The organism is Pseudomonas nitroreducens, from assembly GCF_014204515.1.
Classification (GTDB): Bacteria; Pseudomonadota; Gammaproteobacteria; order Pseudomonadales; family Pseudomonadaceae; genus Pseudomonas; species Pseudomonas nitritireducens_A.
Genome location: NZ_JACHLI010000002.1, coordinates 113871 through 170389, shown reverse-complemented (window position 1 = coordinate 170389; position 56519 = coordinate 113871). Strand labels below are relative to the sequence as shown.

General features: G+C 67.6%; 51 protein-coding genes (2 of these 51 cut by a window edge). 30 read left to right on the top strand and 21 right to left on the bottom strand.

All coding sequences use genetic code 11. The annotated features are described in order from the left end of the window. Window positions 1-609: the 5' portion of an alpha/beta fold hydrolase gene (locus tag HNP46_RS03515; RefSeq protein WP_184586128.1), read on the bottom strand. Its footprint begins 342 nt before the window's first position; only the first 609 of its 951 coding nucleotides appear in the window; its start codon is at window positions 607-609; its stop codon lies off the left edge, out of view. 201 nt (window positions 610-810) lie between these two features. On the opposite strand from HNP46_RS03515, the gene HNP46_RS03510 reads away from it, so the two are divergent. Beyond that, window positions 811-1725, top strand: coding sequence for a LysR family transcriptional regulator (locus tag HNP46_RS03510; RefSeq protein WP_184586127.1), 915 nt, complete (start codon window positions 811-813; stop codon window positions 1723-1725). 312 nt (window positions 1726-2037) lie between these two features. On the opposite strand, the gene HNP46_RS03505 is transcribed toward HNP46_RS03510, so the two are convergent. Continuing rightward, complete coding sequence (locus HNP46_RS03505) at window positions 2038-2964, bottom strand: LysR family transcriptional regulator (RefSeq protein ID WP_184586126.1); 927 nt, start codon at window positions 2962-2964, stop codon at window positions 2038-2040. 96 nt (window positions 2965-3060) lie between these two features. Here HNP46_RS03505 and HNP46_RS03500 point away from each other — a divergent pair, with 96 nt between their 5' ends. The 6 genes from HNP46_RS03500 (at window position 3061) to HNP46_RS03475 (ending at window position 12095) form a co-directional block, all read left to right on the top strand. Beyond that, the gene (locus tag HNP46_RS03500; protein ID WP_184586125.1) at window positions 3061-3900 is read left to right on the top strand and encodes an AraC family transcriptional regulator ligand-binding domain-containing protein; all 840 of its coding nucleotides are present in this window, start codon (window positions 3061-3063) and stop codon (window positions 3898-3900) included. A gap of 110 nt (window positions 3901-4010) precedes the next feature. Then, window positions 4011-5834, top strand: a complete 1824-nt coding sequence (locus tag HNP46_RS03495; protein WP_260403075.1) for a DUF1302 domain-containing protein — start codon at window positions 4011-4013, stop codon at window positions 5832-5834. A gap of 11 nt (window positions 5835-5845) precedes the next feature. Continuing rightward, the gene (locus tag HNP46_RS03490) at window positions 5846-7195 is read left to right on the top strand and encodes a DUF1329 domain-containing protein (protein WP_184586124.1); all 1350 of its coding nucleotides are present in this window, start codon (window positions 5846-5848) and stop codon (window positions 7193-7195) included. A gap of 465 nt (window positions 7196-7660) precedes the next feature. Then, window positions 7661-9754 (top strand): 3-hydroxyacyl-CoA dehydrogenase NAD-binding domain-containing protein, encoded by a 2094-nt coding sequence (locus tag HNP46_RS03485; RefSeq protein ID WP_184586123.1) that lies wholly within the window; start codon window positions 7661-7663, stop codon window positions 9752-9754. 9 nt (window positions 9755-9763) lie between these two features. Further along, window positions 9764-10954 (top strand): acyl-CoA dehydrogenase family protein, encoded by a 1191-nt coding sequence (locus tag HNP46_RS03480; RefSeq protein ID WP_184586122.1) that lies wholly within the window; start codon window positions 9764-9766, stop codon window positions 10952-10954. 10 nt (window positions 10955-10964) lie between these two features. Beyond that, a complete protein-coding gene (locus HNP46_RS03475) occupies window positions 10965-12095 on the top strand; it encodes an acyl-CoA dehydrogenase family protein (RefSeq protein ID WP_184586121.1) in 1131 nt (376 codons plus the stop codon). A 300-nt stretch (window positions 12096-12395) separates the two neighbouring features. Here HNP46_RS03475 and HNP46_RS03470 read toward each other — a convergent pair whose 3' ends face one another. After that, window positions 12396-13181, bottom strand: coding sequence for an IclR family transcriptional regulator (locus HNP46_RS03470; RefSeq protein WP_184586120.1), 786 nt, complete (start codon window positions 13179-13181; stop codon window positions 12396-12398). 211 nt (window positions 13182-13392) lie between these two features. Between HNP46_RS03470 and HNP46_RS03465 the strand changes: the two genes are divergently transcribed. The 4 genes from HNP46_RS03465 (at window position 13393) to HNP46_RS03450 (ending at window position 19558) form a co-directional block, all read left to right on the top strand. Beyond that, on the top strand, window positions 13393-15024 hold the full coding sequence (locus HNP46_RS03465) for an AMP-binding protein (protein ID WP_184586119.1): 1632 nt from the start codon (window positions 13393-13395) through the stop codon (window positions 15022-15024). 47 nt (window positions 15025-15071) lie between these two features. Continuing rightward, complete coding sequence (locus HNP46_RS03460; RefSeq protein ID WP_184586118.1) at window positions 15072-16595, top strand: 3-hydroxyacyl-CoA dehydrogenase; 1524 nt, start codon at window positions 15072-15074, stop codon at window positions 16593-16595. Between the two features lie 168 nt (window positions 16596-16763). Further along, complete coding sequence (locus HNP46_RS03455) at window positions 16764-18122, top strand: DUF1254 domain-containing protein (RefSeq protein ID WP_184586117.1); 1359 nt, start codon at window positions 16764-16766, stop codon at window positions 18120-18122. Window positions 18123-18124: 2 nt separating this feature from the next. Continuing rightward, window positions 18125-19558, top strand: coding sequence for a DUF1254 domain-containing protein (locus HNP46_RS03450; protein WP_184586116.1), 1434 nt, complete (start codon window positions 18125-18127; stop codon window positions 19556-19558). Window positions 19559-20020: 462 nt separating this feature from the next. Here HNP46_RS03450 and HNP46_RS03445 read toward each other — a convergent pair whose 3' ends face one another. After that, a complete protein-coding gene (locus HNP46_RS03445) occupies window positions 20021-21112 on the bottom strand; it encodes an aminopeptidase (RefSeq protein WP_184586115.1) in 1092 nt (363 codons plus the stop codon). Window positions 21113-21176: 64 nt separating this feature from the next. On the opposite strand from HNP46_RS03445, the gene HNP46_RS03440 reads away from it, so the two are divergent. Beyond that, window positions 21177-21593: a hypothetical protein gene (locus HNP46_RS03440; RefSeq protein WP_184586114.1), complete on the top strand. Its 417-nt coding sequence runs from the start codon at window positions 21177-21179 to the stop codon at window positions 21591-21593. A 43-nt stretch (window positions 21594-21636) separates the two neighbouring features. Beyond that, a complete protein-coding gene (locus tag HNP46_RS03435; RefSeq protein ID WP_184586113.1) occupies window positions 21637-22071 on the top strand; it encodes a hypothetical protein in 435 nt (144 codons plus the stop codon). Between the two features lie 153 nt (window positions 22072-22224). Here HNP46_RS03435 and HNP46_RS03430 read toward each other — a convergent pair whose 3' ends face one another. The 4 genes from HNP46_RS03430 to HNP46_RS03415 all read right to left on the bottom strand — a co-directional run bounded on the left by HNP46_RS03430 (window position 22225) and on the right by HNP46_RS03415 (window position 23792). Continuing rightward, window positions 22225-22470, bottom strand: a complete 246-nt coding sequence (locus HNP46_RS03430) for a DUF1161 domain-containing protein (RefSeq protein ID WP_184586112.1) — start codon at window positions 22468-22470, stop codon at window positions 22225-22227. Between the two features lie 83 nt (window positions 22471-22553). Continuing rightward, complete coding sequence (locus HNP46_RS03425) at window positions 22554-22976, bottom strand: OsmC family protein (RefSeq protein ID WP_184586111.1); 423 nt, start codon at window positions 22974-22976, stop codon at window positions 22554-22556. Between the two features lie 246 nt (window positions 22977-23222). Beyond that, on the bottom strand, window positions 23223-23444 hold the full coding sequence (locus tag HNP46_RS03420) for a DUF1161 domain-containing protein (RefSeq protein ID WP_184586110.1): 222 nt from the start codon (window positions 23442-23444) through the stop codon (window positions 23223-23225). A gap of 132 nt (window positions 23445-23576) precedes the next feature. Next, window positions 23577-23792, bottom strand: coding sequence for a dodecin (locus tag HNP46_RS03415; RefSeq protein WP_184586109.1), 216 nt, complete (start codon window positions 23790-23792; stop codon window positions 23577-23579). Between the two features lie 167 nt (window positions 23793-23959). Between HNP46_RS03415 and HNP46_RS03410 the strand changes: the two genes are divergently transcribed. The 3 genes from HNP46_RS03410 (at window position 23960) to HNP46_RS03400 (ending at window position 27912) form a co-directional block, all read left to right on the top strand. After that, window positions 23960-24466, top strand: coding sequence for a sigma-70 family RNA polymerase sigma factor (locus HNP46_RS03410; protein WP_311771792.1), 507 nt, complete (start codon window positions 23960-23962; stop codon window positions 24464-24466). Then, entirely contained in the window at window positions 24463-25413 is a 951-nt protein-coding gene (locus tag HNP46_RS03405) for a FecR family protein (RefSeq protein WP_184586107.1), read from the top strand. Before HNP46_RS03410 ends, HNP46_RS03405 begins: the two co-directional genes overlap by 4 nt. Window positions 25414-25509: 96 nt before the next feature. Then, window positions 25510-27912, top strand: a complete 2403-nt coding sequence (locus tag HNP46_RS03400) for a TonB-dependent siderophore receptor (RefSeq protein ID WP_184586106.1) — start codon at window positions 25510-25512, stop codon at window positions 27910-27912. Window position 27913: 1 nt separating this feature from the next. Here the strand turns inward: HNP46_RS03400 and HNP46_RS03395 are convergent, their stop codons facing one another. Next, window positions 27914-28801, bottom strand: a complete 888-nt coding sequence (locus HNP46_RS03395; RefSeq protein ID WP_184586105.1) for a LysR family transcriptional regulator — start codon at window positions 28799-28801, stop codon at window positions 27914-27916. Window positions 28802-29054: 253 nt separating this feature from the next. Here HNP46_RS03395 and trpB point away from each other — a divergent pair, with 253 nt between their 5' ends. Together trpB and trpA are read left to right on the top strand one after the other, a co-directional pair. Then, window positions 29055-30263 (top strand): tryptophan synthase subunit beta, encoded by a 1209-nt coding sequence (gene trpB / locus HNP46_RS03390; protein WP_184586104.1) that lies wholly within the window; start codon window positions 29055-29057, stop codon window positions 30261-30263. Continuing rightward, on the top strand, window positions 30260-31066 hold the full coding sequence (gene trpA, locus HNP46_RS03385; RefSeq protein WP_184586103.1) for a tryptophan synthase subunit alpha: 807 nt from the start codon (window positions 30260-30262) through the stop codon (window positions 31064-31066). Before trpB ends, trpA begins: the two co-directional genes overlap by 4 nt. Before the next feature lie 225 nt (window positions 31067-31291). Here the strand turns inward: trpA and HNP46_RS03380 are convergent, their stop codons facing one another. Further along, on the bottom strand, window positions 31292-32800 hold the full coding sequence (locus tag HNP46_RS03380; RefSeq protein WP_184586102.1) for a YdgA family protein: 1509 nt from the start codon (window positions 32798-32800) through the stop codon (window positions 31292-31294). A gap of 191 nt (window positions 32801-32991) precedes the next feature. On the opposite strand from HNP46_RS03380, the gene HNP46_RS03375 reads away from it, so the two are divergent. Beyond that, window positions 32992-33378, top strand: a complete 387-nt coding sequence (locus HNP46_RS03375) for an SMU1112c/YaeR family gloxylase I-like metalloprotein (RefSeq protein WP_184586101.1) — start codon at window positions 32992-32994, stop codon at window positions 33376-33378. 507 nt (window positions 33379-33885) lie between these two features. Here HNP46_RS03375 and HNP46_RS03370 read toward each other — a convergent pair. Next, a complete protein-coding gene (locus tag HNP46_RS03370) occupies window positions 33886-34827 on the bottom strand; it encodes an AraC family transcriptional regulator (protein ID WP_184586100.1) in 942 nt (313 codons plus the stop codon). Window positions 34828-34841: 14 nt separating this feature from the next. On the opposite strand from HNP46_RS03370, the gene HNP46_RS36030 reads away from it, so the two are divergent. Further along, complete coding sequence (locus tag HNP46_RS36030; RefSeq protein ID WP_311771791.1) at window positions 34842-35456, top strand: putative quinol monooxygenase; 615 nt, start codon at window positions 34842-34844, stop codon at window positions 35454-35456. A gap of 28 nt (window positions 35457-35484) precedes the next feature. Here the strand turns inward: HNP46_RS36030 and HNP46_RS03360 are convergent, their stop codons facing one another. From HNP46_RS03360 to HNP46_RS03340, 5 genes are all read right to left on the bottom strand, one after another. After that, window positions 35485-37869 carry a TonB-dependent receptor gene (locus HNP46_RS03360; RefSeq protein ID WP_184586099.1) on the bottom strand — a complete coding sequence of 795 codons (2385 nt, stop codon included), beginning with the start codon at window positions 37867-37869 and terminating at the stop codon, window positions 35485-35487. 312 nt (window positions 37870-38181) lie between these two features. Then, window positions 38182-39123 carry a FecR family protein gene (locus tag HNP46_RS03355; protein WP_184586098.1) on the bottom strand — a complete coding sequence of 314 codons (942 nt, stop codon included), beginning with the start codon at window positions 39121-39123 and terminating at the stop codon, window positions 38182-38184. Continuing rightward, entirely contained in the window at window positions 39120-39641 is a 522-nt protein-coding gene (locus tag HNP46_RS03350) for a sigma-70 family RNA polymerase sigma factor (protein WP_184586097.1), read from the bottom strand. Before HNP46_RS03350 ends, HNP46_RS03355 begins: the two co-directional genes overlap by 4 nt. 103 nt (window positions 39642-39744) lie before the next feature. Beyond that, window positions 39745-40077, bottom strand: a complete 333-nt coding sequence (locus HNP46_RS03345; protein ID WP_184586096.1) for a DOPA 4,5-dioxygenase family protein — start codon at window positions 40075-40077, stop codon at window positions 39745-39747. After that, on the bottom strand, window positions 40074-40985 hold the full coding sequence (locus HNP46_RS03340) for a choline sulfate utilization transcriptional regulator (protein WP_184586095.1): 912 nt from the start codon (window positions 40983-40985) through the stop codon (window positions 40074-40076). The genes HNP46_RS03345 and HNP46_RS03340 overlap by 4 nt, the downstream gene beginning before the upstream one ends. Before the next feature lie 126 nt (window positions 40986-41111). On the opposite strand from HNP46_RS03340, the gene betC reads away from it, so the two are divergent. From betC to HNP46_RS03325, 3 genes are read left to right on the top strand one after another with little or no spacing between them, the layout of a single operon-like run. Next, window positions 41112-42623, top strand: coding sequence for a choline-sulfatase (gene betC / locus HNP46_RS03335; RefSeq protein ID WP_184586094.1), 1512 nt, complete (start codon window positions 41112-41114; stop codon window positions 42621-42623). A 46-nt stretch (window positions 42624-42669) separates the two neighbouring features. Continuing rightward, complete coding sequence (locus HNP46_RS03330) at window positions 42670-43611, top strand: choline ABC transporter substrate-binding protein (RefSeq protein WP_184586093.1); 942 nt, start codon at window positions 42670-42672, stop codon at window positions 43609-43611. A gap of 7 nt (window positions 43612-43618) precedes the next feature. Then, window positions 43619-45178 (top strand): SulP family inorganic anion transporter, encoded by a 1560-nt coding sequence (locus tag HNP46_RS03325; protein ID WP_184586092.1) that lies wholly within the window; start codon window positions 43619-43621, stop codon window positions 45176-45178. A 179-nt stretch (window positions 45179-45357) separates the two neighbouring features. On the opposite strand, the gene aroE is transcribed toward HNP46_RS03325, so the two are convergent. Continuing rightward, window positions 45358-46179, bottom strand: coding sequence for a shikimate dehydrogenase (aroE, locus tag HNP46_RS03320; protein WP_184586091.1), 822 nt, complete (start codon window positions 46177-46179; stop codon window positions 45358-45360). 164 nt (window positions 46180-46343) lie between these two features. Further along, entirely contained in the window at window positions 46344-47258 is a 915-nt protein-coding gene (hemF, locus tag HNP46_RS03315) for an oxygen-dependent coproporphyrinogen oxidase (protein WP_184586090.1), read from the bottom strand. Window positions 47259-47440: 182 nt separating this feature from the next. On the opposite strand from hemF, the gene HNP46_RS03310 reads away from it, so the two are divergent. Next, window positions 47441-48418, top strand: coding sequence for an NADPH:quinone reductase (locus HNP46_RS03310; protein WP_184586089.1), 978 nt, complete (start codon window positions 47441-47443; stop codon window positions 48416-48418). An 80-nt stretch (window positions 48419-48498) separates the two neighbouring features. On the opposite strand, the gene HNP46_RS03305 is transcribed toward HNP46_RS03310, so the two are convergent. From HNP46_RS03305 to HNP46_RS03295, 3 genes are all read right to left on the bottom strand, one after another. Then, window positions 48499-49056 (bottom strand): L-threonylcarbamoyladenylate synthase, encoded by a 558-nt coding sequence (locus HNP46_RS03305; protein WP_184586088.1) that lies wholly within the window; start codon window positions 49054-49056, stop codon window positions 48499-48501. 42 nt (window positions 49057-49098) lie between these two features. Next, window positions 49099-50193: a DNA-processing protein DprA gene (gene dprA / locus HNP46_RS03300; RefSeq protein ID WP_184586087.1), complete on the bottom strand. Its 1095-nt coding sequence runs from the start codon at window positions 50191-50193 to the stop codon at window positions 49099-49101. Between the two features lie 131 nt (window positions 50194-50324). After that, window positions 50325-51350: a LysM peptidoglycan-binding domain-containing protein gene (locus tag HNP46_RS03295; RefSeq protein WP_184586086.1), complete on the bottom strand. Its 1026-nt coding sequence runs from the start codon at window positions 51348-51350 to the stop codon at window positions 50325-50327. A 28-nt stretch (window positions 51351-51378) separates the two neighbouring features. Here HNP46_RS03295 and HNP46_RS35765 point away from each other — a divergent pair, with 28 nt between their 5' ends. From HNP46_RS35765 to HNP46_RS03270, 6 genes are all read left to right on the top strand, one after another. Further along, window positions 51379-51501 carry a hypothetical protein gene (locus HNP46_RS35765; protein WP_260403074.1) on the top strand — a complete coding sequence of 41 codons (123 nt, stop codon included), beginning with the start codon at window positions 51379-51381 and terminating at the stop codon, window positions 51499-51501. After that, window positions 51489-51995 (top strand): peptide deformylase, encoded by a 507-nt coding sequence (gene def, locus HNP46_RS03290; protein WP_184586085.1) that lies wholly within the window; start codon window positions 51489-51491, stop codon window positions 51993-51995. The genes HNP46_RS35765 and def overlap by 13 nt, the downstream gene beginning before the upstream one ends. Before the next feature lie 54 nt (window positions 51996-52049). Continuing rightward, window positions 52050-53006, top strand: a complete 957-nt coding sequence (gene fmt / locus HNP46_RS03285; RefSeq protein ID WP_184586084.1) for a methionyl-tRNA formyltransferase — start codon at window positions 52050-52052, stop codon at window positions 53004-53006. After that, the gene (rsmB, locus tag HNP46_RS03280) at window positions 53003-54313 is read left to right on the top strand and encodes a 16S rRNA (cytosine(967)-C(5))-methyltransferase RsmB (RefSeq protein ID WP_184586083.1); all 1311 of its coding nucleotides are present in this window, start codon (window positions 53003-53005) and stop codon (window positions 54311-54313) included. Before fmt ends, rsmB begins: the two co-directional genes overlap by 4 nt. 46 nt (window positions 54314-54359) lie before the next feature. Then, window positions 54360-55733: a Trk system potassium transporter TrkA gene (trkA, locus tag HNP46_RS03275; protein WP_184586082.1), complete on the top strand. Its 1374-nt coding sequence runs from the start codon at window positions 54360-54362 to the stop codon at window positions 55731-55733. Between the two features lie 128 nt (window positions 55734-55861). After that, window positions 55862-56519: the start of a TrkH family potassium uptake protein gene (locus tag HNP46_RS03270; protein ID WP_184586081.1), read on the top strand. It continues 794 nt past the right edge of the window; only the first 658 of its 1452 coding nucleotides appear in the window; it begins with the start codon at window positions 55862-55864; the stop codon falls past the right edge of the window.

Sequence of the window (56519 nt, the reverse complement as noted above, 5' to 3'; positions counted from 1 at the left end):
TTCCGGGGGCGGCGGCAGCCCGTCGAACAGGCGACCGTCCGGCGACTGGTCCGGTGCCAGGCGTACGTTGTCGCCGAGGAAGTGGCGCAGGGTCAGCGCCACGTCTGCATCCAGCTCCGCCTCGGCGCGGCCGGGCTGCTGGAAGTAGAGGATGTAGAAGAACTTGCCGGCGAACACCTCGCGCATGATCTCCACGGGCGGGCGCTTGGCACGGCCGGCGAAGGGCACCGACAGCGTGGTCAGCACCTCGACGCGCTGCGGCTCCAGCAGCGCCAGGTGCCAGGCCACCGGCGCGCCCCAGTCGTGGCCGACCATGGCCACCCGCTCATGGCCCAGGGCGTCCATGGCGCCCTGGATATCCGCGCAGAGCGTGAGCACATCATAGGCATCCACCGCCTCGGGCGCGCTGGTCTGGCCGTAGCCGCGCATCTCCGGGGCGAACACGCGGTAACCGGCGGCGATAAGGGCGCGCATCTGGTGTTGCCAGGAGTGCCAGCACTCGGGGAAGCCATGCAGCAGCCACACCGGTTTACCGTCGGCCGGGCCGCCACTGTAGAGGCTCAGCTGGATGCCATTGACCGCCAGCAACTGGTGTTCGAACTCGTTCATGGCGCGCCCCTTTGCGAGTGATGAAGGCCACTATGCCAAGCCTCCGCGCTTGGGCCGAACGCATTCACCGGGCGAATGCCCGAACCACGCTCGTCGGCGCAGCGACGGCATGATCGGAAATTGTCCTGTGCGGCTGGCAGCGCGGGGCAGGGCGGTCACTAGCATGCGTCGCTCGTTTCAGCGCACACCGCGGTATCCGCCATGCTCGATCTTCGCCAACTGGACCTCAACCTGCTGCTGGCCTTCGACGCCATCTACCACCAGCGCAGCATCACCCGCGCCGCCGAGGTCATGGGCCTGACCCAGCCGGCGATGAGCAATGCACTGCGCCAGCTGTGCGACGACCCGCTGTTCATCAAGACCCATCTGGGCGTGGCGCCGACCCTGGTGGCGCATCGCTTGTCCGGGTCGATCCGCGAGGCGCTGGACAGCCTGCGCGAAGCCCTCAATCACACGCCCGCCGCCCACGCGCCAGCGTCGGCGCGCGCGCTACGCATCAGCTGTCCCGAAGTGTTCCAGCCAACCCTGCTGGAGGCGCTGCTGGAAAGTCCCGACTTCGACTGGCAGCCGCGCTTCTACCAGAGCCGCCGTCGCGAAGCGCTGCAGGAGCTCAGCAGTGGCAAACTCGACCTGCTGATCGACATCGACCAGCCGCTCTCCCAGCAGTGCGGCCTGCGCAAGCTGCCGCTGCTGGAGGACGAGTACGTCTTCGCCCATGGCGAGGCCCTGGCGCAGCCGCCACGCACGCGGGAGGACTACCTGAAGCTGCCGCAGATCCAGGTGTCCCAGCGCCGTGACGGCCTGGCTCCCATCGACCTGGAACTGGGCCTGCGCGGCCAGCGCCGGCACATCGCGCTGACCATGCAGAGCGCCCTGGCCGCGCGGCTGGTCGCTGACCAGCGACCCTACGGCCTGACCCTGCCCAGCCGCGTCGCCGAGCTGCTCGGCCTGCGCCAGAGTCCGCTGCCGCTGGAGCAGCCGGTGCGCATCGCACTGTGCCTGTACGTGGAGAATCGCTACCGCTTCGAGCAGGCCATGGAACGCGCCATCCGCGACGTGCAGCGGGCCTTCGCCGGCCTGCGGCAGTTGCCGCGGCAGGTGGGCGCGCAGCGTTGATGGCCGCTTCTGGGCATCAGTGGGCGTAGGAGCGGACTCCGTCCGCAATCGACATTCGGCGCGCGGCGAGCCTTTCGCGGACGGAGTTCGCTCCTGCGAGGAGTTCGGCGCAAGGGCCTGTCCTCACCCTAACCTTCTCCCAGAGGGAGAGGGGACTGGTCCGGTGCAGGATTAATCCACGTCATCAGCCGGCACGGATTGCCCCCTCTCCCTGAGGGAGAGGGCTGGGGTGAGGGGGAAGAGCGGGCGCGGACTCACAGTCTGAGGCAGTTGCCTCTCAGCAAAGTACGGCGCAATTCCGAGGGCGCCCCGTCACGAGGCAAGAACGCCACGCGGCAAACGCTCATCCGCCGCCAGGATCGCCTCGATCATCGCCTGCGCCGCCGGCGAAAGGCCGAAACCGGCGCGGCTGACGATGCCGTAGTGCAGGCGCAGTTCGGGGCGATCCTGGGGTACGTCGGTGATCGTCAGCAACGCCACTTCACCGCGCTGCACCGGCGCATGCAGCGCTTCCACCGCCGCCAGGCCGACCGCGTCGGAGCGCGCAACGATATGCAGGATGGCGGCGAACTGCGCGCACTCGATGTTCATGTGGAAATCCCGCTCGCCGATCACCTCGGCCAGCACCTTGCGCAGCGGCGGCGGGATACGCGTGCCCACCCGCGGATAGTCGAGCAGCTCGCCGAGCTTCAGCGAATGCCGCCCGGCCAGAGGGTGGTCGACACGGCAGAAGAAGCGCCCCGGTCGCAGGTCCATCCAGCGCACGTCGTAGTCCGGATCGCCAGCGAAGCCACGGGCGTCGCCGACGAAGAATTCCACCTGTTGTTCCTTGAGCAGCTGGGCCATCTGCTCCCAGTCGCCCATCAGAAAGCCGACGTCGATGGCCGGGTGCGCGCGGATGAAGTCCGCCATCGCCTCGGGCACCAGCAACTGGGCAGGGTAGGGGCCGCAACCGAAGCGCAGCTCGCCGGCATTCAGGCCGTTGTACTGCTCCAGCTCGTTGCGCAGCGAGCGGCTGCCGGCCAGCAGGCGGCGCGCGTGCTGCAGCACCAGCTGGCCCTGGCCGGTGAGGCGGAAGTCGCGACTCTGGCGGTCCACCAGCTCGCAATCCAGGTCGCGCTCCAGGGTCTGGATGCTGCGGCTCAGCGCCGACTGGCTCAGACCGATGGCATCGGCGGCGCGCTGGAAGTTCTGGAAGTCGGCAAGGGCGACCAGGTGGCGAAGTTGTCTCAGCTCCATCATGCGCTCCATGCATCAAAGTGTTGAGTCGAATGAATTTGATGGATAGCAGAGCGAGCTGATCTAGTAAACCGGTCTCTGCTGCGGTGCACCGCCATGTCGCCTCTGCTGTTCGCTTCCAGTGCCTTTGCCAGCACCATCCTGCTGCACGCCGCGCGGCTCGGCCTGAGCGCCGTCGAGCTGCGCGCCCATGCCGGCATCGCCGAAGCGCTGCTGGCCAACCACCGCGCGCGCATTCCGGCAGCCCAGGTGGAGTTGCTCTGGAGGGAGTGCGAGCGCGCCAGCGGCAATCCGCAGTTCGGCTGCGAGCTGGTCAACGGCATGGCCACCCATTGTCTGCAGGGGCTGAACATCCTGCTGGACTCGGCGCCGACCCTGGGCGCCAGCCTGGCCGCTTTCTGCGAGCACGTGCCAACGGTGACCAACTGCGTCGAGGTGCGGCTCGCCCAGGAGGGCGACGCCACCCGGCTGCACCTCAGCCCGGTGGACCGCGAGCTGCACCACTTCGGCCTGGACGCGGCCGTGCTGACCCTGGTGCGCAATATCGCCCGGCGGGTCGGCAGCACGCCACGGGAGCTGTTCCTCGAAGTGGGCATCGGCCCGCGCCAGCGCTGCGGCGAAGTCCTGGCGCAATGGGGCGTGCCCTGGCGGCGGACGGACTCGCCCTTCCTCTCGTTGCCCAGCGCGCAACTGGACACACCGTTGCCCGGCGCCAACGAATTCCTCTACCAGAGCCTGCGCCGCCAGTGGGGCGGCGTACGGGAGGCCGGGGAGGGCGACGGGCTGAGCCTGGCGCGCATCTGGCTGCGCTCCTCGGACCAGCCCATCGAGCGCATCGCCGAGCGCATCGGCTACCGGCAGAGCGGCAATTTCATCCGTGCCTTCCGCAAGCGCTTCGGCATCACCCCCAAGCAGTTCCGCCTGGGGCATTCCTGAGGCAACGCGCGGCGCGGCGCCGCATGATCGGTTTTTGTCTTGCCCGGCTTGCGGCCCCAAAGCCTGCGCCAGGCATGGTGGGCCCGCGGTAAAACCAACCGGAGCCCATAATGACAAGAATCCATCCGGCCCCTGCCCCCATTCCGTCTCTGGGGCGGCGCCAACACTGCACACCTCTCCTGCTTGCCCTCGCTGTCGGCGGCGCGATTCCTGCGCAGGCCACCACCTTCGAGCTGAACGACGACTGGAGCCTGTCGACCAAGACCACCCTGAGCCTGGGCGCCAGCTGGTCCGCACAGGACCCGAACCGGCACCTGATGACCCACGCCAACGCGGTCCAGGCGCAGCACATCGATAACGCCGACGGCAGCAGCGTGAGCGCCGACGACAACCGCCTGAACTTCAGGAAGGGCGACCCCATCTCGCAGATGTTCAAGGGCCTCACCGACTTCAGTCTGGAAGGCCAGGGGCAGGGCGCCTTCGTCCGCTTCAAGTACTGGTACGACCACGCCTACGAAACCGGCGATGGCCGCTTCAAGGACTTCAACGACAGCGGCTGGCCGACCCTGGCGCGCTTCCACGGCTTCGACACGCTGGACGCCTACCTGTGGAAGGACTTCGACCTCGACGAACACCCGCTCAACCTCAAGCTGGGCAAGCAGGTGCTGTCCTGGGGCGAGGCGATCCTGATCCAGAACGGCATCAACGTGATCAACCCGCTGGACTACAGCGCCTTCAACAAGCCCGGCGTGGACATCAAGGAAGGCCAGCTGCCGGTGGAGATGCTCTCCTTCAACCTCGGCCTGACCGACCGGGTCAACCTGGAAGGCTTCTACCAGTACAACTGGCGACCCAGCGTGATGGATGGCTGCGGCACCTTCTTCGCCACCAGCGACGCCATCCAGCCCGGCTGCGGCCCGCTGTACCTGAGCCAGGTGCAGACCGACGCGCAGATGCAGGCCAGCGGCCTGTACGCCTCCCACGGCGATGATCAGGACCCGTCCGACCAGGGCCAGTGGGGCGTCGCCCTGCGCACGCTGATCAGCTCGCTGAACGACGCCGAGGCGGCGTTCTACTACGTCAACTACCACGCGCGCCTGCCCTACCTGGAGCTGACCGCGCGGGACACCAGCAAGCCAGGCAACTTCCCCATCGGCCGCGTGCAGGGGCCGGTGTACGCCGCCGCGTTCCCGGAGAACATCCACCTCTACGGCATGAGCATCAACGGCGCGCTGCCCGGCTGGGGCACCTCGCTGGCGGCGGAGCTGAGCTACCGGCCGAACATGCCGGTGGCCTACAACGGCCCGGACATGAACGTGGCGATGATCACCGGCCCGTCCGGCAGCTCGGCTATCGATGACGTACCGGCCAACGCCTCCACCACCGGCCGGACCCTCGACGGCTGGGCACGCAAGCCGGTCTGGCAGATGACCGCGTCGGCCACCCAGATCATCGACAACGTGCTCGGCGCCACGCGCCTGACCCTGCTCGGCGAAGCCGGCGTGGTGCACGTGGGCGACCTGGGCGACGAGCGCCTGGGGCGCAACTCCGCCTTCGGCCGCAGCGCCCCGCTCAACGGGACGAAGTGCAACACCGCCGCCAGCGGCGTGACCAACCGCTACTGCACCGACGACGGCTTCACCACGCCCTGGTCCTGGGGCTATCGCCTGCGCGCCGGCCTGGAATACAGCGACGTGCTGCCGGGGGTGAACATGCTGCCCTCGCTGAACTTCCGCCACGACGTCGAGGGCTACTCCTACGATCCGGGCGGCCCGTTCCAGCAAGGGCAGATGGCCGCCGGCCTCTCGCTGGCGTTCAACTACCTCAACGATTACAGCCTGGAGTTCGGCTACAACAGCTTCTTCGGCTCCAACAAGTACAGCACGCTCGACGACCGCGACTTCTACAGCGTCAGCGCCAAGGTCGACTTCTGAGGAACCGCCCCATGCACCTTACGAAAATCTCCGCCCTGGCGCTGGCCATGGGCCTGGCGTTCTGCGCCCAAGCCGCCAACACAGTCAACAGCGCTGCCGACCTGGGCAACAGCCTGACGCCGGTCGGCGCCGAGAAGGCCGCCAACACCGACGGCAGCATCCCCGCCTGGGACGGCGGCCTGAAACCCGATGCCGGGAAGGTCGACGCCAAGGGCGGCTATGCCGATCCCTACGCGGGCGAGAAACCGCTGTTCACCATCACCCCGGCCAACGCCGGACAGTACAGCCAGTGGCTCAGCCCCGGCGAGCAGGCGATGCTCAAGCGCTACCCCAACACCTACAGGATCAACGTCTACCCCAGCCACCGCAGCGCGCGGCTGCCCGACGCGATCTACGCCGCCACCCGCGACAACGCCGGCAAGGCCCGACTCGCCGACGGCGGCAACGGCGTGCTGGACTACCAGCGCGGCGTGCCCTTCCCGCTGCCCACCCAGGGCGTCGAGGCGATCTGGAACCACGTCACCCGTTACCGCGGCGGCAGCCTGGAACGCACCTTCAGCTCGGCCAACGTGAAGGAGAACGGCGTCTACGCCCTGGTGCGCTCGCAGACCGAGATGAACTACGCCGAGACGGTGGACGACCTGCCGGCCGACGCCAACCTGCTCTACCTGTTCAAGACCCGCGTGCTGGAACCGGCGCGCCTCTCCGGCGAGGCGGTACTCAGCCACGAGCCGATGGACCAGGTGGCCGAGCCCCGCGCGGCCTGGCAGTACATCCCCGGCCAGCGCCGGGTGCGCCGCGCCCCGCTGATCGCCTACGACAACAGCGCGCGCTACAGCGACGGCATGATCACCGCCGACAGCCTCGACGGCTTCAACGGCGCGCCGGACCGCTACGACTGGAAGCTGGTGGGCAAGCAGGAACTGTTCGTGCCCTACAACAGCTTCCGCCTCTACGACCGCTCGGTGAAATACGCCGACATCCTCAAGACCGGCCATATCAACCCGGACCTCGCGCGCTTCGAGAAGCACCGCGTGTGGGTCGTCGAGGCCACCCTCAAGCCCGGCGCGCGACACATCTACAGCAAGCGCCGTTACTACCTCGACGAGGACAGCTGGAACATCCTGCTGGGCGAGTACTACGACAGCCGCGGCGAGCTGTGGCGCAACTACCAGTCCCACGCCATGCCGTACTACGACAAGCAGTTCACCTTCGAGGCGCTGGCCGCGGCCTACGACCTGATCAGCGGGCGCTACTTCGTCAACGGCCTGATGAACGAGGAAACCAGCGGCCTGAAGACCGGCCAGCACGCGAAGATGAGCGACTACACGCCGTCGGACCTGCGGCGCTGGGCCAAGTAAGGGTTCTGCTCCTTGGCCCCGGCTGGGCGTAGCCGGGGCTCTTGCGCCCTCTCCGGGTACCGGAGAGGGCGTTTTTGTTTTTGGCTGGGTTGCTGCTGGGGAGAGCGACCCCTCACCCTAACCCTCTCCCGGAGGGAGAGGGGACTGTCCAGCGCGAGCCGTTCGTTCAGCACTCGCCGGTAACGCCGAACTAACCACAGAGCGCCGAACGGCTCCCTCTCCCCCTGGGAGAGGGCTGGGGTGAGGGCCAGCCCCCGTGCCGGCGCCCATCCTGTAGGAGCGGGCTTGCTCGCCAACCAATACCCTCGGGAGCACCGGAGCTGCGCGGTTCGCGAGCAAGCTCGCTCCTACAAGAGCCCGGTCGGCATCGCTACTCGACAAGAAAAATTCAACATCGTATTCTGCACAGCGGAACAACATTCCATTGCAACGCTTCCGTGATAACAAGACCAGACGGAGTCCAGCATGTCAGATGTGGTACAGCTCGAACGCCGGGGCGAGATTGCCCTGGTGACGGTCGACAACCCACCGGTGAACGCCCTCGGACAGCCCGTTCGCGCCGGGCTGCTCGCCGCCTTCCAGCAGGCCGAGGCCGATCCGCAGGTGCGCGCCGTGGTGCTGGTGTGCGCCGGGCGCACCTTCATGGCCGGCGCCGATATCCGCGAGTTCGGCAAGCCGCCGCAGGCGCCGTCCCTGCCCGAAGTGGTCGACATCCTCGAAGGCGCGAGCAAGCCCAGCGTCGCCGTCATCCACGGCACCGCGCTGGGCGGCGGGCTGGAAGTCGCCCTGGCCTGCCACTACCGCATCGCCCGTCGCGACGCCCAGGTCGGCCTGCCGGAAGTGAAGCTCGGCCTGCTCCCCGGCGCCGGCGGCACCCAGCGCCTGCCGCGCCTGGCCGGGGTGGAAAAGGCCCTGGACATGATCGTCTCCGGCACGCCGATCCGCGCCCCCGAAGCGCTCGAATGCCATGTCGTCGACGAACTGTTCGACGGCGATCTCAGCGACGCCGGCCTCGCCTTCGCCCAGCGCCTGCTGGCCGACGGCAAAGGCCCGCGCCGCACCGGCGAGCGCAACGAGCGCGTGCAGGAAGACGGCCTCGCCGAGCTGATCGCCCACAAGCGCGGCGAAGTGCAGAAGCGTCTGCCCGGCCAGTTCTCCCCGCTGCGCTGCATCGATGCAGTGGAAGCGGCGACACAGTTGCCGTTGCGCGAAGGCCTGGTGCGCGAGCGCGAGCTGTTCATGCAGTGCATGGAATCGCCGCAGCGCGCGGCGCTGATTCACGCCTTCTTCGCCGAACGCGAAGCCGCCAAGGTCGATGGCCTGGATGCCGATGTGCAGCCACGGGACATCCGCCGCGCCGCCGTCATCGGTGGCGGCACCATGGGCGTCGGCATCCTGCTGTGCTTCGCCAATGCCGGCATCCCGGTGCAACTGCTGGAAGTGAATGAAGAAGCCCTGCAACGCGGCCTCGACCGCTCTCGCAGCCTCTACGCCGCCAGCGTGGCGCGTGGCAGCCTCGACGCTGGGGAGATGGAGCGGCGCATGGCCCTGATCAGCGGCGTGCTCGACTACGCCGCGCTGGGCGATGCCGACGTGGTGGTCGAGGCGGTGTTCGAAAGCCTGGAGGTGAAGCGCCAGGTCTTCGAACAGCTGGATGCCGTGTGCAAGCCCGGTGCGATCCTCGCCAGCAATACTTCCTCGCTGGACCTCAACCAGATCGCCGCCTTCACGAAGCGTCCGCAGGACGTGGTCGGCCTGCACTTCTTCAGCCCGGCCAACGTCATGCGCCTGCTCGAAGTGGTGCGTGGCAAGGCCACCAGCGCTGCCGTGCTCGCCACGTCCATGCAGCTGGGCAAGAAGCTGAAGAAGGTCTCGGTGGTGGTCGGCGTGTGCGACGGCTTCGTCGGCAACCGCATGATCTTCCAGTACGGCCGCCAGGCCGAATTCCTCCTGGAGGAGGGCGCCACACCGGCGCAGGTGGACCGCGCGCTGCGCGCCTTCGGCATGGCCATGGGGCCGCTGGCGGTGCGCGACATGTCCGGTCTGGACATCAGCCACGCGATCCGCTCGCGCCAGCGGCCGCACCTCAAGCCCGGCCAGACCCTGCCCACGGTGCTCGATCACCTGATCGCCGCCGGCATGCTCGGGCAGAAGACCGGCACCGGCTTCTACCAGTACGGCGAAGGCGGCCGCGCCGCCCAGGACAACCCGGCGCTGCCGGCCATGCTGGAGCAGGCCGCTGCCGCACGCGGCATCACCCGCGCGCCGGTCAGCGATGAGGAAATCGTCCAGCGCTGCGTCTACGCGCTGATCAACGAGGCCGCCAACATCCTCGACGAAGGCATCGCCCAGCGCGCCAGCGACGTCGACGTGATCTTCGTCAACGGCTACGGCTTCCCCACCTGGCGCGGCGGCCCGCTGTTCTATGCCGACAGCGTGGGCCTCGCCCGCGTGCTCGAACGAATCCGCGAGTTCCACCAGCGCCTGGGCGCCTGGTGGCAGCCCGCACCGCTACTCGAACGCCTGGTGGCCGAAGGCCGCCGCTTCGCCGATCTCTGAGGAGTCGCCATGGACATCCATTTCACCCCCGACGAACTGGCCTTCCGCGATGAAGTCCGCCACTTCCTCGGCAGCAAACTGCCCCAGGACATCGCCAGCAAGGTGCGCCTGGGCAAACACCTGAACAAGGCCGACCACCAGCGCTGGCAGCGCGTACTCGCCGAGCAGGGCTGGTACGCCACGCACTGGCCGGAGGAGTACGGCGGCACCGGCTGGAACGCCGTGCAGAAGCACATCTTCGAAGAGGAATGCGCCGCCTTCGGCGCGCCGCGCACCATCCCCTTCGGCGTCAACATGGTCGCCCCGGTACTCATCAAATTCGGTACGCCCGAGCAGCAGGCACACTACCTGCCGCGCATCCTCGACGGCACCGACTGGTGGTGCCAGGGCTACTCCGAGCCGGGCGCCGGCTCCGACCTCGCGTCGCTGAAGACCCGCGCCGTGCGCGACGGTGACCATTACGTGGTGAACGGCCAGAAGACCTGGACCACCCTCGGCCAGCACGCCGACTGGATCTTCTGCCTGGTGCGCACCGACCCCGAGGCGCAGCAGCAGCGCGGCATCAGCTTCCTGCTGATCGACATGAACACGCCCGGCATTACCGTGCGCCCGATCATCACCCTGGACGGCGAGCACGAGGTCAACGAGGTGTTCTTCGACAACGTGCGCGTGCCGGTGGAAAACCTGGTGGGCCGCGAGAACGAAGGCTGGACCTGCGCCAAGTACCTGCTGACCTACGAGCGCACCGGCCTGGCCGGCATCGGCGCGTCCAAGGCGGTGCTCGCGCACCTGAAGCAGGTCGCCAGCCGCGAGCTGTGCGACGGCAAGCCGATGCTCGACGACCCGCTGTTCCGCGCCCAGGTGGCGGAAGTGGAGATGCAGCTGATGGCCATCGAGATGAGCACCCTGCGCATCCTCGCCGCCGCCCGCGAAGGCGGCGTGCCCGGCGCGGAAAGCTCGATCCTCAAGGTGAAGGGCACGGAGATCCGCCAGGCCATCAGCCACCTGCTGCGCAAGGTACTCGGCCCCTACGCGCTGCCCTTCATCGAGGACGAGTTCGAGCTGGGCAGCGAGGCGCTGCACGCGGACTACTCGGCCGCGCCGGCCAGCCAGTACTTCAACCTGCGCAAGCTGTCGATCTTCGGCGGCTCCAACGAAATCCAGAAGAACATCGTCTCCAAGATGATTCTCGAGCTGTGAGGGCCTGACCGTGGACTTCAAACTGAGCGAAGAGCAGCAGATGCTGCAGGACACCACGGCGCGCCTGGTGCGCGACGCCTACCCGTTCGACAAGCGCGAGGGCTTCAGCAGGAGCGAACTGGGTTACAGCGCCGAGTTCTGGCGCCAGCTCGGCGAGCTGGGGCTGACCTCGGTGTCGCTGCCGGAGAGTCACGGCGGCTTCGGTGGCGGCGTGGAGAGCATGCTGGTGCTGACAGAACTGGGCCGTGGCCTGTGCCTGGAGCCCTACCTGCAATCGGTGGTACACGGCGGCGGGCTGCTCGCCCAGCTGGGCAGTGACGCGCAGAAGGACCATTGGCTGCCGCGCATCGCCAGCGGCGAAGCGCAGCTGGCGGTTGCCCTCGAAGAGCCGCAAAGCCACTACCAGCTGCACGACGTACAGACCCGCGCGGAGCCGGCCGGCGACCGCTGGAAACTCAGCGGGCGCAAGGCGGTGGTGATCGGCGGGCAGAGCGCCACGGCGATCCTGGTATCGGCGCGGGTATCCGGCCAGGCGCGGGACGAGGCGGGCATCGGCCTGTTCCTCGTCGATCCGCAACAGGCCGGCGTAAGTCGCCGCGACTACCCGACGGTGGACGGCCAGCGCGCTTGCGAGCTGTTCCTCGACGGTGCAATCGGCGAAGCCATCGGCGCCCCCGGCGAGGCGCTGCCAGCGCTGCGTTATCAACAGGGCCGCGCCATCGCCGCGCAGTGCGCCGAAGCCCTCGGCAGCCTGCAGGAAGCCTGCGCGCTGACCCTGGACTACCTGAAGACGCGCAAGCAGTTCGGCATCCCCATCGGCAAGTTCCAGGTGCTGCAGCACCGCATGGTGGACATGCGCAGCGAGCTGGAACAAGCCACCAGCATGGCCATCCTCGCCGCCTGCGTCGCCGACCAGCCCGACAGCGCCGAGCGCAGCCGCACCCTGGCAGCGGCCAAGTTCATCGTCACCCGCGCCGCGCGCTTCGTGGCCGAGCAGGCGATCCAGCTGCACGGCGGCATCGGCATGACCTGGGAATACGTTCTGGCCCACCACGCCAAGCGCCTGGTGATGCTCAGCCACCAGCTGGGCGACGACGATCATCACCTGAAGGTGTATGCGGGGTTGATGGAAGTCGCCTGAGGCAGAGCCTGTAGGAGCGAGCTTGCTCGCGAACGGGGTTCACCGGCAGCTCCAGCGCTGGGCGGTTCGCGAGCAAGCTCGCTCCTACAAGGGAAAGTCCTGAGCGGAGGCATGCCCTCTCCCTAACCCTCTCCCTGAAGGGAGAGGGGACCGTCCCGAGCGAGTTGAAAGTTCGGAGCTCGCCGGCAAACACGGTGGTAGCAACGAACGCCGAACAACTCCCTCTCCCTTCAGGGAGAGGGCTGGGGAGAGGGTTCATGAACGGCAGAGGAGTAAATCGAGAAATCTAACTGCGGTATATCAGGCCCCAAGACTCTCGATATCCCGCGCCAGCATCTCCAGCTCATGGGCCAGCGAGCCGCGTAGCGTCTCCTCGCTGAGCTGGAACGACGGCGCGCCGCAGGTCAGCGCCATCAGCCCGCCGTCGGCCAGGCGCAGCGGCACGCCAGCAGCCCGCACGTTGCGGTCCCAGTCGCCCAGGGACAGGCAGAAGCCATGCTCCCAGTACTCCTCGAACGACGCTTCCAGCGACGCACGCATGGCGCTCCAGTCGCCTTCGTGGCGCGCCTGCAGCGCCGACAGCAGGTGCTCGCGCTCCTGCTCTGGCGTCGCCGCCAGATAGGCGCGGCCGGCAGCGGTGGTCGCCAGCGGCAGACGGACGCCGGCGTCCATGCGCAGGGAAGTGGCTTCCGGCGGGCGGCAGTTTTCCACGTAGATCATCGACAGCCAGTCACGGCAGGTCAGGCCGACCGTGGTGTTGGTGCGGCGGGCAAAGGCGTCCATGTACGGCTTGGCCAACTGGCGTACGCGCAGGTTGGAAACGTAGGCGTAGCCCAGCGCCAGCACGCCGGAGTCCAGCTGGTACTTCTCGTGCTGCTGCGAGTAGCAGAGGTAGCCGAGTTGGGTGAGGGTGTAGGTCATGCGCGACACGGTGGCCTTGGGCAGGCCGGTGATCCGCGAGATTTCCTGGTTGCCGAGCACCACCGAGCCGTGGGTGAAGGCGCGCAACACGTCCAGGCCGCGGGCCAGCGCCTCGACGTACTTGCGGTCCTTGGGGGTGCTGCTGTCTTCGACGTCGTCGCTCATGGGGCCTCGGGCGGGGGAATGCTGTTGCGGCGCCACGCGCGGCGCGGGCGAACGATAGCAGATAGCCCTGTCGCCCCGCAGCGGTCCGCGTGTGCTCGTTGCGCCGGACTAGCCTATCGCATACCATCGATTTCGACACGATGTTTCGCTGTGCAGAACAACAATTCGAATCCAGAGCCAGTAAAGGCTCGAGAAAGAAACGGAGAAGTCGATGTCTGCTCAACCCTCCGGCCACGTGGCCCGCGAGATCGCCCGCCACAGCTACGAGAATCTCCACGACCTGCTGCGCCACGCCTGCCACGAATTTCCCCAGCGCCAGGCCTTCTCCTGCGGCGACAGCCACCTCACCTTCGCCGAGCTGGAACGCCAGGCCGACGCCTTCGCCCGCTACCTGCGCCACCATGCCGGCCTGCAACCCGGTGATCGCCTGGCGCTGATGCTGCCCAACTCCCTGCAGTACCCCATCGCCACCTTCGGCGCGCTGAAGGCCGGCGTGGTGCTGGTGAACACCAATCCGCAATACACCGCCAGCGAACTGCGCCACCAGCTGGCCGACTCCGGCGCCAGCGCCGTGCTGCTGCTCGACCGCCTGCTGCCGCTGCTGCGCGGCGTGCAGGCGCACAGCGAGGTACACCAGGTATTGCTGACCTCCATCGACGACATGGAGCGCCCGCAACTCGACTGCGACGACGCCGACTGCACCCGCTTCCAGCATGCCCTGCGCCTGGGCGCCGAGGCGCCGCCGGTGGACAGCGAGCCGGGCCTGGATCGCCTCGCGCTGCTGCAATACACCGGCGGCACCACCGGTGTCTCCAAGGGCGCGATGCTCAGCCACCGCAGCCTGATCGCCAACGTGGTGCAGACCCTGGAGCTGTTCCTGCGCCCCGGCCTGCTGGAGCCGGCCACCGACGTGCGCATCGCGCCGCTGCCGCTGTACCACATCATGGCCTTCTCGACGAACCTGCTGTCCTCGGTGGGCATGGGCCTGCACACGGTGTTCATCCGCGACGGCCGCAACCTCGACGAAATCCTCGGCGCCATGCGCCGCTATCCCTTCACCCTGATGAGCGGGATCAACACGCTGTTCGTCGGCCTGATGAACCACCCCGAGTTCCCCAGCATCGACTTCAGCCACCTCAAATGGGTGACCTCCGGCGGCGCGCCGCTGAACCGCGAAGTGGGCCGGCGCTGGGAAGCGCTGACCGGCGCGCCGGTGCGTGAAGGCTTCGGGCTGACCGAGGCGTCGCCCGTCGTCTCCACAGGCACCTTGCTCAGCCCGTACCGCGAGGGCTACGTCGGCCAGGCGCTGGTGGACACCGAGCTGCGCACAGTGGACGAGGAGGGCAACGACACCGGCCCCGACCAGCCCGGCGAGCTCTGGCTGCGCGGCCCGCAGGTGATGCAGGGCTACTGGCAGCGCCCTGAGGAAAGTGCCCAGGTGCTGACCGCCGACGGCTGGCTGAAGACCGGCGACATTGCCGAACTGGACGCCAACGGCATGCTGAAGATCGTCGACCGCAAGAAAGACATGATCCTGGTCTCAGGCTTCAACGTGTTCCCCAACGAGGTGGAAGATGCGGTGATGCGCCATCCCGGCGTGCGCGAGTGCATAGCGATCGGCGTGCCGGACGAGCGCAAGGGCGAATCGGTGAAGCTGTTCGTCAGCCTCAAGGACGCGTCGCTGGCGCCGGCGCAGATCATCGCCCACTGCCGCGAGCACCTCACCGGCTACAAGGTGCCGAGCTTCGTCGAGGTGCTCGACGAGTTGCCCAAGACCAGTGTCGGCAAGCTGCTGCGCCGCCAGCTGCGCGACCTGGAGCTGGCGAAGAGGTCCACCGTGTGAGCACAGCGTCTATGGTTGATGCAGGTACGCACGACGAGACCCGCAGCATGACCGAGTCCTTCCACCGTATCGGCGTGATCGGCGCCGGGGCCATGGGCCGCGGCATTGCCCAGCTGTTCGCCAGCGCCGGTCTGCCGGTGCGGCTGTACGACAGCACCCCGCAGACCGTGGAGCAGGCGCTGGCCTTCAACCGCGAGCTGCTGGAGCGCGCGGTCGCCAAGGGCAGGCTCGCCCCCGACGCGCTCGCGGCGACGATGCAGCGCCTGCTGCCGACCCACAGCCTGGACGAGCTGGCCGACTGCGACCTGCTGATCGAAGCCATCGTCGAGGACCTCGGCGCCAAGCAGGCGCTGCTCGCCGAGCTGGAAAAACGCGCGGCGCCGGACGCCGTGCTGGCGAGCAATACCTCGTCGCTGTCGGTCACCCGCATCGCCGCGCGCTGCCAGCATCCGCAGCGGGTCGCCGGCTTCCACTTCTTCAACCCGGTGACGCTGATGCGCATCGTCGAGGTGGTCCGCGGCCAGCTCACCGACGAATCGGTGGTGCGCCGTCTGAGCCGCCTGGCGGAGCAGGCCGGGCACTTCCCGGCAGTGTCGCCGGACAGCCCCGGCTTCATCGTCAACCATGCTGGCCGGGCCTTCAGCACCGAGGCGCTGCGCATCCTCGGCGAAGGCATCGCCAGCCCGGCGCAGATCGACCGCATCCTGCGCGACGGCGTGGGCTTCCGCATGGGGCCCTTCGAGCTGCTCGACCTGACCGGCCTGGACGTCTCCCACGCGGTGATGGAATCGCTCTACCAGCAGTTCTACCAGGACCCGCGCTACACCCCTTCGGCCCTGGCCGCGCAGCGGGTCGCCGGCGGCCTGCTGGGTCGCAAGACGGGCGAGGGCTTCTACCGCTACCGCGACGGCCAGCAGGTTCACGAGCCCGAGCAGCAGCACGACAGCGTGCTGCTCAATCGCCCCTACTGGCTCGACAGCCAGGACCCGGAGCTGCGCCACCGCGTGGCGGCGATCCTCACCCTCGGCGGCGTGGTGCTGGAGACCGGCGAAGCGCCGTCGTCCCGCGCCATCTGTCTGGTTACCCCGCTGGGCGTGGACGCCAGCACGCGCATCGACGCCCTCGGCCTGCCACCCGAACGCAGCCTGGCGCTGGAAACCTTCACCGAACTGGACCGCCGCCGCGTGCTGATGCGCCAGCCGGCGCTCGACCCGGCACTGGAAGCCCAGGCGCGCCAGGCGCTGGGCAGCGACGGCGTGCCGGTGGAAGTGATCAACGACTCGCCCGGCTTCATCAGCCAGCGCATCGTCGCCGGCATCGTCAATCTCGGCGGCGAGATCGCCCAGCGCGGCATCGCCACACCAGTGACGCTGGACCGTGCGGTGCAACTGGCGCTGGGCTATCCGCTGGGCCCGCTGGCGTTCGGCGAGCACTATGGCGCGGCGCGCATCCTCACCATCCTCCAGGGCCTGCAGGCCTGCTACGGCGAGGCGCGCTACCGGCCCAGCCCCTGGCTGCGCCGCCGGGTGCAACTAGACTTGCCCCTGCACAGCCCCGACGCGGCGGAGTGATCCGCCGCCCCGCCTGATCGTTTTCTGTCCGCTGGCGCTAACCGCGCGCATCGCCGGTTGGCGCACTCTGGGCGCAGGTCCGGTGTCGGTGGTCGCGCGACTGCCCGTGCGACGGCGCCGGCCCGCGCCCTCAACCCGAGATACAACAAGAACAACGAGGAACACCTCATGCGCCACTGGCTGCCCGCTCTCGCGCTGCTTCCCCTGTTCGCCGGCCACGCCTGGGCCGCCACGCCAACGCCGCAGGAGGCTCGCGACCTCGCCGAGCAGGCCTACCTGTTCAGCTTCGCCACCGCCGAGCACGGCAAGACCCTGCAGGCGCTCGCCGCCAAGCTGCCGGTGAACTACCTGTACAACAAGACCACGCTGCTCGGCCCGGACGACCGCACCGTGGTCTCACCGAACAACGACACGCTGTACTCCTACGCCCTGCTCGACCTGCGCGAACACCCGGTGGTACTCAGCGTGCCGGCGGTGCCGCAGCGTTACTACAGCTTCCAGCTGATCGACATGCGCACCAACAACCTCGACTACATCGGCACCCGCGCCACCGGCCGCAACGCCGGCAGCTTCCTGATCGCCGGCCCCGACTGGGACGGGCAGAAGCCGGACGGCTTCAACGGCCAGGTGGTCCGCTCGCCCAGCCGCATCGTCTTCCTGCTCGGCCGCACCGCCGTGGAAGGCGAGGCCGACATCGATGCCGCCAAGGCCGTGATGGACGGCTACAAGCTGCGCAGCACCCAACCGACGCTGCTGCCGCACAAGATGGACGTGCCGGCGTACCAGCCGACCAAGGAAGGCCCGGCGGAGAATGCCTTCATCGACTTCAACGGGCTCTCCGCCTGGCATGCCTGGAGCCCGGAAGAGCAACAGCGCCTGCAGCAGTTCGCGCAGATCGGCGTGGGCACCGGCAAGCCGTTCGACGCCTCGCAGTTGCCGGCGGACGTCGCCCAGGCCGTCCGGCAGGGCGCCGAGGCCGGCCGCGAGAAGATCCTCGCGGCGACCGAACGCTTCGCCGCGCCGGTCAATGGCTGGCAGAACTCGCCCACCAACATCGGCCACTACGGCAGCGACGATCTGACCCGCTCGGCGGTGGCCTGGAAGTACCTCTACGCCAACGACCCGGCCGAGGCGATGTACCCGCTCACCCGCGTCGATGCCACCGGCCAGCCCCTGGAAGGCGGGCGCTCCTACCGCCTGCACTTCGCCCCGGACCAGTTGCCGCCGGTGGACGCCTTCTGGTCGATCACCCTGTACGACAGCAAGACGCAGATGCTCTCGGCCAACCCGCTCAATCGCTACACGCTCAACAGCGGAGGCGGGTTGAAAAGGGACGCTGACGGCGGCCTGACCCTGAGCATCCAGCACGCCCAGCCGTCCACCACCGACAATTGGCTGCCTGCGCCGCCAGGGCCGTTCAACCTGATCCTGCGCATGTACCTGCCGCAGGAGAAAGCACTCAAGGGCCAGTACCTGCCACCAGCCGTGCAACCCGTCGCCAGCCAGCCCGTCGCCGCCAAGGAATAACCGTGAACCCGACTATCAACCGCCGCCGTTTCCTCGGCGCCAGCGGTGCGCTCGGCTTCGGCCTGGGTTGCGCACCCGACTGGCTGCTGGCCGCCGCAACCGAGTTGAAGCCCGCAGTGGAGAGCGACCCGAAAGTGTTCCAGGAAACCATCGACCAGGAAATCATCCGCCAGGCGTGGATCTACGCCTACCCGATGCTGATGCACTACCAGACCCTGCACAAACAGGCGCTGGATGCGCAGTCGCCGGAGTACGTCGGCGGCTTCGGGGTGTTCCGCCACTACAGCGAACTGTTCACGCCGAAGAACCGCGACATCGTCACGCCGAACAACGACACGCCCTACTCCTGGGCCTGGCTCGACCTGCGCGCCGAGCCCTGGGTGCTCAGCGTGCCGGCAGTGGCTGCGGACCGCTACTACGTGCACCAGTTGGTGGACCAGTACACCTTCAACTTCGGCTACGTCGGCGTGCTGTCCACCGGCCGTGAGGCGGGCGACTACCTGATCGCCGGGCCGGACTGGACCGGCGAGACGCCGCCCGGCATCCGCCAGGTGCTGCGCAGCGAGACACAGATCGCCATGATTCTCGGCCGCACCGGCCTGCGCGACGCCAACGACCTGCCAGCCGTGCGCGAGTTGCAGCAGCAGTATCGGCTGCGCCCGCTGCACGAGTTCGCCGGTCACCCGGCTCCGGCGGCGGCACCTGCCGTCGCCTGGATGCCCTGGGAATACCCGCGCGACCTGGGGCCGGCATTCATCCCCCACCTGAACCAGATTCTCGCCTTCTGCCCGGTGGACCCGAGCGAGGTGGAGCTGCGCCAGCGCTTCGCCCGCGTCGGCATCGGCGCGGGGATGGCGTTCGATCCGACGGCTTTAAGCCCGGAGCAACGCCAGACGCTGGGGGCAGGCATCGGCCAGGCCGTGGCCGAACTCAAGGCCAAGGGTGCGACGCTGCGCTCTTCCGCCGGCCTGTTCGGCAGCCGCGCGGCGATGCACAACGACTACCTCAGCCGTGCGGCAGCGGCCGCCAGCGGCATCTACGGCAACAGCGTGGAAGAAGCGATCTACTTCGGCACCCGCAGCGACCTTAGCCAGCAACCGCTGCTGGGCGGCCAGCGTTACCGCCTGCACTTCCCGCCGGGCGCGCTGCCACCGGCGAAGGAGTTCTGGTCGATCACCCTCTACGACCTGCCGGACCGCCAACTGGTGGACAACCCCATCCAGCGCTACTGCCTGAGCAGCCGCGACCCGCTGGTGCGCGATGCCGACGGCGGTGTGACGCTGTACATCCAGGCCGATTCGCCCGGCCAGGCGCAACAGGCCAACTGGCTGCCGTCGACGCAGCAGGGACCATTCAACGTCATCCTGCGCCTCTACGGGCCGGAGCAGAAAGTGGTGGGCGGGGAGTGGAAGATGCCGGGGGTGGAGCGGGTTTAAGGACGCAGGGTTCGCTGTAGGAGCGCGTCCCTATGCGCCCATAGAACACGGACCGTTCCTGCAGGGACTCCGCGCGAGGGCCGCCCCCTCACCCTAACCCTAACCCTCTCCCGCGGGGAGAGGGGACTGTTCCGAGCGCTTTGAAAGTTCGGCGCTCGCCGGCTGACTCCGATATCCCCAACCCCGCCGAACGGCCCCCTCTCCCCCTGGGAGAGGGCTGGGGTGAGGGCAGACCCGCGCAACAAGAGTTCCCTCCAGACCGTAGGGCGCATGAAGCGGAACGCTTCATCCGCCGTGACGGCGGATAACGCCCGAGGCGTTATTCGCCCTACTCGCTACAGGGAGATATCGGCGCTGGGCGGTTCGCGAGCAATAACGTGGCGTCCCCCTCACTCCTACAGATCAGTGCCGGGCCGCTTTTCGTAGGAGCGAGCTTGCTCGCGAACCAGCCCCACGCAGGGCTCAGCGGAAGTCGACGAATCCACCCGCCTTCAGTTTCTCCAGCGCCGCCTTGCGCTCAGCCGACGGCAGCGCGCCGAGCTTTTCCACCCGCGCATAGAACGCCGGCCAGTTGCCGCCGACCTGCTGGAACAGCGCGGCAAACGCCGGCACCCACTGGTCGTACAGGCCGAAGGGCAGCAGCTTGGCGTTGTTCAGCGGGCCGTTGACCCAGGCGTCGAAGGGCGCCTTGCCACCCCATTCCTCATCGCGAACCTGCGCGTACTCATGGCGCAGGCGCTCGAATTCGGCAGCCTTGCCGGCGCGCTTTTCCGCGTCGCTGCGCGGGCTGGCGTAGAGCGCCTGCAGGCGCTCGCGGGTATCCAGTACCAGTTGGGTGAAGCGCTTGCGCTGCTCGGCCAGCAACGGCGATTCATCCGGCAGACGGCGCGCCGCGCGCCAGCGGCGGCCGCCCTCGGCCTCGACGAAGGAGGCGTAGGACTCGTTGAAGGCGGTGTCGCCGGGCAGGTAGAACTTCTGGTGCGCCAGCTCGTGGAAGATGGTCTCCGCCAGGCGCTGGTCGCCCCAGCCCAGCATGCTGCTGAGGATCGGATCGTCGAACCAGCCAAGGGTGGAATAGGCCTCCACCCCGCCGACGTAGACGTCCCAGCCTTCCGCTTTCAGGCGCTTCGCCTCGGCCTGCGCCCCCTCGGCGCCGTAGTAGCCGCGGTAGGCCACGCAACCGGCGATGGGGAAGCAGTGGGTCAGCGGCTGCAGCGACAGCTCCGGCGTGGCGAACACGTTCCACACCACATTGGGCCGATGGATATCGGCGTACAGGCGATAGCTGCGGTTGTCCGGCAGGCCCAGCTCGGCGCTGGCGAAGGTGCGCGCCTCCTGGGACAGCTCCAGGCGCTGGCGCAGCGCGGGGTCGCGGCTGGGGTCGGCGACCACCGCGGCCACCGGTTCGCGGGCAGCCAGCAGGCGTACCTGGCCATCGGCCAATTGCGTGTAGTAGCTCACCGTGGAACAACCGCTCAGCGCCCAGATGGCCAGGCAGGGAACCCAGCGGCACAGGCGGCGGTCGAGTGTCGGGATAAGAAGGCGGAAGGGCATGCGCGGAACATAGCACAGGGCCTGGCCCGCCCGCTGCCGCCCCCTCGACCCAGGAGCCAACCCGATGCGCGCCCTCCTCATTCCTGCCGGCCTGCTCACCCTGAGCGGCTGTTCGCTGCTGATGCCCCAGCCCGACCCGAACCGGGCCTGGGTAGACCTGAACACCAACAACCAGAGCGATCTGGCGGCCCTGGAGGTGGACAGCAAGGAGTGGTCGAGCACCCGTTACTTCGAGGTCGACCCCGGCTCCCACGAGCTGCGCGTGCGCTTCCAGTTCCAGGTCGAACCGGTGGACATCGGCCCGGTCGCCGAATCGCTCTGGCGCGATTGCGAGATGACCGTGCAGTACAAGGACTTCAGCGCCGGCCAGCGCTACCGCCTGGAGACCGGCAGCATCGGCTTCCGCCCCTGGGCCAAGCTCTACGATGCCCAGGGCGGCGAGATCGCCCGTGGCCGCGAACGGGGCTGCGCCAAGGCCTGAGCGGAGTATGCTGTGGGATCAGCCCCTGCCAAGGTGATCCGCCATGCGCCTGACTGCCCTGACCCTACCGCTGGGCCTCGCCCTGCTCGCCGGCTGCGCCAGCCCGCTGCCCGCCCACGATCCGCAGATGGCCTGGGTCGACCTCTACACGGCCGCCGGGCGCACGCTGATGGCCGAGAAGCTGGACGGCACGGCGGTGAACGATGGCCGCTACTACCAGGTGACGCCGGGACGGCATGAGCTGGTGGTGCGCTTCCAGTACGAAGTGCCCGCCGGCGGCGGCATGGGCGTGATGAGCGAACCCGCGGAGCTGACCTGCCGGGTCAAGGTGACCTACGACGACTTCGCCGCCGGCCAGCGCTACCAGCTGGAACTGCGCCCACAGCTGCGCAGCGCGCTGGCGCTGCTGACGGACCAGGACGGCAAGCTGGTGGCGAAGACCGATTTCCAGGGCGCGGTGCAGTGCGGGCCGTTCTAGCCGAACCGCTCGCTGCGCGGCTGCAGGATTCGTAGGAGCGGACTCCGTCCGCGATGGGTTGGCGGTGCTTCCTGGCCGTCCTGAGCGGCGATGGAACAATCGCGGACGAAGCCCGCTCCTACGCGGTGTCCAGTCTTGGCGCGAAGGGGAAACTCAGCTGTCGTTCTTCTGGTAGACAATCCGCCGCTGGCCGTTGTCGCAGGTGCCGACCACCATGTTGGGGTCCTTCACCTCGGCCTTGTTCACGATTTCCAGGGTGTAGGAAGTCACCCCGGCGGCCTGGATCTTGGTCTCGATTTCGGCCTTGAGCTCCTCGCAAGGCTTCACCGCCGCCCAACTCGCACCACTCGCCAGCAGCAGCGCCATGCCGATCGCCACGGCGCACTTCTTCGTCAGCATCACAATCCCTCGTCAAAGCCCCACGGCGGGGCACCCTATCCTAACGGTGGACCTCCACCGACGGACAGAGTGCCCCTGGAGGTTCAGACGAGGCTGGCGTCCAGGGTGATGCGCGCATTGAGCACCCGCGACACCGGGCAACCGGCCTTGGCCTTGTCGGCGATGGCCTGGAAGGTCTGCGCGTCAGTGCCTGGCACCTTCGCCTTCAGCGTTAGGTGCACGGCGGTGATGGTGAAGCCGTCGGTGAGCTTTTCCAGGCTGACCTCGGCCTGGGTATCGATGCTCTCGGCGGTCAGCCCGGCCTCGCCGAGCATCATCGACAGGGCCATGGAGAAGCAGCCGGCGTGGGCGGCGCCGATCAGTTCTTCCGGGTTGGTGCCGGGCGCCCCTTCGAAGCGGGTGTTGAAGCCGTAGGGCTGCTCCTTGAGCGCGCCGCTTTCGGTGGAGATCGTGCCCTTGCCGTCCTTCAGGCCACCTTGCCAGTGGGCCGATGCTGATTTCTTCATGTCGCGTCCTCCGCGTGGGTTGCAGTCAGGCTGTTGCAATCTGAGCTTTCGAGGGCGGCGCGAGGGCCGGGGTTCAGCTTTTCTGAAGGGCTCTTCGTAGAACCGAGGGGTCGCCCGGCCCTTGTTCGCGAACGGCTTGGCACCCTGCCGGGCAGGTTCGCGAGCAAGCTCGCTCCTACACGAAGCCTGGGCATGAAAAAGGCCGGGCCCCTCGCGGGTGCCCGGCCTGCCGGCGATTGCCGGGAATCACTTCGAATAGACGATTTCCTTGGTGCCGCCCTCGCAGGAGCCGACGACCTGCTTGCCGCCCGCGCTGCCCTTGTCGACGACCTCCAGGTTGAAGGAGGCGACGCCCTTGGCCTTGATCTTCGCCTCGATCTCCGATTTCAGCTCTTCGCACGGCTTGCCGGCAGCCATCACTTGGCCGGCCAGGGCGAAGACCCCCACAGCGATCAGCAACTTCTTCATCGGTAACGCTCCCTCGTCTTTCACAGGAAAAGGCCCGAACGGGCCGGAAACCGGGCTACCCCGGTACGCACATCCACGCGCCCGCCCAGCATGGCCGATGCGCGTGACAAAAAAGCTCGAGCGTTTCGCGATCTAGCTATTGGCGATGCGGAAGCCGACCTTGATGGTCACCTGGTAATGCCCGACCGCGCCGTTCTCGATATGCCCGCGGGTGTCCACCACCTCGAACCACTCCATGAAGTCGATGCTCTTGGCCGCTTCGGCCAGGGCGTTGTTGATCGCATCCTCGATGCTGGTGCGCGAGGAGCCGACCAGCTCGATCTTCTTGTAGGTGTGGTGATTCGACATCGCGTGCTCCCAGGCGCGCTCGGCGGCGCGCGGTGAGTTGAGTGTCCCTGTTGGACCCTAGTCGATGCGTAGAAGTGCAGCAAATTGCCGCTAGCGGCGAATTGCCGTCTTTTTCTGGAAATGTATAATGCGAAGCATTCTTATTTAATCTTCCAGGGATGGTCCGCGTGGCCGGCTCACTCTCCAGCAAGCTGGGGTTCTTCTTCAGCGACCATCACCGCTGGCTGTTGCAGCACGTGCAGCGCTACCTGGACAACCGCGCCGACGGCGAAGACACGGCCGCCGAGACGTTCTGCCAGATCCTCGCCGCCAGGGTCGATCCGCAGACCATCGAGCAGCCGCGCGCCTACCTCTCCACCATCGCCCGCCGGCTGATCTATGACCGCCACCGGCGCCGCCGGCTGGAACGCGCCTACCTGGACTACCTCAGCCTCCAGCCCGAGGCCCTGGAGCCGTCGCCCGAGGACCGCGCACTGCTGCTCGAAGCCCTGCTGCTGGTGGATCGCACCCTCGACGGCCTGCCCCAGGTGGTGCGCCGCGCGTTTCTGCTCAGCCAGCTCGACGGCCTGGGCTACGCCGAAATCGGCCGGCTACTGGATGTCAGCGAGCGCACGGTGGGCCGCTACATGAAGCAGGCCCTGCGGCAGATCTACCTCAACGAGCTGGTTCCATGAGCGACGTACAGCTGGATAGCGCCGGCGAACAGGCCATCGACTGGATGGTACGGCTGCGCTCCGGCCATGCCGATGTGCGGCTGCAGCGCCAATTGCAGGCTTGGCTGAACAGCGACCCGGCCCACGCCGACGCCTGGGCGCGCCTGCAGCGCGGCCTCGGGGCGCCCTATGACAACCTGCGGCGCATGCCCGGCGCGGCCGATCTGCTGCTGCACCAGCAGGGCTCACGGCGCCAGCTGCTGCGTGGCCTGGCCGGCCTCGGCCTGCTCGGCGGCGGGCTCTGGCTGACCGCCAGCAGCGCGCCGGTGCGCGACCTGCTCGCCGACCTGCGCACCGGCACGGGCGAGCGGCGCAACGTCACCCTCGAAGACGGCAGCCGCCTGAGCCTGAATGCCGACAGCTCGGTGGACCTGGCCTTCGACTCTCGCCAGCGCCTGATCCTGCTGCGCCATGGCGAGCTGGTAATCCAGGTGGCGCCGGATGCGCAGCGTCCGCTGATCGTGCGTAGCGCCCAAGGTGAAGTCCGCGCGCTGGGCACGCGCTTCCTGGTCAGCCAGGAGCAGAACGCCACCCGCGTGGTGGTGCTGGAGCATCGCGTCCGTGTCAGCCTCGCCGACCAGGCCGAATGGCGCGAGCTGGGCGAAGGCGAGGCAGCCCTGTTGGCCGCCGACGGCATCCACCCGCTGCGCGAGCAGACCTCCCGCGCCGACTGGCTGGACGGTCGGCTGAGCGTCACCGACGAGCCGCTGGCAGCGGTGATCGATGCGCTGCGGCCCTACCTGCCTGGCTATGTCCGCGTCGAACCTCGTGCACGCAACCTGCGGGTGCAGGGCGTCTTCCCACTGGATGACCCGCGCCGCACCCTGGCCGCACTGGGCGAAACCCTGCCGCTGGAGGTGCGCCGCTTCGGGCCCTGGCTGACCCTGATCAGCCTGCGGGAGCCTTGATGGCGCTGCACCGAAAAATAGTTCGGCAGCGGCTGTCCGGTTTTTTCACTTCGTCGCACCTAGCTCCTGAATACGAATAATTCTCAGGAGATTGCTGTGTCCTCACCCTGGCCCCGCGCCTTCGCCACCGCCTTCGTGCTGGTGGCCCACGCTCCGTCGCTGTTCGCCGCCGAACCTGCACGGCTGCATTTCGAGCTGCCCGCCGCGAGCCTCGCCACCACGCTGAACGCCATCGCCCGGCAAAGCGGCGAGGTGATCTCCCTGGACCCGGCGCTGGTGCGCGAGCAGCAGGCGCCCGCCATCAGCGGCGAGCTGAGCGTGGAACAGGCGCTGCAGCGCGCACTCTCGCAAAGCAACCTGCAACTCAAGGTCACCGCCAGCGGCGCCTACAGCGTCGAATCCGCGCCGCTCGACGGCGCCGTGGAACTGGACAGCACCACCGTCACCGCACAGGGGCTGGACGCCACCACCGAAGGCAGCGGCTCCTACGCCGCGCGCGCCACCACCATCGGCAAGGGCGAGCACAAGCTCAAGGACATTCCCCAGTCGGTCAGCGTGATCACCCGCAAGCAGCTCGACGACCAGGACATCACCGACCTGCGCGATGCGGTCAACCACAGCACCGGCCTGGTCGGCGCCACCGGTATCGGTCCGGGCATGGTGATTTCCTCGCGCGGCTTCCAGATCGACGACTGGCAGTACGACGGCGTACCGATCCCGCGCAACACCTATGTGCTGGGCAACTGGGCGGACCAGGACCTGGTGTTCTTCGACCGCGTGGAAATCCTCCGCGGCGCCTCCGGCCTGCTGCAGGGCGCCGGCAGCCCCGGCGGCGCCATCAACCTGGTGCGCAAACGCGGCCAGCAGACGCCGGTCGCCACCTTCACCGGCAAGGCCGGCTCCTGGGATCACTACGGCCTGCAGGCCGACGTTGGCGGCCCGCTGAACGAGGCCGGCACGATCCGTGGGCGGATGGTCGCCGATCAGAACGATACCCACTCCTTCACCGATTACGTGTGGAGCAAGACCACCTCGCTGTATGGCGCGCTGGACTTCGACCTGAGCCCGGACACCACCGTCGGCATCGGCTTCAGCGACACCGATCTCGACTCCCGGCCGATGGTTCGCGGCCTGCCGCGCTACCCCGACGGCAGCGACATCGGCTTCTCGCGCTCGACCTACTCGGGTGCCACCTGGAACCGCAACGACATCGAACAGACCACCGTCTACGCCGACCTGACCCATCGCTTCGACGACAACTGGAAATTCAAGGCCGCCGCCGTGCGCATGCGCGAGCACAACGACTCGACGCACCAGCGCATGCACGGTGACGTGCAGGCCGATGGAAGCGGCCTGGACTTCGCCGACTGGATCACCAACTTCGAGTCGACCAAGATCGGCCTGGACATGTACCTGGACGGTCAATTCGAGGCGTTTTCGCTGGAACAGGAGCTGATCTTCGGCGGCAACTATTCCAAGTACACCTCCGATGACTTCTACGCCCGGCGCTTCGTGGCCGGCGGCAACATCTTTGACATCGACCACCACCGCCCCAAACCCACGCTGGACGACATCCTCTCCTCGCCGGGCGGGCGCTCCACCAACGCCGCCTACGACATCCGCCAGAAGGGCCTCTACAGCAGCTGGCGGGTAAAGCTAGCCGAGCCGCTGACCGCGGTCGTCGGTGGCCGGGTGAGCTGGTACGACTACGAATACAAGCTGCCGGACGACGACTATAAGGACAGCATGACCGAGACTGGCGAGGTCACGCCGTACGTGGGCCTGATCTACGAGCTGACGCCCGAATGGTCGGCCTACGCCAGCTACACCGACGTCTTCGAGCCGCAGAGTGCGCGCGATGCGCAGCAGAAAATGCTCGAGCCGGTGATCGGCAGCAACTACGAAGTCGGCCTGAAGGGCGAGCTGCTCGATGGCCGGGTGAATACCTCGCTGGCGCTGTTCCGCTATGACCAGAAGAACCGCGCCGTGCTCGACGAGGCATCCGGTTATGCCTGCGACGGCTGGTACTGCTCGAACGCCTCGGGCAAGGTCCGCAGCCAGGGCATCGAGGCCGAGGTCAGCGGCGAAGTAGTACGCGACCTGCAACTGTTCGCCGGCTACACCTACAACACCACCAAGTTCCTCGATGACCCGGAGAACAAGGGCCGCGTGTTCAGCCAGTGGACGCCCAAGCACATGCTGCGCATGTGGGCCGACTACCGCCTGCCCGGCGACCTGAACCGCATCAGCACGGGCCTTGGCTTCGTCACCCAGAGCCACACCGTGAGCTTCGACCGCGAGTTCGACGTCCCCGGCTTCACCGTCTGGAGCGCGCGCCTGGGCTATCGCCTGACGCCGGAGATCGACCTGGCGGTGAACGCCAACAACCTGTTCGACAAGCGCTACTACCTGCCCGGCTTTGCCGCGGCCGATGGCGCCAACAACTTCGGCGACCCGCGCAACCTGATGTTCAGCGTCAAATACACCCCGGAGCTGTGAATCAGTCCAGCTCCTGGCGCAGCCACTGCGCCAGGCGTTCGGCGCGCGGGTCGGCGCGCCGCTCGGGGACCCACAGCGCCAGCCGCGCAGTGGTTTCGACAAAGCCCCAGGGCGCGGCGAGGCGGCCGGCAGCGAGGTCGTCGGCCACCAGCTGCTGCGGCGCGATGGCCACGCCCAGGCCGGCCACGGCGGCTTCCAGCAGGTAGTAGAGGTGTTCGAAGCCCTGGCCGAGCTTCAGTCGCGTTGGGTCCAGGCCATGGCGCGCGGCCCATTCCGGCCAGGCCTGCGGGCGTGAGACGGTGTGCAGCAGGGATTCGCCCAGCAGCGCCTCGGCGGGCGCGGCGCGCAACTGCTCGAAACGTGCGGAACGCGGGCTGAGCACCGGGCCGATGCTTTCCACCGCCAGCTGCAGCACGCGCATGTCCGCCGGCCACGGCGGCGCGGCGAAGCACAGGGTGGCGTCGAGGCCGCCGCGACGCGGATCGAGGTCGCCGTCGCTGGCCGAGAGTTGCAGGCGCAGGTCGGGCAGGTCGCGGTTCAGGCGATCCAGGCGCGGGATGAACCAGCGGGCCAGCAAGCTGCCGGGGCAACCGAGAACGAACGGCGCGTCGCCGCCAGCCTGGCGCCGCAGCTCGGCGCAGACGCTGCGCAGGCGCTCGAAGGAATCGCTGGCCACCTCGCTCAGGCGAACGCCGGCATCGGTGAGTTTTACGCCGCGACCCTCCTTGACGAACAGCGTCACGCCCAGTTCTTCCTCCAGCAGACGGATCTGCCGGCTGATTGCCCCGTGGGTAACGCTCAGCTCATCGGCCGCCGCGCTCATACCGCGCAGGCGTGCGGCGGCCTCGAAGGCACGCAGGGCGTTGAGCGGCGGAAGGTCTCGGCTCATGGCGATCAATCCGTGAGTTTTTCTGACAGGTCAGGGCGATCTTATCGCTTTTCCCCGTCCTCACACAGCCGTATCCTGAGCCCATTCGTAGGAGCCACTGTCAGCTCGCTAGGCGAGCTGAACGGTAGGGCGCATAACCTGGAACAGGTTATCCGCCGGCCCGCGCGGCGGATAACGCTGGCGCGTTATGCGCCCTACACAAACTCACGCGGCCGTGCCCTGGTGCGCGCCACGACTTCAAAGGAGCCTTCCCATGTCCACACTGCGCACCGGTCCAGACGCCAAGGGCCTGTTTGGCAGCTTCGGCGGCCAGTACGTCGCCGAGACCCTGATGCCGCTGATCCACGACCTGGCCCGCGAGTACGAGAAGGCCAAGGACGATCCGCAGTTCCAGGAAGAGCTCGCCTACTTCCAGCGCGACTACGTCGGCCGCCCGAGCCCGCTGTACTTCGCCGAGCGCCTGACCGAGCACTGCGGCGGCGCGAAGATCTATCTCAAGCGCGAAGAGCTGAACCACACCGGCGCGCACAAGATCAACAACTGCATCGGCCAGATCCTCCTGGCCCGGCGCATGGGCAAGCAGCGCATCATCGCCGAGACCGGCGCCGGCATGCACGGCGTAGCCACCGCCACCGTGGCCGCGCGCTTCGGCCTGCAGTGCGTGATCTACATGGGCACCACCGACATCGATCGCCAGCAGGCCAACGTGTTCCGCATGAAGCTGCTGGGCGCCGAGGTGATCCCGGTCACCGCCGGCACCGGCACCCTGAAGGATGCGATGAACGAAGCGCTGCGCGACTGGGTGACCAACGTCGACAGCACCTTCTACCTGATCGGCACCGTGGCCGGTCCGCACCCGTACCCGGCGATGGTCCGCGACTTCCAGGCGGTGATCGGCAAGGAAACCCGCGAGCAGCTGGCCGAGAAGGAAGGGCGCCTGCCCGACTCGCTGGTCGCCTGCATCGGCGGCGGCTCCAACGCCATGGGCCTGTTCCACCCGTTCCTCGATGATTCCAGCGTCAAGATCATCGGCGTCGAAGCCGCCGGCCACGGCATCGAGACCGGCAAGCACGCAGCCAGCCTGAACGGCGGCGTACCCGGCGTGCTGCACGGCAACCGCACCTTCCTGCTGCAGGACGAGGACGGCCAGATCATCGACGCGCACTCCATCTCTGCCGGCCTGGACTACCCCGGCATCGGCCCGGAACACGCGTGGCTGCATGACATCGGCCGCGTCGAGTACACCTCGATCACCGATCACGAAGCCCTCGACGCGTTCCACCAGTGCTGCCGCCTGGAAGGCATCATCCCGGCGCTGGAGTCCTCCCACGCGCTGGCCGAAGTCTTCAAGCGCGCGCCGAACCTGCCCAAGGACCACATCATGGTGGTGAACCTGTCCGGTCGTGGCGACAAGGACATGCAGACCGTCATGCACCACATGCAACAGGAGCCGCAAGCATGAGCCGCCTGCAGACCCGCTTCGCCGAACTCAAAGAGCAGAACCGCGCCGCCCTGGTGACCTTCATCACCGCTGGCGATCCGGGCTACTCGACCTCGCTGGACATCCTCAAGGGCCTGCCCGAGGCTGGCGCCGACGTGATCGAGCTGGGCATGCCGTTCACCGACCCGATGGCCGACGGCCCGGCGATCCAGCTGGCCAACATCCGCGCCCTGGGCAACGGCCAGAACCTGGCCAAGACGCTGAAGATGGTCCGCGAGTTCCGCCAGGACAACAGCACCACGCCGCTGGTGCTGATGGGCTACTTCAACCCGATCCACTACTACGGCGTGGACAAGTTCATCGCCGACGCGAAAGAGGCCGGCGTGGACGGCCTGATCGTGGTGGACCTGCCGCCGGAGCACAACGAAGACCTCTGCCACCCGGCCCAGGCCGCGGGCATCGACTTCATCCGCCTGACCACCCCGACCACCGACGACCAGCGTCTGCCGACCGTGCTCGAAGGCAGCTCGGGCTTCGTCTACTACGTCTCGGTGGCCGGCGTGACCGGCGCCGGCGCGGCGACCCTGGACCACGTCGAGCAAGCCGTGGCACGCCTGCGTCGCCACACCGACCTGCCGGTTGCCATCGGCTTCGGCATCCGCACCCCGGAACACGCGGCGAACATCGCCCGCCTGGCCGATGGCGTGGTGGTGGGCTCGGCGCTGATCGACAAGATCGCCGAGGCCACCAGCTCCGCCGACGCGGTGCAGAGCGTGCTGGGCCTGTGCCGCCAGCTGGCCGAAGGTGTGCGTAACGCGCGCTGAAGCAGCGGTGCCATCCTTGGCACCCTCTCCCTAACCCTCTCCCTGAAGGGAGAGGGGACCGTTAGGCACAGGATGAACCCGATGCGTCAGCCGGCACGGACAGCTCCCTCTCCCTTCAGGGAGAGGGCGGGGGAGAGGGAAAGCTCTGGTACCGAACATCTCCGTGAAGCGGCATACACAAAAAAGCCCGGCAAATGCCGGGCTTTTTCGTTTCACGCGGGAGGCTTATTCCACGCCTTCTTCCTGCGGCTCTTCTTCCATGCCGGCAGCGCCGCCGCCCAGACCCAGGCCTTGCGCGGAGCCCATGGCGAAGGCCATGAATTCCGGCACGCTCATGTCCTTGCCATTGAACTTCACCTGGTCGTTGGCGTAGGCCAGCGAGCTGGACAGCGCGTTGCCGTCGAGCACCGCCCACTGCGAGTTCAGGGCCATGCCGCTGAACAGGTCGGTCATGGCGTCGGACTGCTGCTTGAGCGCCACCGGGTCGACGCTGCCGGCAGCTTCGCCACCCAGCGAACCCTGCAGGGCGACGATGTCGCCGATCACCGCCTTGTCCACCTTCAGGTCGGCCTTGAGCGCGGCGAGGATGCTACGGGCCATCTCGTCCGGGGTCGCGGCAGCGGCGTTCGGCTGGCGCAGGTCGACCGAGAAGGAAGCCTTGGCCACGCCGTGGGCGGTCTGCAGCGACAGCTCGTCCAGCGCCAGCACCGGCGAGCCGCCGAGCAGGGCGAGGCCGAGCTTCTTCATTTCCTCTTCCTGGGCCGGGGTCAGTTCGGTGCTTTCCAGGCTGTCCAGGGCCATCTTGCTGTAGGACTCCTTGAAGGTCTTCAGCACGCCTTCGTCGAGGTTGCGCAGGCTCAGGTCGAGCTTCACGCCGCCGATTTCCTGGCCCTGCACCACGACCTTGCCGATGCGGTAGGAGACGCTCTGGTCCAGGCCCTTGCCGCCCTGCTTGAGGACTTCCTCGACCACCGCGTCGCGCAGCTCGACTTCCGGCGAGCCCGGCGATTTCACGTGCAGGCTCTTGATGGTGGCGGAGCTGGGGCCCAGGGCGAAGCCGTTGGCGTTTTCCTTCTTGTCGCCCTGCATGCCCAGGTCTCGCAGCTCGACGCGCGCCGGCTGGCCACTGTTCTCGTCAGTGAAATCGAGGTCGACCTCGGCCAGGTTGCCGACGGCGGTCATGTCCTTCTTGTCGGCGGACACGGTGAAGTTCACCTTGGCCGGCGACAGGCGCAGCTTGTCGCTGTCCTTGCTGAAGTCCAGGGCGGCGGTTTCGATCAGGCCTTCCTGCTTCTGGTCGTAGTGGATGGTCAGCTCGCCGAACAGCGGCGCCTTGCCACCGGCGGCGGTGAACAGCGGAGCGGTGAGTTCGTTCTGTTCCAGGGCGAAATGGCTCTGCGCCATGACCGGCGCGAGCTGGCCGGCGGCCAGGCGCGAGGCGGGGAAGGGGCCATGCTCCAGGCGGTCGGTGAAGACCAGGGTCTGCGGCGCCTCGCCTTCCTTGCTGGTGAAGGTCAGGTTGTAGCGCGCGGTGCTGGCGAACACGCCACGCTGGATGTCCACCAGGGTCAGGTGCGCGCCCAGGCCGGGAGCTTCCTGCTGCAGCATCTGGTTGGCCTGGGTGATGCCGTTGTTCACTTCCTGCTCGACGCGGCTGCCGGTGTACCAGGCGCCAGCGACGGCGGCGCCGACAATGGCAACGGGGATGGCGAGGGCCAGGGCGGTCTTCTTCATGCTGAGTCCTTTCGTAGACGGCCGTACGGGGGACATCCTGTCGACCGTGGATTTTGGGTTGGCGGCGGCATGCTAGCAGGCGCCATGCCATCGCTCCAGCGCGGCAGGCGAACGGCTTCACAGCGCCAGCATTGACCCGCTCGCCGCGGCTGGCAGGATAGACCGACTACCGTTCAATGAAGTGAAGCGCCATGGCCCTGCTGCACAGCCTCCACCACGTCGCCCTGATCTGCTCGGACTACCCGCGTTCCAAGCACTTCTACGTGGATATCCTCGGCCTCAAGGTCATCGCCGAGACCTACCGCACCGCACGCGACTCCTGGAAGCTCGACCTGGAGCTGGGCGAGGCGCGCCTGGAGCTGTTCTCCTTCCCCGGCGCACCGACCCGGCCGTCCTACCCCGAGGCCCAGGGCCTGCGCCACCTGGCCTTCGCCGTGGACGACCTGGAAAGCGCCGTGCAACACCTGCAGAGCCACGGCGTGACCTGCGAGCCGATCCGCGACGACGAGCTGACCGGCAAGCGCTTCACCTTCTTCGCCGATCCGGATGACCTGCCGCTGGAGCTTTACGAGCGCTGAGCCCCCGGCTGTGGCATGGGTAGGATGGTGTGGAGCGCAGCGATACCCATCGATCAGGTGCGCCGACAGCATGGGTATCGCTGCGCTCCACCCATCCTACGGTCCTGAGGCTCACGGTTCGGTGCACGGAAATTCCCTCACCCTAACCCTCTCCCAGGGGGAGAGGGGACTGTCCCGAGCGCACTGCAAGTGCGGTGCCCGCCGGCTGACTCCAGGCTTCCCACCAACGCCGAACGGCCCCCTCTCCCTGAGGGAGAGGGCTGGGGTGAGGGGAAAGCCGGCGCGCCAATGCCAACAGGGCATCGTAGGAGCGGACTCCGTCCGCGATGTGCCACCGGCCAGTTCACAGCGCCCGGCAAACGATCGCGGACAGAGTCCGCTCCTACGCAAAGTTCTTCGCGGATAGCTCCCTCTCCCTTCAGGGAGAGGGCGGGGGAGAGGGGAAATCCGAGGCACGAACGATCAGAAGAAGACAGTTGCTCCTACGCCAGCAATCGAAATGGCGGATTACGCCGGCACCGCCTCGCTGCCCAGCGCCCCGCGCAAACTCGCCAGATCACGCAGCGGCGGCGCGCCGAACAGGCGGCTGTATTCGCGGCTGAATTGCGACGGGCTCTCGTAGCCGACCCGATGCCCGGCCACCGCCACTTCCAGCCCTTCAGACAACATCAACCGCCGCGCTTCCTGCAGGCGCAGCTGCTTCTGGTACTGCAGCGGGCTCAGCGCGGTCACTTCCTTGAAGCGGTGGTGCAGGGTGGACACGCTGAGGTTCACCTCGCGGGCCAGGTCGTCGATGCGCAGCGACTTGTCATAGTTGCGGTTGAGCCACTCGATGGCGCGGGTGACGCGGTGGGTCTGGCTGTCGGTCATCGCCAGGTCGTGCAGCAGGTGGCCCTGGGGGCCGCGCAGCAGGCGGTAGAGGATTTCGCGGACGAACAGCGGCGCCAGCATGTCGATGTCGCGCGGGGTGTCCAGCAGGCGCATCAGGCGCAGCAGGGCATCGAGCACGGTGCAATCCACGCGCTGCAGGTAGATGCCACGGCTGGCCGGGCGCGGTGCGCTGCCGGCCAGGCCGGCCTCGGCGATCAGCCGGGTCAGCTCGCCGGGGTCGATGTCCAGGCGGATGGACAGGTAGGGTTTTTCCGGCGAGGCCTCGATCACCTGGCCGGACACCGGCAGCGTCACCGAGACCACCAGCAGGTTGAGTTCGTCGTAGCGGTACACCTCGTTGCTCAGGCGCACTTCCTTGCAGCCCTGGGCAATCACGCACAGGGCCGGACGATAGAGCGTCGGCATGCGGCCTTCGCTGGGCGAATCGTTGCGCGCGACGAGCAGGGAATCGATGGCGGTTTCGAAGATGCCCTCACCCTGGCAGTGGCGCTGGATGATGTCGGCCAGTTCCTGGCGGCCGGCGGCAATCGGATCAAAGGCGGGAACGGACTGGGACATGCACAGGACCTCCAGTGGCGGCGCTCGAAGCTTACGCCCACGGCACAGCGGCAAGTGTGACAGTAAGGCAGGCGCTGGAGGATCAGGCAAGCAATCGGCAGGAATGGACAAGCCGTATCGGCTTCCAGGCACGCACCGTGGCGGTGCAAGGGCTGGAAACACGCGGTTTCAGCGCTTGGCGAATGTCCCGCAGGATCAGGCAAGAAGCCGGCAGCATCCGGATAACGCCCAGCCCTGGCCGCGCCGTAAGCTTCCTGTCAGTCGTCCGAGGAGCCACCTCGGGCTTCTTCCTGGAATGCGGAGGACAGGACATGCACTGGCAAACACCCATCGAACACGAATTGCAGATCCATCCCCGGCAGGGGCACGAGGCGGAACTGGGCGCCTTGATCGACAACCTGGTCGACGGCGCCCGCCGCGCACCGGGATGCCTGCGCTGCCAACTGGTGGCGCGGGAGAACGGCCAACCATGGCTGCTGCAGGGCAGCTGGAAGGACGAGGAGGCGCTGCTGGACTACTTCGCCACGCCTTCTTCGCAGCTGCTCGGCGAAGTGCTCTTGTGCCACTGTCGAAGCCTCAGCGGCGGCATAGTGGAATCCCTCGATCAGGCCACCGGAAAGGTGGCCTGAGTCTTTTCGGGTAAAGAGCTTTGCTCCCTCAGTATTCCAGGCTCCAGCCCAGGGTGAAGGTCCGCCCGCGACCCTGGTAGTCGTACAGATAGGCCGGCCCGTAGGTCGGCGCATAGAACAGCGCGGCGCGCTGGCCCCAGACGGTGCTGTACTGCTTGTCCAGCAGGTTCTGGATACCGGCGCTGAAGGTGCCGAAACCGGTCTTCTGCTCGCCCATCAGGTCGAAGGTGGTGTAGCCGTCGATCTCGTGGTCCGCGTCGTCCTTCAGGTTGAAGGCGTGCTGGGCCTGCAGGCGGGCACTGCGTTGGCCATCGCCCCAGCCGACGAAAGCGGTGGACTTGGACAGCGACGCATAGCGCGCATCACGCTTGATCCAGTCGCCATCGGCATCCTCCTCCTGCGAGCGCACCAGGTGCAGCGTGGTGCCGCCCTGCCAGCCATTCTCGAAGTAGCGGGTGACCGCGCCCTCGAAGCCGAAGTCGCGGCTCTTCTGGTCCTGCACGTCGATGGTCAGGGTCGCCGCGTCGGTGGTGATGATCTTGTCCGACCAGATGTAGTAGACCGCCGCCTGGGCCTGCCACTGCATATCGTTGTAGCGCCAGCCGGTCTCGACCTGGCGGCTCTTGATGCCGGCCAGCGGGTTGTCGTCCACCGACAGGCCGGCCTTGCCGTAGTACTTGGCCGGGTCCGGCAGGTCGAAGCCTTCGCTGTAGTTGCTCCACAGCTGGTGGCCGTTCTTGAAGTCGTAGATCGCACCAAGGTTGAACAGGTTGACCTGGTAGTCGTTGCTGCCGCCGGGAACGCCTTTGAAGTCGTCTACCTCGACGTCCATCTTCTGGTGACGGGCGCCGCCGGAGATGGTCAGGTTGTCGGTGGCCTTCCAGTCCAGCTGGCCGTAGACCGACAGGCCGTCGACGATGTAGCTGGGGTAGCGCGGCGCGCTGCTGGCGGTTTCCAGGTCGAGGCCGCCGCTCTCGGAAGACAGGCGCTGGTCGAAGACCTTCTGCTCGGCGTTGAAGCGCTCGTGGTCGAAGTCCACGCCATAGGTGAACTTCAGCGAGTCCCACTGCTTGCTGAACAGGCCCTTCAGGCCACTGACCTCGAAGTTCTGCTGCGAGCCGGCAAAGTACACGCCCTTGGAGCCGGTGGGCTTGCCGGTGTTGTAGTAGGGGAAGGGATAGAAGTTGTCGTCTTCCTTGCGGTAGTACGCCTGCAGGTAGAAGTCCTGCTCCAGCAGGTTGCTGTGGTGGTAATTGGCGTTGAGCAGCACGCGGCGCGAGCGCGGCTCGAGATCGGTGTCCAGGCCGCTGCGGATCTCGGCGTCTTCGAGGTTCGACGGGCCCTGGTACTTCAGGTTGGGAAAGTAGATGCCGGTGCTGCCGTCGTTGCCCGAGTCGTAGTACTGCGCCAGCAGGTCGAGGCTCTGCTCGTCGGTGAACTGCGCGGTGAGGTTGCCCATCACGTCGACGGTACGGTTGTACTGCAGGTCGGTCTGGGTGTTGTCGATGAAGATCTGGTTGCCGCCGCCGTCGTAGAAGGCTTCGTTCTTCTCCGCCGACACGCCCAGGCGCCCAGCCACACGGTCATTGCCGCCGCTGATGGACTGCGCGGCGCGGGTCGACAGGTCATCGCTGTTGTTGAAGCCGCTGGTGGCGCCCAGTTGCGTCTCGAAGCGCGCATCGCCGGCGGCGCCCTTCTTGGTGATGATGTTGATGATCCCGCCGGTGGCGCCGCCACCGTAGATGGCGCTGGCGCCGGAGAGCACCTCGATGCGCTCGACGTTGAACGGCGAGATGCTGTCGAACTGCCGCGACAGGCCGCGCGAGCTGTTCTGGCTGACGCCGTCGATCATCACCAGCACGTTGCGCCCGCGCATGTTCTGGCCGTAGTTGGTGCGGCCTTCGGGCGCCAGGTCGAGGCCGGGCACCAGCTTGCCCACGGCTTCCTTGAGGCTGACGCCGGTATCCAGCTGTTCGCGCAGCTGGGTCTGGTCCACCACCCAGACGGTGCCGGGGATCGAGCTGATCTCGGTGGGCGTGCGCGCCGCCACGCTGATCTGCATCGGCGCCAGGCTCAGGGCGGCGGAATCGTCCTTCTCGCGCTTGAGCAGCACGGTGCGCTCGTCGGTGAAGCGCCAGCTCACGCCGCTGCCGGAAAGCAGCTGGTTGAGCGCTTCCTCGGTGCTGTAGGTACCGTCCAGCCCTTCGCTCTGCAGGCCCTGGATGTCCGCGGAGTTGAACAGCAGGTGCAGCCCGGCCTGGTCGGCGAACTGGGTCAGCGCGCTGTCCAGGCTGCGCGGCGCGATGTGCAGCTCGACGCTGGCGCCGCCGGAAGCATGGACGATGGGCGCGGCGGCGCCGAGCAGGGAAGCGAGGAGGATCGCGCTGTGCAGCGGAGAAGGACGGTAATGCATGCGGGTGAAATCCGTTCTTGTGTGGGCAGGGTCGCGTATTGAGAATTTTTCGCGTTCCTGCCTACGACGAAACGGCCAGGCAAACCTTGCAGTGCTAAATGCAAAAAATTTTCATTTTCTTGTTTGCAAGCCCCACTGCGGGACTCCCCCTGTAGGAGCGAGCTTGCTCGCGAATAGCCCACCACCAGCGCTCCTACAGGGTGCGGCCGAATTTTCCGGCGCACCGTAGGATGGCGTGGAGCGAAGCGATACCCATCAATCCCGTGCGCGATCAGCATGGGTATCGCTCCGCTCCACCCATCCTACGAAGAGCTATCCATCCTTGGGCGCAGGCCGGATCAGCACCAGCCAGGGCAGATGGGTCACCGTCACCGGCTGCAAGCGCTCCAGGGTCTTGAGCAGGGCGCCAGGGTCCTGCAGGTCGAATACGCCACTGACCTTGTGCTGGCGCAGCGCGCCGTCGGTCAGCACGATGCGGCCGGGCACGTAGCGCTCCAACTCGTCGAGCACCTCGCCCAGCGGGCGCTGGTTGAAGATCAGCTTGCCGCGCTGCCAGGCGCTGGCGCTGGACAGGTCCAGCGGCTGCACCGGCTCGGGCGCGGCAGTCTCGCGGTAGCTCAGGCGCTCGCCGGCAGCCAGCCGCACCGGCGCGCTGCCGGCACTGTTCACCTGGACCACGCCCTCGGTCACGTCCACCCGCACCTGCGGACCGCGGCTGTCCACATCGAATCGCGTACCCAAGGCACGCACTTCGCCGCCCTTGGCTTCGACGATGAAGGGCCGCTGCGCATCCTTGGCCACCTCGAACAGCGCCTCGCCGCCATGCAGGCGCAAACGCCGCTGCTGCGGACTGAAGTCCACCGACAGAGCGCTGTCACTGTTGAGCCACACGCGGCTGCCGTCGGCCAACTCCAGCATGCGGCGCTCGCCGGTACGGGTGGCGTAGTCGGCGTACAGCCCGGCCAGCGGCTCGGGCAGGGCGATGGTCAACGCAACTGCCGCAATGCATGCAGCGGCCGCCAGCGCCAGCAGTCGACGGGGACGACGCCCCCGTTGGCGATAACGCTGAGCGCTGCGGGTTTCCGGCAATGCGCCCCACAGCGCCTCGGCCTCGCGGGCGGCCAGTTCGTGTTCCGCGCTCTGCCCGCGCCAGCGCAGGAAGTCCATGCGCTCGGCCGAACCGGCGCTGCCCGAGTGCAATTGCACCAGGCGCTCGATGGCTTCGTCGGCGAGAGACAGTTCCAGGCGGCTCATGGCGTGCCCTCCTGGCGCTGCGCCCAGTCGCGGCAGTGGCGCATGGCCTGGACGATGTACTTGCCCACCATGCTCTCGGAGACGCCCAGGCGCTGGGCGATCTGCGCGTGGGTGAGGCCATCGAGGCGGTTCATCAGCAACGCCTCGCGGGCGTTCGCCGGCAACTGGTCGAGGGCGGCGTCCAGATGCTCCAGCGCCTCATGGGCGAGCAGGCGGTGCTCCAACCCGGAGGCGGGATCGCTCAGGTCGTTGGCGGCAGCTTCATCGACATGCAGCTCGGCCAGCCGGCCCTCGCGGCGCAGGTTGTCGATAGCGATGTTGCCGGCCACGCGGAACAGGTAGGCACGCGGGTCCTGCACCTCGGCTTCGGCGGGGTGGTCGGCCAGGCGCAGCCAGGTGTCCTGGGCAACGTCGGCGGCGCGCTGGTTGTCCCCCAGCCTGCGGGCAAGGAAGCGCATCAGGTCCGCGTAATGCGCCTGGAAGCTCTGCAGCAGGGAGGAAGAGGCGAAGCGCCGCATGATGGCCGAAATACCCTGGAAAACCGGCCAACGTCTGTCAGACCGATGCGAAGGGTGGGCAGCATACACCGAATCGAGAATTATTATCGAATGCAAAAAAGTGTCAGCTCGTGAACTGCGAAAGGTCCAGCGGCCGCACTTCGCCCATCCACAGGGCGTAGTCGCGGTGATCGCGCAGGTCGTTGCCGGTGTTGGGGTGGACGAACACCACCAGGCCATCACGATTCATCGCCAGCCACGGCACCAGGGTGGCGAAGGTGGCGTTGTCGAACGCCAGCTGGCAGCTCCAGTCCGGGTGCGGGCCAACCGGCCGTTCGTGGACGCGGCCCATCTTCGCGCCGAAGCGGCGCGCCGCCTCCTCGCACAGGGCGCGGGCGCGCTCGATGCTGCTCGCGTCGAAATAGACGTGGGCATGGAAGTCCTGAATCTCGCTCATCGGTCCTGCTCCAGTTCCGCCTGCAGCCAGTCGACGAAACGCTGCACCAGGCGCATGCGCCGTTTGCGTTCGGGCAGCACGGCGTAATAGCCGAAGCGCGATTGCAGCGCTCCGGCGACGGGTCGGCACAGTAACCCCTGTTCCAGCAGTTCGTCGACCAGATGCCGCCAGCCGATGGCCACGCCCTGCCCGGCGATGGCCGCCTGCACCAGCAGGGTGTAGTTGTCGAAGCGCAGCCCGGCGGGCGCCGGCGCGCCGTCGATTTCCAGCGCGCGGTAGACGCCGCTCCAGTCGAACCAGCGGCTGGAGGCCTCGGGCTTCAGGTGCAACAACGGCAGTTCGGTCAGCGCCTGGGGCGTCAGCGGCAGCTCGCGGCCCCCCAGCAGGCGCGGGCTGCACACCGGGAAGACTTCCTCGCTGAACAGGCGTAGCGCCTCGCCGTGCTTGAAGCGCCCGTCGCCGAAGGCAATGGCCACGTCGATGTCGCTGCGCAGGGCAATCGGGCTGCGGTCGCTGCTGATCAGGCCGACGTCCAGCTCCGGATGGGCCTGGCGAAAGCGCGGCAGGCGCGGCATCAGCCAGTAGGCGGCGAAGGCGAAGTCGGTGGCGACCTGCAGCACTTCGTGGGGATGTTGCGCGGTGACCGCGGCGATGCCGGCGTCGATGCTCTCCAAGCCGGCCTGAACGTGCTGCTGCAGTACCTGTCCACTCTCGGTGAGGGCGATGCCGCGGTGGATGCGGTCGAACAGGCGCACGGCGAGCAGCTTCTCCAGGCGCTTGATCTGCTGGCTGACTGCCGGCTGGGTGGTGCCCAGCTCGCCGGCGGCGGCAGTAAAGCTCAGCAGGCGGGCGGCGGATTCGAACACGCGGAGCAGTTCCAGCGGCACGCTCACCGCTGCGCTTTCCATAAGCAGGCGTTATCCGAAGCATGTCGCGCCATGCGCTTTACCCCCGAAGCAGCTGGAAACAGACTCGATGCAGCGTTCAACCCGAACAGCATCCCATAACAGCGCCAACAGGATAAGCCCATTGCCATGAAGCGCCCGAACATCCTCTTCATCATGGCCGACCAGATGGCCGCGCCGCTCCTGCCCTTCTACGACGCCCAGTCGCCGATCAAGCTGCCCAACCTCTCGCGCCTCGCCGGAGAAGGCGTGATCTTCGACTCGGCTTACTGCAACAGCCCGCTCTGCGCGCCCTCGCGCTTCACCCTGGTGAGCGGCCAGCTGCCGACGAAGATCGGCGCCTGGGACAACGCCGCGGACTTTGCCGCCGACACCCCCACCTATGCGCACTACCTGCGCCGCCTGGGCTACCGCACGGCGCTGTCGGGCAAGATGCACTTCTGTGGCCCGGACCAGCTACACGGCTACGAGGAACGCCTGACCAGCGACATCTACCCCGCCGACTACGGCTGGGCGGTAAACTGGGACGAACCGGACGTGCGCCCCAGCTGGTACCACAACATGTCCTCGGTGCTGCAGGCCGGCCCGTGCGTGCGCACCAACCAGCTCGATTTCGACGAGGAAGTGGTGTTCAAGGCGCGCCAGTACCTCTACGACCACGTGCGCGAACACGCCGAGCAGCCGTTCTGCCTCACCGTGTCCATGACCCACCCGCACGACCCCTACACCATCCCGCGCGAGTACTGGGACCTGTACCGCGACGAGGACATCCCGTTGCCCTCGATCCACATCGCCCAGGATGAACAGGATCCGCACTCGCAGCGGCTGCTCAAGGTCATCGACCTGTGGGGCCAGGAAATGCCCGAGGACAAGGTGCGCGCCGCGCGCCGCGCTTACTTCGGCGCGTGCAGCTATGTGGATGCGCAGATCGGCGCGCTGCTGCGCACCCTGGAAGACTGCGGCCTGTCCGACGACACCCTGATCGTGTTCTCCGGCGACCACGGCGACATGCTCGGTGAGCGTGGCCTCTGGTACAAGATGCACTGGTTCGAGATGGCCGCCCGCGTACCGCTGCTGGTGCATGCGCCCAAGCGCTTCGCCACGCATCGGGTCAGCCAGTCGGTGTCCACCGTCGACCTGCTGCCGACGCTGGTGGAGCTGGCGGGCGGGCAGGTCGAGCCGGGCGTCGACCTCGACGGCCGTTCGCTGCTGCCGCACCTGCAAGGCAGCGGCGGCCACGACGAGGTGATCGGCGAGTACACCGCCGAAGGCACCGTCAGCCCGCTGATGATGATCCGCCGCGGCGACTTCAAGTTCGTCTATTCCGAACAGGACCCGTGCCTGCTGTTCGACGTGAAGAACGACCCGCGCGAGCTGCAGAACCTGATGGATTCGCCGGCCCACGCCAATCTGGTACGCGACCTGCTGGGCGAAGCCCGCGCGCGCTGGGACATTCCGGCTATCACCCGGCAAGTGCTGGCCAGCCAGCGCCGCCGCCGGCTGGTGGCCGAGGCGCTGACCCATGGCACGCTGAAAAGCTGGGACCACCAGCCCCTGGTCGACGCCAGCCAGCAGTACATGCGCAACCATATCGACCTCGACGATCTGGAGCGCCGCGCCCGCTATCCGCAACCGAAATAACAACCATAACGAGCCGAGGCATAACAAGCCGAAGAGGGAAGGGAGCATGAGCAAGCCATTTACCGTACGACAAGCCTCTGCGTTATTGCTGGCCGGCGCACTCGCGCTGGGCGGCCCGCTGGCCCGGGCCGAAGACGAAGCCTGCAGTACGGTGAAGCTCGCCGACCCGGGCTGGACCGACATCGCCGTCACCAACGGCGTCGCCGCCTTCCTCCTTGACGGCCTGGGCTACAAGGTGAAGATCGACACCCTCTCGGTGCCCATCACCTACGGCGGCCTGCGCGATGGCCAGGTGGACGCCTTCCTCGGCAACTGGATGCCGGCGCAACAGGGCTTCTACGACCAGTTCATCGCCAGCAAGCAAGTCACCCAGCTGGCGAAGAACCTGCAGGGCACCGAGTTCACCCTGGCCGTGCCGACCTACGTATGGGACGCCGGGGTGAAGACCTTCGCCGACCTGGACAAGAACGCCGACCAGTTCAACAAGAAGGTCTACGGCATCGGCTCCGGCGCGCCAGCCAACCAGTCGATCCAGAAGATGATCAGCGGCGACGAGTTCGGCCTGGGCGACTGGAAGCTGGTGGAGTCCAGCGAGCAGGCGATGCTCGCCGAGGTCGGTCGCGCGGTGAAGCGTAATCGCTGGGTGGTGTTCCTCGGCTGGACGCCGCACCCGATGAACGTGAAGTACGACATGAAGTACCTCACCGGCGGCGAGAAGTACTTCGGCAGCACCGGCAGCGTATTCACCGTGACCCGCAACGGCTACGCCGAGCAGTGCCCGAACAGCGGCAAGCTGCTGGCCAACCTGTCCTTCGACCTGAAGATGGAGAACGCCATCATGGCCGAGGTGCTGGAAAAGAACGTGAAGAACCCCGATGCGGTGAAGGCCTGGATCAAGGCCAACCCGCAAAGCCTCGACACCTGGCTGGAGGGCGTGAAGACCCGCGATGGCGGCGACGCCCTGGCCGCCGTGAAGGCCAAGCTGTAGGTAATCGATGGAGCGCCTGATCCGCCTGCTGCCCTTCCTCGCCTGGCTGCCCCAGGTCAGCGGCCGCGACCTGCGCCGTGACCTGGGCGTCGGCCTGTCCGGCGCGGTGCTCGCCCTGCCGCAGTCCATGGCCTACGCGCTGATCGCCGGTTTGCCGGCCGAGTACGGGCTCTATGCGGCGATGCTGCCGGTGCTGATCGCCTGTCTGTGGGGCTCGTCGAAGCACATGGTCGGCGGGCCGACGGCGGCGATCTCAGTGGTGCTGTTCACCGCCATCGCCCCGCTGGCACCGCCGGGCAGTGCGCAGTTCATCCAGTACGCACTGCTGCTGACCTTCCTCGCCGGGCTGTTCCAGTGGCTGCTGGGCATGCTGCGTTTCGGTGTGGTGGTGAATTTCGTTTCGCACTCGGTGCTGCTCGGCTTCACCTGCGGCGCGGCGCTGGTGATCGTCATCGGTCAGCTGCCCTACCTGCTCGGCATCACCGCCAGCGGCCAGGGCACGGCGCTGACCAGCGCCGCCGCGCTGTGGTGGAATCTGCCGCAGTTCCATGGGCCTTCGCTGCTGGTGGGGCTGTTCAGCCTGGCGCTGAGCCTGATCGTCAAACGCATGTGGCGGCGCGGGCCGGCGTTGCTGGTCGGCCTGATCGGCGCCAGCGCGCTGGTCTGGGCGATGCCAGCGACCTTCGCCGGGGTCGCCAAGGTCGCTGCCTTCCGTAGCGCGCTGCCGCCGCTCAGCCCGTTGTCGTTCGATCTGTCCGCCATCGCCCAGTTGCTGCCTGCCGCCGTCGCCTGCGGCATGCTCGGGCTGGTCACCAGCCTGTCGATTGCCCGCGCCCTGGCCGCGCGCTCGCACCAGGCGCTGGACGCCAATCAGGAAGTGCGCGCCCAGGGGCTGTCCAACCTGATCGGGCCGTGGCTGTCCGGCACGCTGTCCGCCGGCTCCTTCACCCGCTCCGGGCTGAACCAGGATGCCGGTGCGCGCACGCCGCTGGCCGGGGTCTTCTCCGCCCTGTGGGTCGCGTTGCTGGCGGTGGCCGGCGCCGGGCTGATCACCCATATCCCGCTGCCGGCCATGGCTGCCGGCATCCTGCTGATCTGCTGGAACCTGGTGGACCGTCCGGCCCTGCGCGCGCTATGGAAAGGCAGCCGTGCGGAATCGCTGGTCATGCTGCTGACCCTCGCCGCCACCTTGCTGCTGCCGCTGCAGAACGCCATCTACGCCGGCGTGCTGGCCTCGCTGTTCTTCTACCTCAAGCGCACCTCGCAGCCGCGGGTGCAGCAGTGGCAGAGGGAAGACGAGGAGGTGCTGCGCATCGAGGGCTCGATCTTCTTCGGTGCCTGCGACTACCTGCAGAAACTGATGCAGCGCAGCCGTGGCGAACGCCTGGTGCTGGACGCCCACCACGTCAACTTCATCGACTTCGCCGGCGCCCAGATGCTCCAGCAGGAAGCCCGCCGCCTCGCCAGCGAAGGCCGTAGCCTGGTGCTGCGCAACGCCCGGCCACGGGTGCGGGCGGAGCTGGAGAAGCAGATGGGGAAGGGTGGGGTGTTGCTGGTGGAGGAGTAAGTCCGGCCGCTCCGGTCGCTACTTGTAGGAGCGGACCTTGTCCGCGAAGGGGTCCGCTTCTCGCCGAATCTTGCAGGACGCGCCGATGGGATTTCGCGGACAAGGTCCGCTCCTACGGTCTTAGCTTTGGTGCCAGGCGGTTCGCGAGCAAGCTCGCTCCTACAACAGCTCGCCAGCGATCAGCCCTTGAGCTGACGGCGCAACTCTTCGAGGACCGGCGCCGAATCCGGGCGCACGCCGCGCCACAGCAGGAAGGCTTCCGCCGCCTGTTCCACCAGCATGCCCAGCCCGTCGATGCAGCGCGCCGCGCCTTGCTCGGCAGCCCAGCGGTTGAAGGCGGTGACGTCCTTGCCGTACATCATGTCGTAGCAGACGGTATGACCCGGCTGGACCAGCGCCGGATCGATGGGCGGCAGCTCGCCGGCCAGGGAGGCCGAGGTGCCGTTGACGATCAGGTCGAAGGGCTCGGCGCGCAGGTCGAATCCGCCGCCACTCACCGCCCCCAGGTCCTTGAATTCTTCAGCCAGTTGCTCGGCCTTCGAAGCCGTGCGGTTGGCAATCACGATGCAGGCCGGCTGCTCCGCCAGGAAGGGTTCGAGGATGCCGCGCACCGCACCACCGGCGCCCAGCACCAGGATACGCGCGCCGCGCAGGGCCACGCCGTGATTCACCGTCAGGTCGCGGGTCAGCCCCGCGCCATCGGTGTTGTCGCCCAGCAGGCCACCGCTTTCGAGTTTCTTCAGGGTGTTCACCGCGCCGGCCCGACGCGCGCGTTCGCTGAGCTCGCTGGCCAGTCGATAGGCGTCTTCCTTGAACGGCACGGTGACGTTGCCGCCCAGACCTTCGGCGAAGAATTCACGGGCGTTCCCAGCGAAGTCATCCAGCGGCGCCAGCCGCGCGTCGTAGCTCAGCGCCTGGCCGGTCTGCTCGGCGAACAGACGGTGGATCTGCGGCGACTTGCTGTGGCCGATGGGGTTGCCGAAGACGCAGTAGCGGTCCATTCAGAATCCTGAAGCGTGAAATACAAGAAGGCGCAGAGATTGCGACTTTTTGGTTTGGGTGCCAAGCCATGTTCGCGAGCAGGCTCGCTCCTACGAAGAGCGGTCCTGCTCACGGGCTTTCTGTAGGAGCGAGCTGGCTCGCGAACCGCCCCAGATGCGGAATGTCAGACCTGCGCCAACCAATCCCGATCGGTGAGGAAATACTCGGTCAGGCGCGCTTCCGCGCTGCCCGGTTCCGGCTTCCAGTCGTAGCCCCAGCGTACCTGCGGCGGCAACGACATGAGGATCGACTCGGTGCGCCCGCCCGACTGCAGGCCGAACAGCGTGCCGCGGTCGTAGACCAGGTTGAACTCGACGTAGCGGCCGCGGCGGAAGGCCTGGAACTCGCGCTGCTGCTCGGTGTAGGGGGTGTCCTTGCGCTTGCGCACGATGGGCAGGTAGGCGTCGATGTAGGCATCACCGATGGCCCGCAGGAAGGCGAAGCTGGTGTCGAAGTCCCACTGGTTGAGGTCGTCGAAGAACAGGCCGCCGACACCGCGCGGCTCGTTGCGGTGCTTGATGTGGAAGTAGCGGTCGCACCAGTCCTTGTAACGCGGGTAGACGTCCTCGCCGAACGGCGCGCAGGCGTCGCGGGCGACCTGGTGCCAGAGCACGCAGTCTTCCTCGTGGGCGTAATAGGGTGTCAGGTCGAAGCCACCGCCAAACCACCAGACCGCTTCCTCGCCTTCCTTCTCGGCGATGAAGAAACGCACGTTGGCGTGGGAGGTCGGCACGTGGGGGTTGGTCGGGTGGATCACCAGCGACACGCCCAGTGCCTGGAAGCCGCGCCCGGCCAGCTCGGGGCGGTGCGCGCTGGCGCTCGGCGGCAGGCCGCTGCCGAAGACGTGGGAGAAGTTCACCCCGCCCTTCTCGATCAGCGCACCGTCGCCGATCACCCGGGTCCGACCGCCACCGCCCGCCGGCCGCTGCCAGGCGTCCTCGACGAAGCGGGCGCTGCCGTCCTCGGCTTCGAGGGCGGCGCAGATGCGGTCTTGCAGGTCGAGCAGGTAGGCCTTCACGGCCTCGATGCGGTCGGTCACGAGAATCACCTTGGAGCGGAAAACCACGCGGGGCGCGGGCCTGAGCGGAATTTAGGGGCGAAAACGCGGGCAAGCATACCACCGCCACCGGCAAAGCTGGTCTTGACGGACGCTCGGCCGACGGCTTGGATGAAGGTCTTTTCCCCGGCGAGGCCAGAGCCTCGCGCCATCAGGAGAGCGACATGGCCAAGCGTGTTCAATTCGCCAAGACCGGCGGCCCGGAAGTCCTCGAACTCGTCGACTACACCCCGGCCGAGCCCGGCCCCAACGAGGTGCGGGTGCGCAACCGCGCGATCGGCCTGAATTTCATCGACACCTACTACCGCAGCGGCCTGTACCCGGCACCGGCGATGCCCTCGGGCGTCGGCACCGAAGGCGCCGGCGAGGTGGAAGCGGTGGGCAGCGCGGTGAACAACGTGAAGGTCGGCGACCGCGTCGGCTACGCCACCGGCCCGTTGGGCGCCTACAGCGAGCAGCACACGCTGCCGGCGGCCAGCGTGGTGAAGCTGCCCGACGCGATCACCTTCGAGCAGGCCGCCGCGGTGATGCTCAAGGGCCTGACCGTGCAGTACCTGCTGCGCCAGACCTACAACGTGCAACCGGGCCAGACCATCCTCTGGCACGCGGCGGCCGGCGGGGTCGGGCTGCTCGCCTGCCAGTGGGCGAAAGCCATCGGCGCGCACCTGATCGGCACCGTGAGTTCGGCGGCCAAGGCGGAGCTGGCGAAGTCCCACGGCGCCTGGGAAACCATCGACTACAGCCACGAGAACGTGGTGGAGCGCGTACTGGCGCTGACCGACGGGAAGAAGTGCCCGGTGGTCTACGACTCGGTGGGCAAGGACACCTGGCTGACCTCGCTGGACTGCACCGCGCCGCGCGGGCTGGTGGTGAGCTTCGGCAACGCCTCCGGCCCGGTGGACGGGGTGAACCTGGGCATCCTCTCGCAGAAGGGCTCGCTGTACGTCACCCGGCCGACGCTGTTCGGCTACGCCAGCACCCCGGAGCGCCTGCAGGCCATGGCCGATGACCTGTTCGGCATGATCACCAGCGGCAAGCTGAAGGTGGAGATCAACCAGCGCTTCGCCCTGGCCGAGGCGGCCAAGGCGCAGACCGAGCTGGCGGCACGGCGCACCACCGGGTCGACGATTCTGTTGCCCTGATCGGCAACAGCGTTCGCGAGCAAGCCAGGGCTCCCAGCTGTAGTAGGAGCGAGCTTGCTCGCGAACCGCATTGCACCGCGTTACGAAGGGCGCACGGTCTCGCCAGTGCGCAGGTCGCGAATCAGGCTCGGATTGCGGCGCCCGCCCAGGGCGCCACCGAGCACACCGTCCAGTTCGCCGCGGAAGTACTGCTCCACGCGCAGGCGACTGCGCGCAGCCGGGCGGCCGGCGGGGTTGGCGGAGGTGGAGATCAGCGGGCCGGTGAACTGGCACAGCTCGCGCACCAGCGGGTGGTCGGTGACGCGCAAGGCGACGGTGTCGTGCTCGCCGGTCACCCACTCGGGCAGGCGCCCCTGGTGCGGCACCAGCCAGGTGTTCGGGCCGGGCCAGCTGGCGGCGAGCTTGTCCTGCCAGGCTTCGGGCAGGTCTTCGAGGAGGAAGTCGAACTGGCTGATGTCTCCGGCCACCACGATCATGCCCTTTTCCACCGGGCGCGCCTTGATCGCCAGCAGGCGGTAGACGGCATCGGCGCTCCACGGGTCGCAGCCCAGGCCCCAGACGGCTTCGGTCGGATAAGCGATCACACCGCCATCGCGCACGACCTGGGCCATGCGCTGGGTACGCCAGTTGCTGAACATCGGGACTTTCCTCGGATCTGCGATGCGCGGCAGTTTACGTGCTCAGGGGGCGCGATGCACCCAGACGCCGGCCTCGCAGGCGACCCGCCCGTCCAGCTCCAGCTCGGTCAGCTCCACCAGTACCTGCGGCAGCTCCAGGCCGCTGCGCAGCGCCAGTTGCTCGCTGCTCTGCGGGGCCGCGCGCAGCAGCTCGACCAGCGGATGGGCCGGCAGCAGCGACGCGGCCTGCGGCGCCGGTGCGCTTTGCGTCCAGCCGCGCAGGCCTTCGAGGATGTGTTCGACCGTCTCCACCAGCGTCGCACCCTGGCGGATCAGCTCGTGGCAGCCCCGCGCGCCGGGATGGTGGATAGAGCCGGGGATCGCATAGACCTCGCGGCCCTGCTCCGCGGCGAGGCGGGCGGTGATCAGCGAGCCGCTGGAGGGACTGGCCTCGACCACCAGGGTGCCCAGGGACAAGCCGCTGATGATGCGGTTGCGCCGGGGGAAGTTCGACGCCTGCGGCGCGCAGTTCAACGGCAACTCGGAAATCACCGCGCCGCCCTGCTCGACGATGCGCTGCGCCAGGCCGATGTGGCGGCGCGGATACAGGTGTTCGAGGCCGGTGCCCAGTACCGCGACGGTTTCGCCGCTCGCCTCCAGCGCGCCCTCGTGCGCCGCGCCGTCGATTCCCAGCGCCAGCCCGCTGGTGATCACGAAACCACCACCGGCCAGGCTGCGGGCAAACGCCCGCGCGGTGTCCAGCCCCGGCTTGCTGGCCCGGCGGCTGCCGACCATCGCCAGCTGCGGGCGCTCCAGCAGGCCTGGATCACCCGCCAGGAACAGCAGCGGCGGGGCGTCGTCCAGCTCCGCCAGCAATGCCGGGTAGTGCGCCGCGTCCCACATGACCAGATGATGTTCCGGAGCCTCCAGCCAGCGCAGGGCCGCGGCGGCCTGTTCGCGGATGCGCGAATCGCGGCGCGCCTCGGCGCAGGCCGCAGGCAGGCCGAGCGAGCGCCACGCCGCTGCCGGCGCACTGAGCGCGGCGGAGGCCGAGCCGAAGGCCTCCAGCAGACGGCGGAATCGCCGCGGCCCCAGTTCCGGCAGAGCATGCAGGCGCAGGCGGGCTTCGCATTCGGCGGGGGAGAGGTCCGGGGTCATGGCGGCGGTCCTTGGCGGCAGGAAGTCTGCCGGACTATGCCGCCAGCGCCTTCGGGCAAGCTGTCGGACCGATCCGAATCGCGCCCACAAAAAACCCCGCCGCAGCGGGGTTTTGCGTGACCGGGCGGGAATCAGGGATTCTGCACGCGGTCGTTCACTTCCAGCGAACGGGTGGCGTTGAGCACCAGGCCGTAGCTCAGGCGGTTGTAGGTGCGGAACACCATGACCAGACCCGAGCGCTCGTCGGGGATCTTCACCATGTCGCCGTTCACACGGTCGCGCACGGTTTCGCCCAGCTTGTAGATCGCCAGCACGTTGCCTTCGGCCAGGCCGTCGCGGGAGCCCTTGTCCAGGGTCACCACGTCGTACTTGCCGATCTGCGTCACGCCGCGCGGCACGTCGATGATGGTGCCCTTGATCTCGGACTTCGGCTCGCTGGGCATGAAGGTCGAGGTGATCGCGCGTTCCTCGGTGGGGAACAGGCGGTCGCCCGGACGGACTTCCTGGGTGGTGCGGGTGAGCATCAGGGTGGCGACGTCGTCTTCCTTGGCGGTGACGTTGGCGCCGCCGACATCCATGGCGTCGATACCCAGGACCTCGTTGGTCTCCGGGTCGGTGTACACCTTGGCCTGGCGGAAGATGCCGTAGCTGTTCTCTTCGGCCAGCGACTTGCCTCGGGCGTAGGCGCGATCGCCGGCGCCGCTGATCACGCTCTCCTGGGCGCCGGCGACGACGTAGGGCGCGTCGGTGAACACGGCCTCGTTGTCGACGATGCGGTTGGACAGCAGGAAGGCGTTGATCTTGTCCAGCGGGATGGTCGGGATCGCCTCGGCGATCGGCGTGCTGCGTACCCGCGGCGACAGCTTGATGGTCCCGCGCGACTCGCCGCGGTTGAGCACCAGGCGTGGCTGGCCATCGATGTACGTAAGACTCAGCACGTCACCCGGGTAGATCAGGTGCGGGTTCTGGATCTGCGGATTCACCTGCCAGATTTCCGGCCACTTCCACGGCTTGCTGAGGAACTTGCCGGAGATGTCCCAGAGGGTGTCGCCTTTCACTACGGTATAGCGATCCGGATGGCCGTCCTTGAGCTGCACGGCAGCCTGCGCCACCCCGCCTGCGGCGAGCAGCAGCAGGGCGAGTAGTGTTTTCCTCATGCGGTGAATCCCTTTATTATGTGTACACATGAACCGCCTGGAAGCCGCCCCTACCGCGCTTTCCAGCCGTTTTTCGATGCTGCTCAGCATATTAGCAGCCGATTTTGACTTTATTCCACAAGTGCATCACAAACGTATATGGCCATTCTGAACATTCTCGAATTCCCCGATCCGCGCCTGCGGACCATCGCCAAGCCGGTCACGGTCTTCGATGACGCCCTGCGCACGCTGATCGACGACATGTTCGAGACCATGTACGAGGCGCCGGGCATTGGTCTGGCGGCGACGCAGATCAACGTGCACAAGCGCGTGGTGGTGATGGACCTGTCCGAGGACAAGTCCGAGCCCCGGGTGTACATCAACCCGGAGTTCGAATACCTCACCGAGGAAATGGACCAGTACCAGGAAGGCTGCCTGTCGGTGCCCGGCTTCTACGAGAACGTCGACCGCCCGCAGAAGGTTAAGATCAAGGCCCAGGACCGCGACGGCAAGCCGTTCGAGGAAATCGCCGAGGGTCTGCTCGCGGTGTGCATCCAGCACGAGTGCGACCACCTCAACGGCAAGCTGTTCGTCGACTACCTGTCCAACCTCAAGCGCGACCGCATCCGCAAGAAGCTGGAAAAGCAGCACCGGCAACAGGCGTGACCCCATCCCCCAAAGGCTTGCCCCGGCAAGCCTTTTGTTTTTTGTGAGCCCGAAATGAGCCAAGCACTGCGCATCGTCTTCGCCGGTACCCCGGAATTCGCCGCCGAACACCTCAAGGCCCTGCTCGATACTCCCCACGAGATCGTTGCCGTCTACACCCAGCCGGACCGCCCGGCCGGCCGCGGCCAGAAGCTGATGCCCAGCCCGGTCAAGCAGCTCGCCGTGGAGCACGGTCTGAGCGTGCTGCAACCGCCGACCCTGCGCGACCCCGCCGCCCAGGCCGAGCTGGCCGCGCTCAAGCCGGACCTGATGGTGGTGGTGGCCTACGGGCTGATCCTGCCCCAGGTGGTGCTGGATATCCCGCGCCTGGGCTGCATCAATAGCCATGCCTCGCTGCTGCCGCGCTGGCGCGGCGCCGCGCCGATCCAGCGCGCGGTGGAGGCCGGCGACGCCGAGAGCGGCGTCACCGTGATGCAGATGGAGGCGGGCCTGGACACCGGGCCGATGCTGCTCAAGGTCGCTACACCGATTTCCGCCGACGACACCGGCGGCAGCCTGCACGACCGCCTGGCCGAGCTTGGCCCTAAAGCCGTGGTCGAGGCTATCACCGGCCTCGCCGCCGGCACGCTCAAGGGTGAAGTACAGGACGACGCCCTGGCGACCTACGCGCACAAGCTGAACAAGGAAGAAGCGCGCATCGACTGGTCGCGCCCCGCCGATGAACTGGAGCGCCGCATCCGCGCCTTCACTCCCTGGCCGGTCTGCCACACCACCCTGGGCGACGCCGCGCTCAAGGTGCTTGGCGCCAGGCCCGCGCAGGGCAAGGGTGAACCCGGAAAAATCCTCGACGCCAGCCGCGACGGCCTGCTGGTTGCCTGCGGTGAAGGCGCTCTGCTGCTGACCCGTCTGCAACTACCCGGCGGCAAACCGCTGGCCTTCGCCGATCTGTTCAACAGCCGCCGCGAGCAGTTCGCCGCCGGGCAGTTGCTTGGCCAAGGGCAGGGCGCATGAGCACCAATCCCCGTCTGGCCGCAGCCCGCGCACTGGCCGCCGTGCTCGCCGGCCGCGCCTCGCTGGGCAGCTCGCTGCCGACCCAGCTGGAAAACGTCGAGCCGCGCGACCGTGGCCTGGTGCAGGAGCTGGCCTTCGGCGCCGCCCGCTGGCAGCCGCGCCTGTCCACCCTGGCGGCACGCCTGCTGCAGAAGCCGTTCAAGGCTGGCGACCGTGACGTCGAGGCGCTGCTGCTGGTCGGGCTCTACCAGTTGCTCTACACCCGCATTCCGCCGCATGCGGCCATCGGCGAAACCGTCGGCTGCGCGGACAAGCTGAAGAAGCCCTGGGCCAAGGGCCTGCTCAACGCCGTGCTGCGCCGCGCCCAGCGCGAGAGCGAAAGCCTGCTGGCGGAAGTCGACAAGGACCCGGCCGCGCGCCTGGCGCACCCGCGCTGGCTGCAGAAAGCACTGAAGCAGCAGTGGCCGGAGCAGTACGAAGCGATCTGCGCCGCCAACAACTCCCATCCGCCGATGACCCTGCGGGTGAACCGCCGCCACGGCAGCCGCGATGCCTACCTGGAAGAGCTGAACCGCGTCGGCTTCGAGGCGACCGCCTGCGAATTCAGCCGGGACGGCATCAATCTCGTGCAACCCTGTGATGTGCGCGAACTCCCCGGTTTCGCCGAAGGCCGCATCAGCGTGCAGGACGAAGCCGCGCAGCTGGCCGCCGACCTGCTGGAGCTGGCGCCGAACCAGCGCGTCCTGGACGCCTGCTGCGCCCCCGGCGGCAAGACCTGCCACCTGATGGAAGCCGAGCCGGCCCTGGCTGGCGTAGTCGCCGTGGACCTGGAGGAGAGCCGCCTGGTGCGCGTGCGCGAGAACCTCGCACGCCTGCAGCTCAAGGCCGAACTGTTCGCCGCCGACGCCCGCGACACGGCCAGGTGGTGGGACGGCAAGCCGTTCCAGCGCATCCTGCTGGACGCGCCGTGCTCCGCCACCGGGGTGATCCGCCGTCACCCGGACATCAAGCTGACCCGCACCGCCGAGGACATCCCGGCGCTGGCGCAGCTGCAGGGCGAACTGCTCGATGCACTGTGGGCGACCCTTGAAGTCGGCGGCGTGCTGGTCTACGCGACCTGCTCGGTGATGCCGCAGGAGAACAGCGAGCAGATTGCCGCGTTCCTCAGTCGCACCCCCGGCGCCCGCGAGCTGGACCTGCCCGGCACCTGGGGCATCAAGCAGCCCCACGGGCGCCAGCTGTTCCCCCAGCAAACGGGGCATGACGGCTTCTACTATGCCAAGCTGATCAAGATCTCGGCGAAGTGACAGGCGCCGACGCCCAACGGATCGAAACGGAAAAGCACCCCGCTGCATGAAGATCATCATCCTCGGTGCCGGCCAGGTCGGCGGCACTCTGGCCGAGCACCTGGCCAGCGAAGCCAATGACATCACCGTCGTCGATACTGACGGCGAACGCCTGCGCGACCTCAATGATCGCCTGGACATCCGTACCGTCCACGGCAAGGCTTCGTTCCCCACCGTGCTGCGCCAGGCCGGCGCCGACGACGCCGACATGCTGGTGGCGGTGACCAACAGCGACGAGGTGAACATGGTGGCCTGCCAGGTCGCCTACACCCTGTTCAACACCCCCACGCGGATCGCCCGCGTGCGCGAGGCGGCCTACCTGACCCGCGCCGGCCTGTTCGATCCGGAAGCCATCCCGGTGGACGTGCTGATCAGCCCCGAACAGGTGGTGACCAACTACATCAAGCGCCTGGTGGAATACCCCGGCTCCCTGCAGGTGATCGACTTCGCCGAGGGCAAGGCGCAGCTGGTGGGCATCCGCGCCTACTACGGCGGCCCGCTGGTGGGCCAGGAGCTGCGGCAGCTGCGCGAGCACATGCCCAATGCCGATACGCGCGTGGCGGCGATCTACCGGCGCAACCGGCCGATCATCCCCCAGGGCGACACGGTGATCGAAGCCGACGACGAGGTGTTCTTCATCGCCGCCAAGGCCCACATCCGCGCAGTGATGGGCGAGATGCGCCGGCTGGAAGACAGCTACAAGCGGATCATCATCGCCGGCGGCGGCAACATCGGCGAGCGCCTGGCCGAAGCCATCGAAAACCGCTACCAGGTGAAGATCATCGAGATGAACCCGGCGCGCTGCCGGCACCTCTCCGATGTGCTGGACAGCAGCATCGTGCTCCAGGGCAGCGCCTCGGACCGCGACCTGCTGCTGGAGGAGAACATCGGCGAGACCGACCTGTTCCTCGCGCTGACCAACGACGACGAGGCGAACATCATGTCCTCGCTGCTGGCCAAGCGCCTGGGCGCGCGCAAGGTGATGACGCTGATCAACAACCCCGCCTACGTCGACCTGGTGCAGGGCGGCGAGATCGATATCGCCATCAGTCCGCAGCTGGCCACCATCGGCACCCTGCTCACCCACGTGCGCCGTGGCGACATCGAGAGCGTGCACTCGCTGCGCCGCGGCGCCGCCGAAGCCATCGAGGTGGTCGCCCACGGCGACGCCAAGTCGAGCAAGGTGATCGGCCGCAAGATCAATGAAGTCCAGCTGCCGCCGGGGACCACCATTGGCGCGGTGATCCGCGACGACGACGTGCTGATCGCCCACGGCGAGACGCAGATCGAATCCGGCGACCACGTGATCCTGTTCGTCGTGGACAAGAAGCGCATCCGCGACGTCGAGCGGCTGTTCCAGGCCGGCCTGACCTTCTTCTGAGGCGCCAGGGCCGCGCATGGCGCGGCCCTGGCAGCGTTTTCCAGCGTCTCTTTCAGATAGCTCCTACTGCGCTTTGGCGCGACCCTTGGCACCCTGCGCGGCCTGTTCCTGTCTGTCTGACCCCGGCCATGCGTTACGCCTCCATCGCCCGCATCCTCGGCGTGCTGCTGATGCTGTTCAGCACTACCCACCTGCCGCCGCTGCTGATCGATCTCTACTATGTCGAGTCCACCTGGCGCTCCTTCGCCCTGTCGTTCCTGGTCACCCTGCTGACCGGTCTGGCCATCTGGTGGCCGTTCCACCAGCACAAGGACGACCTGCGCATCCGCGACGGCTACCTGGTGACGGCGCTGTTCTGGATCGTCCTGGGCTCCTTCGGCGCACTGCCGTTCGCGCTGTCCCAGGCTCCGCACATGGGCGTGGTCGACGCGCTGTTCGAGTCCTTCTCCGGCCTTTCCACCACCGGCGCCACCGTGCTCACCGGGCTGGATACGCTGCCCCACGCCATCCTCTACTACCGCCAGCAGCTGCAATGGCTGGGCGGCATGGGCATCGTCGTGCTGGCGGTGGCGGTGATGCCGATGCTGGGCATCGGCGGCATGCAGCTGTACCGCGCGGAAATGCCCGGCCCGCTGAAGGACCAGAAGCTCTCGCCACGCATCGCCGATACCGCCAAGACCCTCTGGTTCATTTATTGCGGCCTGACCCTGGCCTGCGCCCTGGCCTACTGGGCGGCGGGCATGAGCCTGTTCGACGCCATCGGCCACAGCTTCTCGACCATCGCCA

Coding starts and splice junctions, on each gene's coding strand:
- HNP46_RS03510 (WP_184586127.1), top strand. CDS start 811: ATGCTCGATCTTCGCCAACTGGACCTCAACCTGCTGCTGGCCTTCGAC.
- HNP46_RS03505 (WP_184586126.1), bottom strand. CDS start 2,964: ATGGAGCTGAGACAACTTCGCCACCTGGTCGCCCTTGCCGACTTCCAG.
- HNP46_RS03500 (WP_184586125.1), top strand. CDS start 3,061: ATGTCGCCTCTGCTGTTCGCTTCCAGTGCCTTTGCCAGCACCATCCTG.
- HNP46_RS03495 (WP_260403075.1), top strand. CDS start 4,011: ATGACAAGAATCCATCCGGCCCCTGCCCCCATTCCGTCTCTGGGGCGG.
- HNP46_RS03490 (WP_184586124.1), top strand. CDS start 5,846: ATGCACCTTACGAAAATCTCCGCCCTGGCGCTGGCCATGGGCCTGGCG.
- HNP46_RS03485 (WP_184586123.1), top strand. CDS start 7,661: ATGTCAGATGTGGTACAGCTCGAACGCCGGGGCGAGATTGCCCTGGTG.
- HNP46_RS03480 (WP_184586122.1), top strand. CDS start 9,764: ATGGACATCCATTTCACCCCCGACGAACTGGCCTTCCGCGATGAAGTC.
- HNP46_RS03470 (WP_184586120.1), bottom strand. CDS start 13,181: ATGAGCGACGACGTCGAAGACAGCAGCACCCCCAAGGACCGCAAGTAC.
- HNP46_RS03465 (WP_184586119.1), top strand. CDS start 13,393: ATGTCTGCTCAACCCTCCGGCCACGTGGCCCGCGAGATCGCCCGCCAC.
- HNP46_RS03460 (WP_184586118.1), top strand. CDS start 15,072: ATGACCGAGTCCTTCCACCGTATCGGCGTGATCGGCGCCGGGGCCATG.
- HNP46_RS03455 (WP_184586117.1), top strand. CDS start 16,764: ATGCGCCACTGGCTGCCCGCTCTCGCGCTGCTTCCCCTGTTCGCCGGC.
- HNP46_RS03445 (WP_184586115.1), bottom strand. CDS start 21,112: ATGCCCTTCCGCCTTCTTATCCCGACACTCGACCGCCGCCTGTGCCGC.
- HNP46_RS03440 (WP_184586114.1), top strand. CDS start 21,177: ATGCGCGCCCTCCTCATTCCTGCCGGCCTGCTCACCCTGAGCGGCTGT.
- HNP46_RS03435 (WP_184586113.1), top strand. CDS start 21,637: ATGCGCCTGACTGCCCTGACCCTACCGCTGGGCCTCGCCCTGCTCGCC.
- HNP46_RS03430 (WP_184586112.1), bottom strand. CDS start 22,470: ATGCTGACGAAGAAGTGCGCCGTGGCGATCGGCATGGCGCTGCTGCTG.
- HNP46_RS03425 (WP_184586111.1), bottom strand. CDS start 22,976: ATGAAGAAATCAGCATCGGCCCACTGGCAAGGTGGCCTGAAGGACGGC.
- HNP46_RS03420 (WP_184586110.1), bottom strand. CDS start 23,444: ATGAAGAAGTTGCTGATCGCTGTGGGGGTCTTCGCCCTGGCCGGCCAA.
- HNP46_RS03415 (WP_184586109.1), bottom strand. CDS start 23,792: ATGTCGAATCACCACACCTACAAGAAGATCGAGCTGGTCGGCTCCTCG.
- HNP46_RS03405 (WP_184586107.1), top strand. CDS start 24,463: ATGAGCGACGTACAGCTGGATAGCGCCGGCGAACAGGCCATCGACTGG.
- HNP46_RS03395 (WP_184586105.1), bottom strand. CDS start 28,801: ATGAGCCGAGACCTTCCGCCGCTCAACGCCCTGCGTGCCTTCGAGGCC.
- trpB (WP_184586104.1), top strand. CDS start 29,055: ATGTCCACACTGCGCACCGGTCCAGACGCCAAGGGCCTGTTTGGCAGC.
- trpA (WP_184586103.1), top strand. CDS start 30,260: ATGAGCCGCCTGCAGACCCGCTTCGCCGAACTCAAAGAGCAGAACCGC.
- HNP46_RS03380 (WP_184586102.1), bottom strand. CDS start 32,800: ATGAAGAAGACCGCCCTGGCCCTCGCCATCCCCGTTGCCATTGTCGGC.
- HNP46_RS03375 (WP_184586101.1), top strand. CDS start 32,992: ATGGCCCTGCTGCACAGCCTCCACCACGTCGCCCTGATCTGCTCGGAC.
- HNP46_RS03370 (WP_184586100.1), bottom strand. CDS start 34,827: ATGTCCCAGTCCGTTCCCGCCTTTGATCCGATTGCCGCCGGCCGCCAG.
- HNP46_RS03360 (WP_184586099.1), bottom strand. CDS start 37,869: ATGCATTACCGTCCTTCTCCGCTGCACAGCGCGATCCTCCTCGCTTCC.
- HNP46_RS03355 (WP_184586098.1), bottom strand. CDS start 39,123: ATGAGCCGCCTGGAACTGTCTCTCGCCGACGAAGCCATCGAGCGCCTG.
- HNP46_RS03350 (WP_184586097.1), bottom strand. CDS start 39,641: ATGCGGCGCTTCGCCTCTTCCTCCCTGCTGCAGAGCTTCCAGGCGCAT.
- HNP46_RS03345 (WP_184586096.1), bottom strand. CDS start 40,077: ATGAGCGAGATTCAGGACTTCCATGCCCACGTCTATTTCGACGCGAGC.
- HNP46_RS03340 (WP_184586095.1), bottom strand. CDS start 40,985: ATGGAAAGCGCAGCGGTGAGCGTGCCGCTGGAACTGCTCCGCGTGTTC.
- betC (WP_184586094.1), top strand. CDS start 41,112: ATGAAGCGCCCGAACATCCTCTTCATCATGGCCGACCAGATGGCCGCG.
- HNP46_RS03330 (WP_184586093.1), top strand. CDS start 42,670: ATGAGCAAGCCATTTACCGTACGACAAGCCTCTGCGTTATTGCTGGCC.
- HNP46_RS03325 (WP_184586092.1), top strand. CDS start 43,619: ATGGAGCGCCTGATCCGCCTGCTGCCCTTCCTCGCCTGGCTGCCCCAG.
- aroE (WP_184586091.1), bottom strand. CDS start 46,179: ATGGACCGCTACTGCGTCTTCGGCAACCCCATCGGCCACAGCAAGTCG.
- HNP46_RS03310 (WP_184586089.1), top strand. CDS start 47,441: ATGGCCAAGCGTGTTCAATTCGCCAAGACCGGCGGCCCGGAAGTCCTC.
- HNP46_RS03305 (WP_184586088.1), bottom strand. CDS start 49,056: ATGTTCAGCAACTGGCGTACCCAGCGCATGGCCCAGGTCGTGCGCGAT.
- dprA (WP_184586087.1), bottom strand. CDS start 50,193: ATGACCCCGGACCTCTCCCCCGCCGAATGCGAAGCCCGCCTGCGCCTG.
- HNP46_RS03295 (WP_184586086.1), bottom strand. CDS start 51,350: ATGAGGAAAACACTACTCGCCCTGCTGCTGCTCGCCGCAGGCGGGGTG.
- HNP46_RS35765 (WP_260403074.1), top strand. CDS start 51,379: ATGAACCGCCTGGAAGCCGCCCCTACCGCGCTTTCCAGCCGTTTTTCG.
- def (WP_184586085.1), top strand. CDS start 51,489: ATGGCCATTCTGAACATTCTCGAATTCCCCGATCCGCGCCTGCGGACC.
- fmt (WP_184586084.1), top strand. CDS start 52,050: ATGAGCCAAGCACTGCGCATCGTCTTCGCCGGTACCCCGGAATTCGCC.
- rsmB (WP_184586083.1), top strand. CDS start 53,003: ATGAGCACCAATCCCCGTCTGGCCGCAGCCCGCGCACTGGCCGCCGTG.
- trkA (WP_184586082.1), top strand. CDS start 54,360: ATGAAGATCATCATCCTCGGTGCCGGCCAGGTCGGCGGCACTCTGGCC.